Raw genomic sequence first — 57,181 nt, forward strand, 5'->3', positions numbered from 1 at the left:
CGGTCGTCGGTCGCGTGCGGGTGGGTGGGGGCTTGTCGCGCAGTTCCCCGCGCCCCTGGGTGGGTGCGCTTGAAGTCGGCTTCAGGGGCGGCGTCGGTCAGGGGCGCGGGGAACTGCGCGAACGGCCACGACGGCGCCGCGGACGGCCGACCACCCGTCGCGGCACCCTCTTCGGCCTCAGGGGCGGCGTCGGTCAGGGGCGCGGGGAACTGCGCGGACGGCCACGACGGCGCCGCGGACGGCCGACCACCTGTCGCGGCACCCTCTTCGTACCGCGCCACCAGCTCCTGCCCCTTCTCCAGGACGCCCTCGGGCAGCTTCACGGTGCCGGAGGCCGCGGCCACCAGGTCCACCCTGGCGCCGATCTCACCGGCGAACGCCGCCAGCCGGCCCGCGTCCGCCGTCGAGCGCATATCGACCAGAGCCACCACGACGTAACGTTTCCGCGGATAGCGGGCGTGGAGGTCGCGGATCGTGTTCAGGACCGTGTTGCCCGTGGAGAACTCGTCGTCGACCAGGACCAGCGGACCGTCGCCGGACAGCAGGGCCGGGTCCGCCGGCAGCAGCAGGTGCGAGGTGGCGTGCGAGTGGGACTCCTCGAAGCCGCCCGCGCGCGCCACCCCCTCGACCGGCCGGCGTGTGGAGTGCAGGTAGGGGGCGAGACCGATCCCGTCGGCCACCGAGTGCCCGAGCCCCGTGGCCGTCTCCGCGTAGCCCAGCACCACAGACCGCGCCGCCTCCTCGTCGCCGAGAAGGTCACGCACCCGGCGGCCCAGAGTGAAGCCGTGGCCGTAGACGACGGACGGCGACTGCGGGACGTGCTTGCCGAGGACGTTGGAGACCAGCAGGTGGGCCCGCTTCGGGTTGCGTCGCAGGGCCAGGCCCAGCAGGGCCCGGATGCCGTCGTCGCCCACGAGTTCGACGCCGAGCCGCTCCGCGACCCAGCTGCCGGACCAGACCCCGTTGTTCGCTGCGATGTTCATGCGTTCCCTGTGTCGTCCCCTAGCGCCCGTCACCCGGGTATCCCGGCGGCGAGCAGCTCCACGAAGCCGACGTCCTCGTTGGCGACACCGAACACCTCGGCGCGGAGCATCGTCCGCTCGGCCCAGGCCCGGTGCGGCTTCACCTCATTCATCTTGTTCGTGTAGGCCGAGCGAAGTACACCCCCGCCGCCGCGTTCCGGCCGCAGGATGTCCTGCGCGTCGGAGAACTCCTCGTGACTGACCACGGACAGCGCGTGCACGGGGATGACATGGGACGGGTGGATGCACGTCTTGCCGAGCAGCCCGTTGGCCTGGTCGAGGGAGATCTCCCTCAGCAGACCGTCCATGGCGTGCTCGATGAGCCGGTCGCGCAGTTCCACGGCCTGCTCCGCCAGGAAGGGGCTGGAGCGCAGCATCGGCTTGAACATGCGCTCCGGGACCCGGAAGTACTCCCACACCGGCCCGGTCACCGTGAAGCCGGTGCCGTCGGCCCGGCCCAGCATGTTCACCACGTCGGCGATGACGGAGGCGATGATCTGCACGTCGTAGGCGGTCATGTCGGGCGCCCTGCGCAGCCCGTACGAGGAGCAGAAGTCGGTGACGCCGAGGCGCAGCGCGAGCACCTTGTCGCGGTACTTGTCGACCGCGCGGGCGATGCCCTCCAGGGCGTCCACCCGGGTCTCCCGGTACATCAGCTCGGGCGTCTCCAGCACGGGCATCCCGAACAGCCGGCGCCCGCTGCGCGCCTCGGCGCCCTCCAGGGCCTGCAGGAAGGGGATGCCGCGTTCCTCGGTGAACTTCGGGAACACGAACCCGGACAGCAGCGACACGCTCCCGCCCAGGCGTCGTACCAGGTCGGGGATCTGCTCGGCGTCGCGCACCCGGATGAAGAGCAGCGGCAGCTCCACCCCCGCCCGCTCCCGCGCGGCCAGGTCGGCGAACTGCCGGACGAGGTTCTCCTCGCCCGCCGGCACGTCCTCGTCGCCGATGGAGTCCTCCAGGCACAGCACCATGGAGACCACGCCGAGGGCCGCCTGCTTGACGATGTCGTCGGCGAGCCGCGGCCGGGTCGCCGGGCTGTACAGCGTGGCACCCAGGGCCGCGGAGAGCACCCGGGCAGGGGAGTCCGCGGTGAACACGCACGGCTCCTGGTGGAAGAGACGCTGTCGCACCTCAGGGGCGATGTGCCCGAAATGACGCATGGAACTCCCCCGTGGCGTTGAGCCGGGCCTGTGAATTGGGTAAAGGGTGGCCGGTAATAGTACGTACAAAGTCATGTCGCGGGTTCCCGACGGGCATGAATTTCAGGTAACCCGCCTGTGTCGGCCACAAGGCACCCCACGTTGTCGTGACCAGGACCGAGAGGGCAGGATGACCGCATGACGCACGCGATGCTGAAGGGGTCGAACGTCCCGGTGGAAGCCGCCACGGTCCGGGCCGTGCTGCGCTGGACGCCCGGGCAGGGAGTACCGGACGTCGACGCTTCGGCGCTGCTCCTCGGCCCCGACGGACGTGTGCGCTCCGACGAGGACTTCGTCTTCTACAACCAGCCCCGGCACCCCTCCGGGAAGGTCTGGCGGCTCGGCAAGAAACGGGTCGCCGAGGGCCTCACCGACACGATCCAGACAGAGCTGCCCGGTGTCGAGCCCAGTGTCGGCCGAATCCTCCTGGTCGCATCGGCGGACGGCATCCCCTTCGAACACGTACCCGCCCTGCGCATCCTGCTGTACGACGCGGGCGCCCCGGACGCCGAGGCGCTGGCGCATTTCGACATCAAGCCGGAGACCGGCGCGGAGACGGCCCTGATCTGCGGCGAGCTGTACCGCAGGGGTGAGGGCTGGAAGTTCCGGGCGCTCGGCGAGGGCTACAGCAACGGCCTCAAGGGCCTGGCCACGGACTTCGGCATCTCGGTGGACGAGTCCGAGCCGATGGAGGAGCCGTCCGCGTCCCAGCCGCTGCCCCCGGAGCAGCCCACCGCGGTCCCCGTCCAGCCGGCCTACGGCTACCCCCAGCCGGTCTCGCCGGCCCAGCCGACCTACGGCTACCCGCAGCAGCCCCCGTACACCCAGCAGCAGCCCCAGTCCGGCTACGGCTACCCGCCGCCGGCCCCGATCCCGGTCCCCACGGTCCCGAACACGGACTTCCGGCTGCCACCCCAGGGCCCCCAGTTCATCGGACGCTAGGACCGGGCCGGACGCCTCCAGGGGCGCTGGGTCCCCGTGGGCGGGCTACCGCTCCGCCTTCGCCTTGTACCCCCGCCCCCACTGCAACCCCCACCCGTACAGCCGGTCCAGCTCCCCCTGGAACCCGTACACGAACTTCACCTCACGGCGGACGATCAGCTCGCCCTTCACGTTCTCGATCATCACCACCGCACAGGACCGCGCCTGCGGATGCCGTTCGTCCAGGCCTATCTCGATCCGCGGCCCGTTGCTCGGGTACAGCGTGACGATGGCGTGGGTGCGGTCGAAGGCCGGCGTCTGGTCGTAGATGTAGACGAACACCAGCAGCCGCTTGATGTCGTCCCGGTGGTCCAGGTTGACGTACATCGTCTCGCCGGACGCCGAGCCGAACCGGTCGTCGCCGCTGAGCTTGACGTACGGCGGCGCGTTCACGTCGCCGAGCAGGCCGCCCAGGGGCTGGACGACCCCCTTGCTCCCGTCGGCCAGCTCGTACAGCGCGCCGAGGTCGAGGTCGACGTTGACCATGCTCTGCCCGTGGCCCATCACCTCCGGCGGCTTGAGCGCCTTGAAGGGGTGCCGGAACAGACTCTCCCGCTGCTCGCCGTCGAAGTCGGACGTGCGCATCCGCCAGGTGAGGTTGACCCGCAGGTTGCCGGTGGCCGCGCCCTGCTTCGTGAGGGACACCTGCTGGTGCCGCCTGGTGAGCTCGATGGAGTTGGACGCCGCGCTGCCCGAGTCGAACTCGGCCGCCCTGCCGCCCAGCAGTCCGTCGAAGAAACCCATTCCCGCCCCCAGAGACTCCTGCCGACACCGCGGGGCGGCCGACCGCGTCGGCCGCCCCCACAGAGCGTTCCTCGTCCGGGAGGGCGTCACACCCTCCCTTTCGGGCCGGGCCGCCGCCCGGCCGCCGGTCAGACGCCGGACGAGACCTCAGCCTTCTCGTCCGACCCCGCTTTTCCCTCGGCTTCCGCCAGGCGCTGGTTGCGCCGCACCGAGGACCAGAACGACCAGGCGATCAGGACGACACCGACGAGACCGGTGATGACCTCGTTGATCTCGTACTGGATGGTGACCATCAGGATGACCGCCAGCGCGCCGATCGCGTAGTGGGCGCCGTGCTCCAGGTAGACGTAGTCGTCCAGGGTGCCCTGGCGGACCAGGTAGACGGTGAGCGAACGGACGTACATCGCGCCGATACCGAGGCCGAGGGCCATCAGCACGATGTCGTTGGTGATGGCGAACGCGCCGATCACGCCGTCGAAGGAGAACGACGCGTCCAGGACCTCCAGGTAGAGGAACATGAAGAACGCGGCCTGGCCGGCCAGCAGCACCGCCGACTTCTTCTTGCCGGTGCGTTCGGCCGCTTCCTCCTCCTCGTGCTCGCGCTCCTCCTCGGCCTCCAGCCGATCCTCGAAGAAGCCGGAGAGCCCGCCGACGATCATGTACGTGATCAGGCCGGCGATACCGGCGATCAGGACCGTCTGCGCCTTGTCGACGTGACCGCCGCCGTGCTGGTGGGCGTGGGTGGCGAAGGTGAAGGAGGTGATCAGCAGGACGATCAGGGCGATGCACACCGCCAGCATGTCGACCTTGCCGAGCTTGGCCAGCGGGCGCTCGATCCAGCGCAGCCACTGGATGTCCCGGTCCTCGAAGATGAAGTCGAGGAAGATCATGAGCAGGAACATCCCGCCGAAGGCGGCGATCGCCGGGTGGGCGTCGGTGACCAGTTCCTGGTAGCGGTCCTTGTTGTTGAGCGCGAGGTCGACCGCCTCGATGGGGCCCATCTTGGCGGTGACCGCGACGATGACGACGGGGAACACCAGTCGCATGCCGAAGACCGCGATGAGGACGCCGACCGTGAGGAAGATCTTCTGCCAGAAGGCGTTCATCTTCTTCAGGATTCCGGCGTTGACGACCGCGTTGTCGAACGAGAGGGAGATCTCGAGGACGGCGAGGATCGCCACGATGCCGAAGGCCTGCCAGCCCCCGTAGAAGACCGCGGCGACCAGGCCGAGCGCGGTGATCGCGAACGACCAGCCGAAGGTTTTCAGAAGCACTGGCTACCCAATCATCGTGTACTCGGCTTTACTCACTGTTGACCACGGAGTCTAGAGGGCATCGGTGTCGTACGGGTCGAGCGGGCCCCACATCCGGACCCTGCGGCCCCTACGAGACATTCACTCCGAAGTCGAGCGCGATGCCCCGCAGACCCGACGCGTACCCCTGGCCCACGGCCCGGAACTTCCACTCGCTCTGGTAGCGGTAGAGCTCGCCGAAGATCATGGCGGTCTCGGTGGAGGCGTCCTCGCTGAGGTCGTAGCGGGCGAGCTCCTGGCCGTCGGCCTGGTTGACCACCCTGATGAACGCGTTGGAGACCTGCCCGAAGGTCTGGCCCCGCTCGTCGGCCATGTGGATCGAGACCGGGAAGACGATCTTGTCGCAGTTGGCCGGCACCTTCGTCAGGTCGACCAGAATCGATTCGTCGTCGCCCTCGCCCTCTCCGGTGAGGTTGTCGCCGGTGTGTTCCACCGAGCCGTCGGGGCTCTTGAGCTGGTTGTAGAAGACGAACCACTCGTCGCCGAGCACCCGCCCGCCCTGGCACAGCAGGGCGCTGGCGTCCAGGTCGAAGGGGGCGCCGGTGGTGGAGCGGGCGTCCCAGCCGAGTCCGATCAGGACGTTGCTGAGGTTGGGTGCGGCCTTGGAGAGGGAGACATTGCCCCCCTTGGCGAGCGTGACGCCCATGATTGCTGGTCCTCCCCTGACTGGTGCTTCACGGTTGTCCTGCGCGTCCGGCGCCGACCGTAAACGGTTCGGCGCCGGACAGAGCGGACTTTCGAACGCCCCGGGGGCGTTCTCCTGCCTCAGACGTTGACGCCGAAGTCCTGGGCGATGCCGCGCAGGCCCGACGCGTAGCCCTGGCCGATGGCGCGGAACTTCCACTCCGCGCCGTTGCGGTACAGCTCGCCGAAGACCATCGCGGTCTCCGTGGAGGCGTCCTCGGAGAGGTCGTAGCGAGCGATCTCGGCGCCGCCGGCCTGGTTGACGACGCGGATGAACGCGTTGCGGACCTGACCGAAGGACTGCTGGCGGTTGTCGGCGTCGTAGATCGACACCGGAAACACGATCTTGTCGACGTCGGCCGGGACCGCGGCCAGGTCGACCTTGATCACCTCGTCGTCGCCCTCGCCCTCACCGGTGAGGTTGTCGCCGGTGTGCTCGACCGAGCCGTCGGGGCTCTTGAGGTTGTTGAAGAAGACGAAGTTCTGGTCGCTGGCGACCTTGCCGGCCGTGTTCAGCAGCAGGGCGCTGGCGTCCAGGTCGAAGTCGGTGCCGGTGGTGGTCCTCACGTCCCAGCCGAGACCGACGAGGACCGCGGTCAGGCCGGGGGCCTCCTTCGTCAGCGATACGTTGCCGCCCTTGCTGAGGCTGACTCCCACGAGTCCTCCCATGTGGTGTCCAGGGGCGGGTGCCCCGTCGTGCGTCGGATACCGGATCAACGATTCGATCCTAGTGACGGGTTCCCGCCGCCCGCAGGCCCTGGACCCGGAAGAATTCCCGGGTGTCGGCCTGGCCGCCCCCTAGGGGGCGAGGGGCGGCGGCCGTAGGGGCCTACAGGGCGTCGAGCGCCGTCACGTACTCGTTGAGGTCGCGGGCGTCCGGCAGTCCGTTGACCACGGTCCAGCGCACGACGCCCTCCTTGTCGATGACGAAGGTGCCGCGGACGGCGCAGCCCTTGCCCTCGTCGAAGACGCCGTAGGCGCGCGAGGTCTCGCCGTGCGGCCAGAAGTCGCTGAGCAGCGGGTACTCCAGCCCCTCCTGCTCGGCGAAGACGCGCAGGGTGTGGATGGAGTCGTTGGAGACGGCCAGCAGCTGGGTGTCGCGGTCCTCGAACCTCGGCAGGTTGTCACGCAGCTCGCACAGTTCGCCGGTGCACACCCCCGTGAAGGCGAACGGGTAGAAGAGCAGCACGACGTTCTTCTCGCCGCGGAGGTCGGACAGCTTCACGGTCCGGCCGTGGTTGTCCTTGAGCTCGAAGTCGGGCGCCTTGTCGCCGACCTGGATCGCCATCGCTCTGCGTCCCTTCGTCAGGGTCTGTTCGGGTGCGAACACCCTATGCGGCGGCCCTCACGAGGCGATCACGGCAGGCCGGGCGACCGGCCGGCCACGGCAGGCCGACGGAGGGACCGGGAGTCCGGTCCCTCCGTCGGCGGGGCTCAGCGAGGGGCCGGGAGTCCGGTCCCTCCGTCGGCGGGGCTCAGCGCTTCTTGGCGGCGGCCTTCGGCGTGTTCAGCCGGCTTCCGTTCCAGTCCTTGCCCACGCTGACGCTCTTGGTCTGCGACAGGCCGGCGGTCGTGACCGCCTCGCCGATGTCGCTCGGCTCGACGTAGCCGTCGCGGCCGGTCTTCGGCGTCAGCAGCAGGATCGAGCCACCTTCCTCGAGGAAGCCGAGGGCATCGACCAGCGCGTCCGTCAGGTCGCCGTCATCCTCACGGAACCAGAGCACCACGGCGTCGGCCACGTCGTCGTAGTCCTCGTCCATCAGCTCGTTGCCGATGGTCTCTTCGATGGACTCGCGGAGCTCCTGGTCGACGTCGTCGTCGAAGCCGATCTCCTGGACCACCTGGTCTGGCTGGAACCCCAGCCTGACGGCAGGGTTCGTCCGCTCCTCCGCGTGGTCCGCGGTCGCGCTCACGGGTTGCCTCCTGATCATGTCTTGGTGATGAACTCAGCCACGCGCGTGCGCGAAGCATTGGCCGTAGTCCACACGGGCGGGACGGATCGCGCAAGTACCCGGCCGTTCAGACCGCCGAAACGGTGACGATCCCGGCCGTGTCGCCGCAACTCCCGGCACCGTATCGCGGATGACCGTGACACACACCACTGCCTTTTGCCCGCAATATACCTTTCGGAATCATCCTCACGCACGACGGTCGAACGAGTTTGCCAAGCGCGTCACACCCCGGGCGTATCGTTGCGTTTTGGCCGGTCCCGAGTTACCTCGCGGTAGAGATGACGTGTGCTGCCCCGGGGTGGACGATGGACAGCGGCGTGGGCAGAACGCCGGAAAAACACAGGTAGGACAGGCAGGACAGGCAGCACAGCCAGAGCAGTCAATCAGGGAATCAGTGCCCCTCTGACAGGTAAGGAACAGCGTGGCTTCCGGATCCGATCGCAACCCGATCATCATTGGCGGCCTTCCGAGTCAGGTTCCTGACTTCGATCCCGAGGAAACCCAGGAGTGGCTCGACTCGCTCGACGCCGCCGTGGACGAGCGCGGCCGGGAGCGGGCCCGCTATCTGATGCTCCGCCTGATCGAGCGGGCGCGCGAGCGGCGGGTGGCCGTGCCCGAGATGCGCAGCACGGACTACGTCAACACGATCCCGACCCGGGCCGAGCCGTTCTTCCCGGGCAACGAGGAGATCGAGCGCAAGGTCCTCAACGCGACCCGCTGGAACGCCGCCGTGATGGTCTCGCGCGCTCAGCGGCCCGGGATCGGCGTGGGCGGCCACATCGCCACCTTCGCCTCCTCCGCGTCCCTCTACGACGTCGGTTTCAACCACTTCTTCCGCGGCAAGGACGACGGCCTCGGCGGCGACCAGGTCTTCTTCCAGGGCCACGCCTCCCCCGGCATCTACGCGCGCGCGTTCCTGCTCGACCGGCTCAGCGAGGCCCAGCTGGACGGCTTCCGCCAGGAGAAGTCGAAGTACCCGGACGGCCTCTCCAGCTACCCGCACCCGCGGTCGATGCCGGACTTCTGGGAGTTCCCCACGGTGTCGATGGGCCTCGGTCCGATCGGCGCGATCTACCAGGCGCGGATGAACCGCTACATGCACGCGCGCGGGATCGCCGACACCTCGAAGTCGCACGTGTGGGCGTTCCTCGGTGACGGCGAGATGGACGAGCCGGAGTCGCTCGGCCAGCTGTCCATCGCCGCCCGCGAGGGCCTGGACAACCTGACCTTCGTCGTCAACTGCAACCTCCAGCGGCTCGACGGCCCGGTGCGCGGCAACGGCAAGATCATCCAGGAGCTGGAGTCGGTCTTCCGGGGCGCCGGCTGGAACGTGATCAAGCTGGTCTGGGACCGCACCTGGGACCCGCTGCTCGCCCAGGACCGCGACGGCGTGCTGGTCAACAAGATGAACACGACGCCCGACGGCCAGTTCCAGACCTACGCCACCGAGTCCGGTTCCTACATCCGCGAGCACTTCTTCGGCGACGACCAGCGGCTGCGCGCGATGGTCGCCAACATGACCGACGACCAGATCCTGCACCTGGGCCGCGGCGGCCACGACCACCGCAAGATCTACGCGGCGTTCAAGGCGGCCACCGAGCACCGGGGCCAGCCGACGGTCATCCTGGCCAAGACGATCAAGGGCTGGACGCTCGGCCCGAACTTCGAGGGCCGCAACGCCACGCACCAGATGAAGAAGCTGACGGTCGCCGACCTGAAGGGCTTCCGGGACCGCCTGCACCTGCCGATCTCCGACAAGGAGCTGGAGTCCGGTCTGCCGCCGTACTACCACCCGGGCCGGAACTCGGAGGAGATCCAGTACATGCACGACCGGCGCAAGGGGCTCGGCGGCTACGTCCCGACCCGCGTCGTACGCTCCAAGCCCCTCGCCCTCCCGGACGACAAGACGTACGCGACTGTGAAGAAGGGCACCGGCCAGCAGTCCATCGCGACCACCATGGCCTTCGTCCGGCTCCTCAAGGACCTCATGCGGGACAAGGAGCTCGGCCGCCGCTTCGTACTGATCGCGCCGGACGAGTACCGCACGTTCGGCATGGACTCCTTCTTCCCGAGCGCGAAGATCTACAACCCGCTCGGCCAGCAGTACGAGGCCGTGGACCGCGATCTGCTGCTCGCCTACAAGGAGTCCCCGACCGGCCAGATGCTGCACGACGGCATCTCGGAGGCGGGCTGCACGGCTTCCCTGATCGCGGCGGGCTCGGCGTACGCCACCCATGGCCAGCCGCTCATCCCGGTGTACGTCTTCTACTCGATGTTCGGTTTCCAGCGCACCGGCGACCAGTTCTGGCAGATGGCCGACCAGCTGTCGCGCGGTTTCGTCCTGGGCGCGACCGCGGGCCGTACGACCCTGACCGGTGAGGGGCTCCAGCACGCGGACGGCCACTCGCAGCTGCTGGCCTCCACGAACCCGGCCTGTGTCGCCTACGACCCGGCCTACGGCTACGAGATCGCGCACATCGTCCAGGACGGCCTGCGCCGGATGTACGGCGGCGACGCCGAGCACCCGCACGGCGAGGACGTCTTCTACTACCTGACCGTCTACAACGAGCCGATCCAGCACCCGGCCGAGCCGGCCGACGTGGACGTCGAGGGCATCCTCAAGGGCGTCCACCGGATCAGCGCCGGCGCGGAGGGCTCGATCCCCGCGCAGATCATGGCGTCCGGCGTGGCGGTCCCGTGGGCGGTCGAGGCGCAGCGGATCCTCGCCGCCGACTGGAACGTGAAGGCCGACGTCTGGTCCGCCACCTCCTGGAACGAGCTGCGGCGCGAGGCCGTGGCCTGCGAGCAGCACAACCTGCTGCACCCGGAGGAGGAGCAGCGGACGCCTTGGGTGACGCAGAAGCTGAGCGGCGCCGAAGGTCCGTTCGTGGCCGTGTCCGACTGGATGCGATCGGTTCCGGACCAGATCGCGCGGTGGGTGCCGGGCACGTTCCAGTCGCTGGGCGCCGACGGGTTCGGGTTCGCCGACACGCGGGGCGCGGCGCGCCGCTTCTTCCACATCGACGCCCAGTCGATCGTGGTCGCGGTGCTGACCGAACTGGCCCGTGCGGGCAAGGTGGACCGGTCCGTGCTCAAGCAGGCCATCGACCGGTACCAGCTGCTGGACGTGTCGGCGGCGCACCCGGGCGTGGCGGGCGGCGACGCGTAGCGCTCCGCGAGGAGGCCGGTGGGCAACTGCGGGCCGGTGGGGGCTGGTGGGCGACTGCGGGCCGGTGGGGGCTGGTCGCGCAGTTCCCCGCGCCCCCTTCGGGGCGCTGGTCGGGGCCGGTCGCGGAGTTGCCTCCCCCAGCCCTCGGCCGGGGCGGGCCACGGGCGGCTGCGGGCCGGTGGGGGCTGGTCGCGCAGTTCCCCGCGCCCCCTTCGGGGCGCCGGTCGGGGCCGGGCGCGGGGTTGCTCGCGTCCCCTTCGGGGTGCTGGTCGGGGTCGGGCGCGGAGTTGTCCGGGCCTCTTTCAGGGCGCGGATGATGCCTACGATGCCCCCATGGAACGACAGTCCGCGCAGGCTCGTTGGGAGCAGGTGACCCAGCGGCCGTTGCTGGCGCTGGCGGTGGTCTTCGCGGTCGCGTACGCGCTGCCGATCGTGGACAGTTCCGCCGGTCACGTCCTGACGTCCGCGTGCACGGTGGCGGAGTGGGTGGTGTGGGGGTCCTTCGCCACCGACTACCTCGTACGGCTGACGCTGACGCCCCGGCGCCGGGAGTTCGTGCGGACGCACTGGATAGACCTGTGCGCGGTGGTGCTGCCGCTGCTCCAGCCGCTGCGGCTGCTGCGGCTCGTCGCGACGCTCACGCTGGTGGGGCGGCGGGCCCGGATGGCCTCGCAGATCCGGCTGACGACGTACGTCGTCGGCGCGGTCATCGGCCTGCTCATGTTCGGGTCGCTGGCCGTCCTGTCGGTCGAACGCGATTCTCCCGACGGGAACATCCGGACGCTGGGTGACGCCCTGTGGTGGTCGTTCACCACGATGACGACGGTGGGATACGGCGACCACGCCCCGACGACCGGGCTGGGCCGGATGATCGCGGTCGGACTGATGCTGTCCGGGATCGCCCTGCTCGGTGTGGTGACCGCGAACATCGCCACCTGGTTCATCGCGCGCTTCGAGAAGGACGACGACGAGGAACGACGGCAGACGGAGGCGATCGCCGCGCTGACCGAGGAGGTACGGGCGCTGCGGACAGAGGTGGTCGCTCTGCGGGACGGAGTGGGGGCCGAGGCGACGGCGTCGCGCTCACCGGCGCTGGCGGGGTGCAGCTGCGCCCACCCTCCCCCACCCTCCGCTCCGCTCGAGCGGGGGGACCCCCATCGTCCCAGCGGCACGACTGCCCACAGCTAGGACGTGCCCCGTAAGGGGGCTCTGGGGATACCCCCGGCCGAAGGCTGGGGAGGAACTGCGCGGCCGGTCCCCGCCGGCCCGCACGCTACATCGGCGACACGCCGCCCAGCCACAGCAGTGCCAGCACGGTGTCGATCGCGCCCAGCACCACCGCGACCAGCGCCGGTATCGAGCTCTTCGGGTTCCACGCCCGGCCCATGGAGAGCCAGCCGCACACCAGCGCGGCCGGGCCCAGGATGATTCCCAGCGTGAAGAAACCGGCGACTGCGCAGATCGTGCCGATGATGCCCAGCGTGCCGCGGTCCAGCCCGTCCCGTGCGCCTGCTCGGCCACGTGAACGGGGGTACCCACGCGTTCGTTGCCCGAAGCTCGCCATCATCAACTCCCTCGTCTCCATGGACTGTTCGGGTGTGATGACCGGGTACCCCTGTTCCGCGTCCGCAGACCTGCCCGCGCGCTGCCCCCCTCCGGCAGCGCGCCGCGGCCCGGGCCTCCTCCCATGCCCTGCGGAGGACTTGACCCACTGTGACCTGCGGCGCGTGCCGAACGCGAGGAATCTTTAGCGGAGTCACCCTGATAGGTGAAAGACCCCTGAACCGGAGTCAGATGTGGCCGACGCCCGCGCCACTGTCCGCGTTCTCGCCCCGCTTCGTGAGCAGCGCGACCAGGATCGCGACCGCGGCCACGCCCGCGGCGACGAGCGAGGCGAGACTCATGCCGGAGATGAACGTGTCGTGGGCGACACCGGTGATCTTCGCGGCGATCGCCTCGGGTGTGCCCTTGGCGACCGGCGCGACCCCGACCTGCACCGCCTCGGAAGCCTGGGCCAGCTGCGCCGGGGTCAGCCTGGGCAGGCCCGCGTCGGCCCAGTTGCCCGGCAGGTCGCTGTCGACCTTGGAGGCCATCACCGCGCCGAGTACGGCCGTACCGAGGCTGCCGCCGATCTGCATCGCGGCCTGCTGGAGACCGCCGGCCACACCGGAGAGTTCCATCGGGGCGTTGCCGACGATGACCTCGGTGGCGCCGACCATGACCGGCGCGAGGCCGAGACCGAGCAGGGCGAACCAGACGGCCATGATCCCGCTGCCGGTGTCCGCCTTCAGCGTGGACATGCCGTACATGGCGATCGCGGTGGCCGCCATGCCGCCGGCCAGCGGGATCCGCGGGCCGAGCTTGGTGATCGCGGCGCCGGCCAGCGGCGAGCCGACGATCATCATGCCGGTGAGCGGCAGCAGGTGGAGGCCGGCGTCGACCGGGTCCATCCCGTGCACGTTCTGGAGGTAGAAGGTCACGAAGAACAGGCCGCCCATGAAGGCGATGGCCATGAGGACCATCAGGACCACACCGGCCGACAACGGCACGGAGCGGAACAGGCCGAGCGGGATCAGCGGCTCCCTGACCTTTGTCTCCCAGAAGGAGAAGAGGGCGAAGCCGAGCACGGACACGACGATGAACGTCCACGTCTTGCCGTCGCCCCAGCCCCAGGTCGGCGCCTTGATGAGGGCCCAGACCAGGCAGAACATCGCGCCGGAGAGCAGGCCGATGCCGAGCAGGTCGAAGGAGCGCGGGGCGTTCTCCGCACGGTGGTCGAGCAGCATGACCACGCCGAGCACGAGGGCGATCAGACCGACCGGCACGTTGATGAAGAACACCGACTGCCAGCTGACGTGCTGCACCAGCACGCCGCCGAGGATCGGGCCGCCCGCGGTGGAGGCGCCGATGACCATGCCCCAGATGCCGATCGCCATGTTGAGCTTCTCGGCGGGGAAGGTGGCCCGCAGCAGGCCGAGGGCGGCCGGCATCAGCAGTGCGCCGAACAGGCCCTGGAAGACCCGGAAGGTGACGACGAGGCCGATGCTGTCGGACAGGCCGATGGCGCCGGAGGCGGCGGCGAAGCCGACGACACCGATCAGGAAGGTCTGCCGGTGGCCGAAGCGGTCGCCGAGCTTGCCCGCGGTGATCAGCGAGACCGCGAGGGCGAGGAAGTAGCCGTTGGTGATCCACTGCACCTGGGCGAAGGTGGCACCGAGGTCCTTCTGGATCGCCGGGTTGGCGATGGCCACGATGGTGCCGTCGAGGGCCACCATCATGACCCCGACGGCGACGGTTATCAGGGTGAACCAGGGGTGGCCGCGCAGGCCGGAGGCCGGCGGCCGCTGCGACGGCGCCGCCGCTGCCTTGTCCCCCGACCCCGCCGTGTCGAGCGTGGTCTGACTAGTCATGCGGGCGAGGCTAGTGTCAGCCTCTGACATTTGACAAACAAATTCACTAGTCAGTAACTGTCAGGCATGGAAACGTTGCGCGAACGCAAGAAGCAGCGCACCCGGGACGCGCTGTTGCGGTCCGCGCTCGAACTGTTCGTGGCCCAGGGCTACGAGCGCACCACCGTCGACGAGATCGCCGAGTCCGTCGACGTGTCGCAGCGCACCTTCTTCCGCTACTTCGCCGGCAAGGAGGAAGCGGCCTTCTTCCTGCCCCGGCTCACCGAGGCGTACTACGTGGAGGCACTGCGCCGGCGGCCGCCCGAGGAGGCGCCGCTGGAGGCGCTGCGCGCGGCGGTCCTGGACAGCTTCGACTCGATCGAGCAGGCCATCGAGCGGTACGTCCCGCTCGAACTGCACATGCGTGCCTACAAGGTGATCGAGGCGACCCCGGTCCTGCACGCCGCCCATCTGGGCCGGCAGTCGGAGACGGAGGAGGAGATCGCCCGGATCGTCGCGGAACGGGAGGGAGTCGACCCGGACACCGACCCCCGGCCCCGGCTCCTGGTGGCGCTGTTCGGCGCCGTGATCCGGGTGACCGAGCGGCACTGGTCGGTGGGCGACGACTTCGGCGTGGCGGCGATCCGCGACCTCACCGTGGCCTACCTCGACCAGGTGGGACCGGCCCTCCTCGGGGACTGGCGGGAGAGCTGAGATCGGCCTCACGTTTGCCAAAACGTGATAACCGTCACTCAGTTACCGCGAGACCCCTTCGTTCTCCTAGTGTGTCCTCCCAGTGACTTCCTTCGACACCTCCCCGCCACTCAACGTCTGGCGCGCGCTGCTCGCCCTCGCCGTGGTGTTCGTGATGCTCGCGACCACCGGCTGGACAGCTCTGCGCGCCCACCGCGAGATCACCGCGCTGCAGACCTCCCTCGACAAGTGGGAGCACGGCAGCGTCCGCGGCCTGCGGCTGCCGGACCCGGAGGCGTCACCCGCGCGGCTCACCCGCTTCTTCGCGTCGCTCACCGCACAGGAACGCGACCGGCTCGTCCACCACTACCCGCTGGCCGTCGGCAACATGAACGGTGCCCCGGCCGAACTGCGGTACCGCGCCAACGACATCGCGCTCGACCAGCAACGCAAGGTCGAGAAGAAACGCATGCACGACCCACGGCTCAGCGCGGCGGGGCAACAGGACGCGGGCCGCCGGATGCACCGCTACGAGGCGCTGCTCACCAAGGGCCGGCAGATCCTGGCCTTCGACCCGGACGGCGACGGCCGGGTCGCCGAGGTGATCGGCGACCTCACCCGGGCCCGGCGGATCTCCGTCGTCGTCCCCGGCGTCGACACCGACCTGCTCACCTTCCAGAAGACGAACCGCCAGTACACCGCGCCGGTCGGCATGGCCAAGGCGCTGTACCGGGAGGAGCACACGGCGAGCCCTTCGACCCGTACGGCGGTGATCGCCTGGGCCGACTACACCGCACCCGACGGGCTCGGCGTGGGCGCGGCGACAGGCGCGGCCGCGGAGCGGGGTGCCGTACGCCTGAACGCACTGCTGCGCGCCCTGCCCGGCACGGCACCGGTGTCGATGTTCTGCCACAGCTACGGCTCGGTGGTCTGCGGGGTGGCCGCGCACGGCATGCCGGGGCGGGTGACGGACATAGCGGTGGCCGCGAGCCCCGGGATGCGGGTCGAGAAGGCCTCGCACCTGGGCACGTCGGCCCAGGTGTGGGCGATGCGGGACGCCACCGACTGGATCCAGGACGTCCCCTATCTGGAGCTCGGCGGGCTCGGCCACGGCGCCGACCCGGTCTCCGGCTCCTTCGGGGCGCGGGTGCTGTCGGCCCGCGACGCCCAGGGGCACGCCGGCTACTTCGAGCCCGGCACGGACAGCCTGCGCAACCTCGCGGACATCGGGGTCGGCGCGTACGGCGCGGTCAGCTGCGCCCAGCACGATGACGGGTGCCGGGCGGGTCTGCCCGGCACGTCGACGGCCGAACGCGCGTAGAAACAGCAGGAAGTGCGGTGCGCGCGGGGATGGGACTGAGAAGCACGTGCCGCATACGATGAGCCGCATGGGTGACGTACTGGCCGGATTTCATGCCGCCTGGGAGTTCGAGTCCGACTCCGTGCGCATCCGTTACGAACGCGGGATCCGCACACCCAAGCTGTTCCAGACCCTGGGCGAACGGCGGGTGCCGCTGGCCGCGCTGGCGGGCGTGACCCTCACCCCGGGCAAGCGGGGCACGGTCGTACTGCGGGCCGAACCGCGTCCCGGCGCGGATCCGTTGATGGAGGCGGCGGCCGGCCAGCTCAAGGACGGCAGCGATCCGTACCGGCTGGTCCTGCCGGCCGAGCGGGAGACTCTCGCCGAGCACTACGCCGAGGAACTGCGCCCGCTGCTCACCGCCTCCGGGCCGGCCGAAAGGTTTCTGGTGCCCGCCCCGGAGGCGCCCCGGCAGTTCAAGGCGTACGACGGGAAGGCGAGCTTCGACGGCAAGGCCGTGCACTTCCGGTGGTCGTGGACGGGGGCGTCGACGGCCAAGTGGAAGGCCGGCGACCAGCGCTTCGCGGTGGCCGACCTGGGCGGTGTGGAGTGGCGCTCACCGGAGATCTTCGAGGGGCATCTACGACTGCTGCGGCGGGACCTCACGGGGGCGGCGGTGCCGGCGGACCAGGATCCCGCGACCGTGGTGTTCGGGCTGGGGTACGGGCCGGTGCACGAGTCGTTGCCGTTCGCGGCGGCGGTGCTGGAGGCGGTACGGGCGAGGGGCGCGGCCGCGGTGCCGGCGGCGGCGGGGCGCCGTGACCCCGCCGACATCGCCGAGCGGATCCGGCACCTGGGGGAACTGCATCAGGCGGGGCTGGTCACGGACGAGGAGTTCTCCGCGAAGAAGGCGGAGTTGTTGGCGGAGCTATAGCAGTTCCTTCGGGTGCGGGTCGTGGTGGGTTGCTCGCGCAGTTCCCCGCGCCCCTGACGGGGCGCTTCAGTTGCCGCCCTTCTCATAGAAGCTGATCTTCTTGTCCAGCACCGACAGGGTGTCGTGGAGTTCGGCGATCCGGGAGAGGACGTCCCTTCTCGTCTGCTCCAGGAGTTCGCGGCGCTCCTGGTAGGTCGTCTCGCCCTCTCTCACCAGTTCCGCGTAGCGCACCATGTCCGCCACCGGCATGCCGGTCAGGCGGAGCTTGGTGACGAAGTCCAGCCAGTCCAGGTCGCGGTTGGTGTAGCGGCGCTGTCCGGTGTGGGAGCGGTCGATGTGGGACATCAGGCCGATCCGCTCGTACCAGCGCAGGGTGTGGGCGGTCAGGCCGGTGAAGGCGACGACCTCGCTGATCGTGTAGCGGTCCTGGCCCTCGGGACGCGGGTGCCGACGGGGCGGGGCGGAACAGATGTCGGCGGGCTCGCGGTCGGACTGCTCGGTGGGGGTCGCGGTCGTGGTCTGCATCACCGTCATGACCCAACGCTATGACCTTGGAGTGCACTCGAAGCAAGCGGGACCCGGTAAGAAATACCGCGACGCGGCCGGAACCCGGTGGCTAGCGTTCGTGCACATGAGTCTCGTACGCCGTGCCACCCCGTCGGACGCGCCGGAAGTACTGCGCCTGCGCCAGATCATGATCGACGCGCTGCCCGGCGGGGACGCCTCGACCGGATGGCACGCCGAGGCGCTGCCGGGGCTCGCGGCGCGGCTGGGCGAGGCCGACGGTGACTTCGCCGCGTTCGTCGTGGACCACCCCGACCGGCCGGGGGCGCTGGCGGCGCTGGTCGCCGGGACGGTCGACTACCGGATCGGCAAGGCGAGCAGTCCGCACGGGCGGGCCGGGTACGTCTTCAGCGTGGCCACCGACCCGGACGCGCGTCGCCGCGGGTACGCGCGCGCGTGCATGGAGGAGCTGCTGGCCTGGTTCCGGGAGCGGGGCGCGGGGCAGGTCATGCTTACCGCGTCCGCCGAGGCCGAACCGCTCTACGCCGCGCTCGGCTTCGTCCACAAGCCGGACCCCACGATGATCCTGCCGCTCTGAGCCGCTTAGGGTCGTAGGCATGTCGTTGCAGAGCCTCGCGCTGATCGAGAACTGGCCGGTTCCCACCGCCGCGGCGGGTGCCGTACGCGCCGACGGGACGGTCCTGGGCGTCCACGGGCCGGCCGGTCACCGCTTCCCGCTGGCCTCCGTCACCAAGCCGCTGGCCGCGTACGCGGTGCTCGTCGCGTACGAGGAGGGGGCGGTCGAGCTGGACGAGCCTGCGGGGCCCGAGGGCGCGACGGTACGGCACCTGCTCGCGCACACCTCGGGGCTGGCCTTCGACGAACACCGGGTGACGGCGCCGCCCGGGGAGCGGCGGCTGTACTCCAACGCCGGGTTCGAGGTCCTCGGGGACCATGTCGCCAAGGCGACGGAGATCCCGTTCGCGGAGTACCTGCGGCAGGCGGTGCTGGAGCCGCTCGGCATGACGTCGACGACGCTGGAGGGCTCGCCGGCGAAGGACGGGGTCTCGTCGGTGGCGGACCTGCTGCGCTTCGCCGCGGAACTCCAGGCCCCGAGGCTGCTGGACCCGCGGACGGTCGCGGAGGCGACGCTGACCGTCCAGTACCCGGGCACGAAGGGCGTGCTTCCGGGGTACGGCCACCAGAACCCGAACGACTGGGGCCTGGGTTTCGAGATCCGCGACTCCAAGTCACCGCACTGGACGGGCGGTTCGTCCTCACCCCGCACCTTCGGCCACTTCGGCCAGTCGGGCACGTTCCTGTGGGTCGACCCCGACGCGGGCCTTTCGTGCGTGGCCCTGACGGACCGCCCCTTCGGCCCCTGGGCGATCGAGGCATGGCCGACGTTCACGGACGCGGTCCTCGCAGAGTCACACGGCTGAGAAGCGCCCCGTCAGGGGCGCTGGGGGTCCCCCCGGCCGGAGGCTGGGGGAGGAACTGCGCGACCAGCCCCCACCGGGCCGCAGCCGGACAGCGACCCCGGCTACCCCGCCATCTCCCACATCAGCAGCTCAACCGGCGTCAGGCCCTCGGCCTCCAGGGCCTGGGCGGCGGTGATCCGTGCCGCGTCCCCGGGGCCCAACGGCTCTTCCCCCAACCGTACTTCGCCCCGCACCACGTGCACGTACACGTACGCGCCGTCCGGTACCGCCGTCCGCTCCCCCGCCCCGAGCCTGCGGACGTGCAGCATCGCCCCGGCCGCCGGGACCGCGTAGGGCGTCGAGTCCGCGATGCCCCGGACGATCTCGTACGACGGCTCGCCGCCCGGCCGCACCGGCGCCAGCCACATCTGGACGAACGTCAGCGGCCCGCCCCCGTCGTTGCGCTCCACGTGCCGCACGCCCCCGGCGGAGCTGAGGCGCTGCACGTCGCCGTGGCGGACCACCGTCTCGTTGCCCGCGGAGTCGCGGTGGGTCAGCTCGCCCTCGACCACCCACGTCACGATCTCGGTGTGGCTGTGCGGATGCTCGTCGAAGCCGGCGCCGGGCGCCAGGTGCTCCTCGTTGCAGGCGATGACCGCCCCGAAGCGCAGGTTGTCGGGATCGTAGTGGGGGCCGAAGGAGAAGGCGTGGCGGGACTCGATCCCGGTCGCCGGGTCGCCGCCCCGGTAGCGCTGCGCCGCGCGCCTGACGTCCATCACGGCACCACCGTAGACCGCAGTCGGCACCCGGCGGCGCACTCGCCCGTCCGGATAAGGCAGTCTTGTCCCCGTGCCCGAACCCGTAACGCGCAAGTCCGACCCCTCGGCTCATGTCGTCCACCCGCACTCCGCGACCCTGAAGCGGCTGGAGAAGTCGTCCGGCAGTCTCGCCGCCCAGGCCATCGCACGCATGGACGACACCCTGCCGTGGTACCGGGCCATGCCCCCGGAGAACCGCTCCTGGATCGGGCTCGTCGCCCAGGCCGGCATCGCGGCCTTCACCGAGTGGTTCCGGCGCCCCGACGCGCCGCAGGCCATCTCGACGGACGTGTTCGGGACCGCGCCCCGCGAGCTGACCCGGGCGATCACGCTGCGGCAGACCGTGGAGATGGTGCGGACCACCATCGAGGTCATGGAGAGCGCCATCGACGAGGTGGCGGCCCCGGGCGACGAGAGCGTGCTGCGCGAGGCGCTGCTCGTGTACGCGCGGGAGATCGCCTTCGCGACCGCCCAGGTGTACGCCCAGGCCGCGGAGGCACGGGGTGCCTGGGACGCACGTCTCGAGTCGCTGGTCGTGAACGCCGTGCTGAGCGGCGAGGCGGACGAGGGCGCGGTGAGCCGGGCCGCCGCGCTCGGCTGGAACTCGCCGGACCACGTGTGCGTCGTCCTCGGCACCGCGCCCGACGGGGACAGCGAGCTGACCGTCGAGGCCATCCGGCGGGCCTCCCGGCACGCCAAGCTCCAGGTGCTGACCGGGGTGCTCGGGGACCGGCTCGTCGTCATCGCCGGCGGCAGCGACAACCCGCTGGCCGTGGCGAAGTCACTGATCGGCCCGTTCGCCGCCGGGCCGGTCGTCGCGGGGCCCGTCGTACCCGATCTGCTGGCCGCCACGCGGTCCGCGCAGGCCGCCGCCGCCGGGCTCAAGGCGTGTTCTGCCTGGCAGGACGCGCCGCGGCCGGTGCTGGCGGACGATCTGCTGCCGGAGCGCGCCATCGCGGGCGATCCCAGTGCGCGTGAGCAGCTGGTGGAGGAGATCTACAGACCGCTGGAAGAAGCGGGCTCGGCGCTGCTGGAAACGCTGAGCGTCTATCTGGAACAGGCGAGCAGCCTGGAGGGCGCCGCCCGGATGCTCTTCGTCCACCCGAACACCGTGCGCTACCGGCTCCGACGTGTGACTGACGTCACCGGATGGTCACCGTCCGATGTACGATCCGCCTTCACGCTGCGGATCGCGCTGATCCTGGGACGTCTGGTCGATGGAGATCCCCAGGCATAGCGTTTTGTCGGGGGTCCACAAAACCCCCTCGTGTTCTTCGTCCCTGTCCCCACGGGCGGCCGTGGCCGTCCACAAGAGAGAGTGTGAGAGTGCTCGTACTCGTCGCTCCCGGCCAGGGCGCTCAGACGCCCGGCTTCCTGACCCCCTGGCTCGACCTCCCCGGTGTCGAGGACCGTCTGCGTGCCTGGTCGGACGCCATCGGTCTCGATCTCGTGCACTACGGCACGAACGCCGACGCGGACGAGATCCGGGACACCGCGATCGCCCAGCCCCTGCTCGTCGCCGCCGGGATCCTGTCCGGCGCGGCACTCGGTGACATCGCGACCGTCGCCCCCGGCGCCGTGGCCGGTCACAGCGTCGGTGAGATCACCGCCGCCGCCTTCGCGGGCGTCCTGGACGACACCGCCGCGCTGACCCTCGTACGCAAGCGCGGGCTCGCGATGGCCGAGGCCGCCGCGGTCACCCGGACCGGCATGTCGGCGCTGCTCGGCGGCGACCCGGAGGTCTCCGTCGCGCACCTGGAGAAGCTCGGTCTGACCCCGGCGAACATCAACGGTGCCGGTCAGATCGTCGCCGCGGGCACGCTGGAGCAGCTCGCCGCGCTCGCCGAGGACAAGCCCGAGGGCGTCCGCAAGGTCGTCGCCCTCAAGGTCGCCGGTGCCTTCCACACGCACCACATGGGCCCCGCGGTCGACCGGCTCGCCGAGGCGGCGAGGGAGTTCGCGCCCCTCGACCCGAAGTTCACCTACGTCTCCAACAAGGACGGGCAGGCCGTCGCGTCCGGTACCGAGATCGTGGACCGGCTGGTCGGCCAGGTCGCCAACCCGGTCCGCTGGGACCTGTGCATGGAGACCTTCAAGGAGCTCGGCGTCACCGCCCTCCTCGAGGTGTGCCCCGGCGGCACCCTGACCGGCCTCGCGAAGCGCGCCCTGCCCGGCGTGAAGACGCTGGCCCTGAAGACCCCCGACGACCTCGACGCGGCCCGCGAGCTCATCGCCGAGCACAGCTGATTTAGGAGCGCACAGCGATGTCGAAGATCAAGCCCAGCAAGGGTGCCCCGTACGCGCGCATCCTCGGCGTGGGCGGCTACCGCCCGACCCGTGTGGTGCCGAACGAGGTGATCCTCGAGACGATCGACTCGTCCGACGAGTGGATCCGCTCGCGTTCCGGCATCGAGACCCGGCACTGGGCGGGCCCCGAGGAGACCGTCGCCGCGATGTCGATCGAGGCCGCCGGCAAGGCGATCGCGGACGCGGGCATCTCCGCCGAGCAGGTCGGCGCCGTGGTCGTCTCCACCGTCTCGCACTTCAGCCAGACCCCGGCCGTCGCCACCGAGATCGCCGACAAGCTGGGCACCGACAAGGCCGCCGCCTTCGACATCTCGGCCGGCTGCGCGGGCTTCGGCTACGGCCTGACGCTCGCCAAGGGCATGGTGGTGGAAGGTTCCGCCGAGTACGTCCTGGTGATCGGTGTGGAGCGGCTCAGCGACCTCACGGACCTCGAAGACCGGGCCACCGCCTTCCTGTTCGGCGACGGCGCGGGCGCGGTCGTCGTCGGCCCCTCCCAGGAGCCGGCGATCGGCCCCACGGTGTGGGGTTCCGAGGGTGACAAGTCGGAGACCATCAAGCAGACCGTCCCCTGGGACCGGTTCCACTTCGGTGACCGGTCCGGGCTGCCCGTCGACAGCCAGGGCAACATCAAGTTTCCTGCGATCACGCAGGAGGGCCAGGCGGTGTTCCGCTGGGCCGTGTTCGAGATGGCGAAGGTCGCGCAGCAGGCACTGGACGCGGCCGGAATCAGCGCGGACGACCTTGACGTCTTCATCCCGCACCAGGCCAATGTGCGGATCATCGACTCGATGGTGAAGACTCTCAAGCTGCCGGAGCACGTCACGGTCGCCCGTGACATCCGCACCACCGGCAACACCTCGGCCGCCTCGATCCCGCTCGCGATGGAGCGGCTCCTGGCGACCGGCGAGGCGAAGAGCGGTGACACCGCGCTCGTCATCGGGTTCGGGGCGGGTCTCGTCTACGCCGCCACTGTCGTTACCCTCCCCTAGGCACTCCGTGCCGGATCATGCATCCGGTACGGGTACGCCGACTGCAACACCGCAGCAACCGTCTGGAACATCTAAGAAGGAGCGCCTGACATGGCCGCCACTCAGGAAGAGATCGTCGAAGGTCTCGCCGAGATCGTGAACGAGATCGCCGGCATCCCGGTTGAGGACGTCCAGCTGGACAAGTCCTTCACCGACGACCTGGACGTCGACTCGCTGTCCATGGTCGAGGTCGTCGTCGCCGCCGAAGAGCGCTTCGACGTCAAGATCCCGGACGAGGACGTCAAGAACCTCAAGACCGTCGGCGACGCGACCGCCTACATCCTCAAGCACCAGGACTGAGCACCCCGTCAGGGACTCAGGCACCAGCCCTGAGTCCCGCCGGGGTCCCCGGCCGCTAGGCCCCGCCACCCGGCGGTGGCGCCGTCGAATCCCGCATCCGTTGGAGAAAGAATTCCCGTGAGCCCGACCAATCGCACCGTGGTCGTCACCGGTATCGGCGCAACCACACCGCTGGGTGGCGACGTAGCTTCGTTCTGGGAGGCCCTGGTCGCCGGCAAGTCCGGCGTCAGCCTTCTGGAGCAGGACTGGGCGGCCGAGCTGCCCGTCCGTATCGCGGCACAGATCGCCGTCGAACCGAGCGAGATCCTGCCGCGTCCGCAGGCCCGCAAGCTGGACCGGTCCGCGCAGTTCGCGCTGATCGCCGCTCAGCAGGCCTGGAAGGACGCCGGTTTCACCGCCAAGGCCGGTGAGGACCAGTCCGCCAACCCCGACCGGGTCGGCGCGGTCATCGCCTCCGGCATCGGCGGTGTGACGACCCTCCTCGACCAGTACGACGTACTCAAGGAGAAGGGCGTTCGCCGGGTCTCCCCGCACACCGTGCCGATGCTGATGCCCAACTCGCCGGCCGCCAACGTCGGTATCGAGCTGGGTGCCCGCGCCGGCGTGCACACCCCCGTGTCGGCCTGCGCCTCCGGCGCCGAGGCCATCGGGTACGCCATCGAGATGATCCGCACCGGGCGTGCGGACGTGGTCGTGGCCGGTGGCACCGAGGCCGCCATCCACCCGCTGCCCATCGTCGCGTTCGGCAACATGATGGCGATGTCCAAGAACAACGACGACCCGCAGGGCGCGTCGCGTCCCTACGACTCCGGCCGGGACGGCTTCGTGCTCGGCGAGGGCGCGGGTGTCGTCGTCCTGGAGTCCGAGGAGCACGCGAAGGCGCGCGGGGCGCGGATCTACGTCGAGGCCATCGGGCAGGGCATCTCGGCGGACGCGCACCACATCACGCAGCCGGAGCCGTCGGGCAACGGGATCGCGCACGCGCTGCAGAACCTGCTGGACAACACGGACCTGAAGCCGGCCGAGATCGTGCACGTCAACGCGCACGCGACGTCGACGCCCCAGGGTGACGTCGCCGAGATCAAGGCGCTGCGGAAGGTGTTCGGCGACGACGTCGACCACATGGCCATCTCCGCGACCAAGTCGATGACCGGTCACCTGCTGGGTGGCGCGGGCGGTATCGAGACCGTCGCGTCGATCCTGGCGCTGGTGAACCGGACGGCTCCGCCGACCATCAACCTGGACGAGCTCGACCCCGAGGTCAACGCGGACGTGGTGCGGGGCGAGGCCCGGCAGCTGCCCGAGGGGCGGATCGCCGTACTGAACGACTCGTTCGGCTTCGGCGGGCACAACGTGGTACTGGCGTTCAGGACGATCTGAGAAACGCCGTCGGAAGGTTTGTGGCCCGGACTCTGACGAAGAGTCCGGGCCACAGTGCGTTTCGTTGTCGGCTGACGGGTGGGTGGGGGCTTGTCGCGCAGTTCCCCGCGCCCCTAAAGGGGCGCTCACCCCTGGTCTTTTAGGGGCGCGGGGAACTGCGCGACCGGCCACGACGGCGCCGCGGACGGCTACGGCGCTCAGACCACCTGGTGGAGCCAGCGGACCGGGGCGCCTTCGCCTGCGTAGCGGAAGGGTTCCAGTTCGTCGTCCCAGGGCTTGCCGAGGAGCTTGGCGATCTCGGCCTCCAGGGCCGTCTCGCCGCGCTGTGAGCGGGTCATGGCCGCTCTCAGGCGGTCCTCCGGGATCAGGATGTCGCCGTGGATGCCGGTGACCGCGTGGAAGATGCCCAGGTCGGGGGTGCAGCTGTAGCGCTCACCCTCGGCCTTCGCGCAGGGTTCCGCGGTGACCTCGAAACGCAGCAGTTGCCAGCCGCGCAGCGCGGACGCCAGTTTGGAGGCCGTGCCGACCTCGCCCTGCCAGGAGAACTCGGAGCGCCAGGTCCCGGGGGCCGCGGGCTGCCGGATCCAGTCGAGGTTGACGCGCGTGCCGAGCACCCCGGCGACGGCCCACTCGACGTGCGGGCACAGCGCGCGCGGCGCGGAGTGCACGTACAGAACTCCACGTGTCGTCACCGGAACCTCCGGGCAGAGCGGGACATCTTGCTGGCTGGCTGGCGGCAGTGGCACGACGGCCGCTTGATGGCGAGGCTACCGTGCGGCGGCGCAAGGAGTGTGACGTACCGTCGGTCCCAGAGCCAGGAAACCCCTGCCATTCACCCATGGGGACGCTTGTACGGGGGTGGTCCGTTGCAGCGGGCGGGGTGGGAACTCCCGTGCGTTGTTATGAAAGGGGACGAACAGCCTACGGAGAGGACCAGCGGGGTATGCGCAAGCAGCGACGCCGGCGTTCGCGTGCCCTGGTCGGCGCCGTGGCCGCCACCGCCGCACTGGGGGTGGCCGGGTGCGATGTTGTGGACGGTGCCTCGGGGGCGCCGGACGGCAGCCGGACGCACGCCTCACGGGCCGTGCAGCTGTGGGACCGCAGCCCGGCGTCGATCGCGGCCGTGGGGGACTCCATCACGCGTGGCTTCGACGCGTGCACGGTGCTCTCGGACTGCCCTGAGGTGTCCTGGGCGACCGGCACCAGCGAGCAGGTGGACAGTCTGGCGGTACGGCTGCTCGGGCGGACCAAGGCGGCCGACCACAGCTGGAACTACGCGGAGACCGGCGCCCGGATGGCCGACCTGTCCGACCAGGTGGCGGCCGCGGTGGTGCGCAGGCCGGCGCTGGTCACGGTGATGGTGGGGTCCAACGACGCCTGCCGTTCGTCGGTGCGGGCGATGACCTCGGTGGCGGACTTCCGCGCCCAGTTCGAGGAGGCGCTGGGCACCCTGCGCAAGGCGCTGCCGAAGACGCAGGTGTACGTGGCGAGCGTGCCGGACCTGAAGCGGCTGTGGTCGGAGGGGCGCACCAATCCGCTGGGCAAGCAGATCTGGAAGCTGGGCATCTGCCCCTCGATGCTGGGCGACGCGGACGACCTGACCGCCACGGCGGTCCTGCGCCGCGACCGGGTGCAGCAGCGGGTCGAGGACTACAACACGGTGCTGGCGCAGGTCTGCGCCAAGGACCGGCGGTGCCGTTTCGACGGCGGGGCGGTGTACCGGTACCGCTTCGGGACGGACCAGTTGAGCCACTGGGACTGGTTCCATCCGAGCACCGACGGCCAGTCGAAGCTGGCCGCGATCGCCTACCGGACCGTCACCGCGAAGAACCCGGTGGACTAGACCCTTGGCTTAGAGTTTCCCCATGAGCGAACTTTTCGGCACACTTTCCGACGGCACCCAGGTCCACCGCTGGACCCTGGAGCGCGCCGGGACGCGGGTGCGGATCCTGTCGTACGGGGGGATCGTGCAGTCGGTCGAGGTCCCGGACCGGGACGGGCGGACGGCGGACGTGGTGCTGGGGTTCGCCGGCCTGGACGGCTATCTGGAGAACCCGGGCCCGTATCTGGGCGCCCTGGTCGGCCGGTACGCCAACCGGATCGCACGGGCCCGCTTCCCGCTGGACGGCGTGACCTACGCGCTGGAGCCGAACAACGCGCCCAACTCGCTGCACGGCGGCCCCGGCGGCTTCGACAAGCGGGTGTGGGACGTGACGGGCGTCGAGCACGGGGTGCGGCTGACCCGGGTGAGCCCGCACGGCGAGGAGGGCTTCCCCGGGCGGCTGGAGGTGGCCGTGACGTACACGCTGGACGCCGAGGGCGCGCTGCGGATCGCCTACGAGGCGGTCACCGACGCGCCGACCGTCGTGAACCTCACCAACCACAGCTACTTCAACCTGGCGGGCGCCGGGAACGCGACCGGCCAGGAACTGCGGATCGCCGCCTCGCGGTACACGCCCGTCGACGGCGACCTGATCCCGACCGGGGTCCTGGAGGACGTCTCCGGCACCCGTTTCGACTTCCGTACGGCCCGGAAGACCGGCTCCGGCTACGACCACAACCTCGTCCTCGACAAGGGCGTCACGGACACCCCGGTGGAGATCGCCGAGCTGCACGACACGGGGTCCGGCCGCACCCTCACCGTGGCCACCACCGAACCGGGCGTCCAGCTGTACACGGCGGAGCACCTGGCCGCCCCGTTCGCCCCCGGTGACGGCATCGCCCTGGAGACCCAGCACTTCCCGGACTCCCCGAACCGCCCGGAGTTCCCGAGCACCCGCCTCGACCCGGGCGCGGTGTACCGCTCGGAGACGGTGTACGGCTTCGGGGTGCGGGACTGACGCAGCCCGTACGCAAGCCCCGGTCCAGGGGTCAGGTCCCGGACCGGGGCTGCTCAAGGGGGACTTGTCCCGGATCTCACCTTAGCCGCGGCTGTGAGACGGCGGCCGGTGATCGAGCGGCCGCCGGGAATCCCGTACGAACCCTTCACAAAGCGGCCGACCCGGCACGGCATGGACCACACCGTGTCCCGCACGCGATACTGCGCCCCGAACGGCACCACGCACCCCACTGCGACGGAAGGCCAACTCCCTTGAATTCGCTGCGTGTTCGGATCGGTGTGCTCGGCATCGCCCTGCTGGCCGGGGCGCTGGCCCCCACCGCGGCGCAGGCGGCGCCGGCCGCGCCCTCCCCCACCGTCGAGGAACTGCGGCTCGACCGGACCGTGCCGCGGGAGATACTCCGGCGGTCCGGGTTCGACGACGTGGCACCGGGGTTCGCCCGGGCCCTGGACGGCGCGCGCTCCTACGCCGAGGCCCGGCGGACCGTCGTACGGGAGGGGTCGGCGCTGTGGCGGCGGGCCGTGGACCGGGCGCAGGGGCGGGGGCCGCTCGGGGGTGACCTCAGCCGGGACGACGACCGGCCGCTGTACTGGGCGCGGCTCGGGATGACGCGGTACGTGCGGACCTGGGAGCCGGGGTTCGGGGTGAGCGACACCCGACGGGCGGCCCTGCTCGACGTGCTGGAGCGGACCTCGCGCGGGGAGACGGACCTCCGCTACCCCGGTCACCTGCGGCGGATCCTGGTCACCGGGTTCGACCCGTTCACGCTCGACCGGGACATCCGGATCTCCAACCCGTCCGGGGCGAGCGCGCTGGCCCTGGACGGGACGGTCGTGCGGACCGCGCACGGGCCCGCGCGGGTCGAGACGGCCGTGTTCCCGGTGCGGTGGGACGACTTCGCGGCGGGGACCGTGGAGCGGACCCTGCGGCCGTACCTGCCGAAGGTGGACCTGTTCACCACGGTGAGCCAGGGGCGGGTCGGCCGGTTCGACGTGGAGCGGACCAACGGGGCCTGGCGGGGCGGTTTCCCGGACAACGAGAACCTGAGCCGGACCGGGACCGTCCCGGTCGCCGACCCGGCCTCGGGGCCCCAGTGGACGACCACGACGCTGCCCTACGCGGCGATCGTGGCGGCGTCGACGGGGCGTTTCCCGGTGTACGACCACACCGAGGTGACCGAGATCCCGGCGGGCGGTACGGAGGCCGTCGTACGGGCGGACGGACCGACCGCCGGGTCGACCGCGCGGGCCGGGGGCGGCGGTGACTACCTCTCCAACGAGATCGCCTACCGCGCCACCCTGCTGCGGGACCGGCTCGGGCTGCGTGACCGGCTGCCGGGCGGGCACGTGCACACGCCGGTGCTGCAGTTCGGCGCCGGGAACACCACCGAGGTGACCGACCCGGAGTTCGTGCGGAACCGGGTGGACATCATCGACCAGGTACGGGCGATCGTGACCGTGGCGGCCGACGCGGGCCTCAGGAGCTGACGGGTTCGCCGGCCCGTTCGTCCTCCTCCGCCGTCTCCTCGCCCAGCAGGTCGCGGGCGAGGAGCGTGGCGCCCGCGACCGCGCCCGGCATCAGGAACACCGCGACGAACGGGACCAGGAAGGCGAGTCCCAGCGGGGTGCCGAAGCCCCACACCAGGGTCTTGCGGGAGCGCAGCAGGGCGAGCCGGGCGCGCAGGTCGACACCCCGGCGCTGGAGGGCGACGGCGGCGAGTTCCTCGGTGAGGAAGAAGCCGGTCACGAAGAACCCGACGACGGGTACGGCCGTCTGGCCGACGAAGGGCAGGAAGCCGAGGGCGAAGAGGAGCAGGCCCCAGAGTGCGGCGCGGACCAGGATGCGCAGGCTGTCGCGGGCCGATATCCACAGCTCGCGCCAGAACGGCAGCCCGGACTCGGGCGCGGTGCCGTCGGGCGAGACGTCCGCGTCGACCTTCTCGGAGAGGTTCTCGTAGAACGGCTGGCCGACCAGCAGAGTCACCGCGGTGAAGGTGAGGACGGCGCCGAGGAGGCCGAGGGCGAACAGGACGGCGGTGAGGAGGCCGCGGAAGAGGCCCCGCCAGGGGCTGGACCAGTCGTCGGCGAACGGGGTGGACCAGGCGACCAGGTCGGCACCCCAGATGGCCAGCGCGACCAGCGCCGCCGCGTAGAGGACCAGGGTGATCAGACCGGGCAGCAGTCCGAAACCGAACTGCCTGCCGTGCCTGCCCACCCACCGCTGGCCCTTGAGGAGATATCCGAAACCCGCCCCGAGATCACGCATGGCGAAAACTTTACCGGGGATCGGAAAGGTCCGGCGGGGGCTGTGGACGCCAACCGGGGGCCGGCCGGGGCGGTGGTGACGGCGGGCCGCGTTGCCGCTGTTGAGTCGAACGGGTACGTCTTGCCGTACCGACCTACGGAACCACACAGGTGGCGGCTCGGTTGAGGAGAGCGGATGACTCAGGAGATCACCGTCCAGGGCACGGTCGCGGAGGGCTTCGAGGCGGTGCGCGAGGAGTTCGCCGCGTTCGTCGCCGAGGGACCGGCCGACTACGAGGGGCAGCTGTGCGCGTACGTCCACGGCCGGCGGGTCGTCGACCTGTGGGCCGGTGAGGGAGCCGACGGGGACTCCCTGTACGGGGTGTTCTCGTCCACCAAGGGGGCCGCGCACCTGGTCGTGGCGATGCTGGTGCAGGACGGGACGCTGGAGCTCGACCGCAAGGTCACCTACTACTGGCCGGAGTTCGCGGCGGAGGGCAAGGGCGCGCTGACGCTGCGGGAGCTGGTCGCGCACCGGGCCGGCCTGATCGGCACCGACACCGGGTTCAACCCGCGGGAGCTGGCCGACGACCGGGCGATGGCCGAACGCCTCGCCGACCAGCGGCCGTTCTGGCGGCCGGGCTCCGCCTTCGGCTACCACGCCCTCGTCATCGGGGCGCTCACCGGCGAGGTGGTGCGGCGGGCCACCGGCCGTACGCTCCAGGACGTGTACGAGGAGCGGGTCCGGGCGCCGTACGGCCTCGGGTTCTTCCTGGGCCTGCCGGCCGCGCACGAGCCGCGGTTCCGTACCGTGCAGCCGCTGCGTCCGACGCCCGAGGAGCAGGCGCTCCTGGACTCCGTGGCGTCCGGCCCGCACACGCTCGCCGCGATCGCCTTCAACGAGCACGCGGCCGAGCCGACCGCGCTGGCGTCCCTGCCCGACGACCCGCTGGTGCGCGCGAAGGGCCCGGCGTCCTTCGGCGGGGTGGCGTCGGCGCGCGGGCTGGCCGGGATGTACGCGGCGCTGCTGAGTGAGGTCGACGGCAAGGCGCCGCTGCTGAAGGAGGACACGGTGGCGGAGTTCGGGCAGTTCCACTCCGTGGGGTACGACCTGGTGGCCCGCGCCCACAAGGCGTACGGCCTGGGCTTCCAGGCGACGGCGGACGTCTGGCACCCGTTCCTGGGCGCCGGCACGATCGGCCACAGCGGCGCGGCGGGCTCCCAGGCGTTCGCGGACCCTCGCAGCGGCCTCGCCTACGGCTACACCAGGCGCCGCTTCGCGTTCCCGGGCGGCGCGGCCCCGGAGAACGACCGCTTGGCGAAAGCCGTCCACCGGGCAGCCCTGGCCCGCTGAGAAGCGCCCCACAGGGGCGCGAGGAACGGCGCGACCACCCCACGACAACCCGCACCCGGCGTCACGACCGCACCCCGCAGACGAGAGGCCGCACCCCACATCCGGGGCGCGGCCTCCGCGAAGCACACCGTGTCAGAGCTTGACGATCATCTTCCCGGTGTTGTCGCCGCGCAGCACCCCGAGGAACGCCTCCAGGTTGTTCTCGATGCCCTCGACGACCGTCTCCCGGTACTTCAGCTGCCCGGACGCCACCCACGGGCCGACCTCGGCGACGAACTGCGGCTGCAGGTCGTAGTGGTCGCCGACCAGGAAGCCCTCGATGCGGCCGCGGGTCTGGATGAGGCGGGCGAGGTTCTTCGGGCCGGGGACGGGCTCGGTGCTGTTGTAGACGGAGATCATGCCGCAGACCGCGATCCGGCCGTCCCGGTTGAGCCGGCCGATCGCCGCCTCCAGGTGGTCGCCGCCGACGTTGTCGAAGTAGACGTCGACACCGTCGGGGGCGGCGGCCCGCAGCTGCTCGGCGACCGGGCCGTTCTTGTAGTTGAAGGCCGCGTCGAACCCGTACTCCTCGACCAGCAGCTTGACCTTCTCGTCGGAGCCGGCCGAGCCGATCACCCGGGACGCGCCCTTGAGCTTCGCGATCTGGCCGACCTGGCTGCCGACCGCGCCGGCCGCGCCGGACACGAAGACGGAGTCGCCCTCCTTGAAGGAGGCGGTGCGCAGCAGACCCGCGTAGGCGGTGAGGCCGGTCATGCCGAGGACACCGAGGTACGTCGACAGGGGCGCGGCGTCGGCGTCGACCTTGACCGCGTTCTTCGCGTCCACGACCGCGTACTCGCGCCAGCCGAAGAAGTGCAGGACGTGGTCGCCGGCCGCGATGCCCTCGGCGTTCGACTCCACGACCTCGCCGACCGCGCCGCCCTGCATGACCTTGCCCAGCTCGAAGGGGGCCACGTAGGACTTGGCCGAGCTCATCCTGCCGCGCATGTACGGGTCCACGGAGACGTACTTGTTCCGTACCAGCACCTGTCCTTCACCCGGCGTCGGGACCTCGGCCTCGACCAGGGCGAAGTCCTCGGGCTTCGGCCAGCCGACGGGACGGCTGACCAGGTGCCACTCGCGGTTGATCATGACGGTGCGCCTTTCCAAAATACTTCAGTGCCTGAAACAACCATGCTCCTGAATATTTCAGGATGTCAAGTAACCGGGTATCCTGGAGTTCATGTCCACCCCACGGTCCACCCCTGCGCAGACCCGCAGACCCGACGCCGTGACCCTTGAGGTCGTCGAGCTGATCGGGGACGTCGTGTCCCGTTTCTACGCCGACTACGAGGAGGCGGCGGGCGAACACGCGCTCACCGGGGCGCAGGCACGCCTGCTCAGCCTGCTGTCACTGGGGCCGCTGCCGATGCGGAAGCTGGCGCAGAGACTGAAGTGCGAGCCGTCCAACGTGACGGGGATCGTGGACCGGCTGGAGGCGCGCGGGCTCGTGGAGCGGCGGCCGGACCCGGCGGACCGCCGGGTGAAGCTGGCCGCGGCGACCGACGAGGGCCGGCGGGTCGCCCGCGACCTGCGGGAGGGGCTGCGCTTCGCGCGCGAGCCGCTGGCGGGCCTCACGGACGCGGAGCGGCTGTCGTTGCGGGAGCTGCTGCGGCGGATGCTGGGCGCCGACGCGTACTGATCTTTTCGTGAACTCGGTGGGTGTGGTGGGCTTGTGGGTGGCGGAGGCGCCGCATCCCGCTGCGCCTTCCGCGTCCGCGCCGGCCGACGAACGACAGCCCCCTCGTCCTCATCACGCTCCGGTCGTGCCCGTAAAACCAACGCCGGCACCCGCCCCCGAGCACCCACCATCACCCCGCCACCAGGACATGTATCCAGCTACAGTGTCTCTGCAGCCAAACAGACTCGTAGGGACGGGACTTGGCGGCCTCGCTCAGACCGCCCCGGGTATCACGAGCCCCGACTCGTACGCCACTATCACCAGCTGCGCCCGGTCACGTGCCCCCAACTTGCCCATGATCCGGCTGACATGGGTCTTCGCGGTGAGCGGGCTGAGCCCCAGCGCTTCGGCGATCTCGGTGTTGTTGAACCCGCGCGCGACCAGGGTGAGCACCTGCCGCTCCCGCTCGGACAGCCCGTCCGGGCCGCCCACCGCAGACATCGCCGTGTCGGGTGCGCGCAGGAAACGGGCGATGAGCCGTGCGGTGGGTCCTGGCGAGAGCAGGGAGTCCCCGGCGGCCACGGTCCGGATGGCGTCGAGGAGTTCGGCCGGCCGGATGTCCTTCACCAGGAAGCCGGACGCCCCGGCCCGCAGCGCATCGACGATGTGCTCGTCGGTGTCGTACGTCGTCAGGACGAGCACCTTCACGCCCGCCAAGTCCTCGTCGTCGTCGGCGATGAGCCGGGTCGCCTCGATGCCGTCCAGGTCGGGCATGCGGACGTCCATCACGACGAGGTCGGCTCTCGCGGAACGGGCGAGGTCCACGGCCTGCCGCCCGGTGCCCGCCTCGGCGACGACCTCCATGTCCCCGGCGGACGCGACGAGCATCGCGAACGAGGCCCGTACGAGGGTCTGGTCGTCGGCGAGCAGTACGCGGATCGGAGTCGGGGCCGTCACGGGGCTTCCTCCCGGGGCAGCGGCAGCTCGGCAGTCACTTCGAAGCCCACGGTGGGACCCGGTCCGGCGTCCAGCGTGCCGCCCACGCTACGGGCCCGCTCACGCATCCCGACGAGCCCGAACCCCGGCGCGCCGCCGACGGCTCTCTGTCCGTGCCCCACCCCGTTGCGCACCGCGCTCCTCACCCCGTGGCCCGTCCCCTGCCCCGCCCCGTCGTCGGTGACGGTCACCCGCAGTGTCCCCTCCGCCGCCCGCAGTCCCACCCGGACGGTCAGGTCGTCGCGGCCCCCGTGGCGTAGGGCGTTGGTGAGCGCCTCCTGCACGATCCGGTAGGCGGCGGCGCCCACCGAGGGCGGTACGCCGTCCGCGTGGACGGACAGTTCGACCGCGGCCCCGGCCACCCTGGCCGCCTCCGCGAGCGCGCCCAGCCCGTCGAGCCCGGGCAGCGGCCCGCGCCCGTCCACAGAGCCGAGCCCGGAACCGGAACCCGGTCCGGAGCCGGGCTCGGCCACCCCCTCCCGTTTCCCTGCGACACTCATGCTCACCTCGTTCGCCCGCAGCACCTCCAACGTCGTGCGCAACTCGCCCCGGGCCGTCCGGCAGGTCTCCGCGATGTCGTCGAGCGCCTGGGCGACCGCCGTGCGGTCGAGCCGGTCCGGATCCGCTGTGAGGACATGGGCCGCCACGGACGTCCGCACACCGATCAGGGTGATGCTGTGCGCGAGCAGGTCGTGCAGGTCGCGGGCGATCCGCAGCCGCTCCTCGACGACCCGGCGCCGCGCCTCCTCCTCGCGGGTCCGTTCGGCCCGCTCGGCCCGCTCGACGATGGAGGCGACGTACTGGCGGTAGATACGGGCGTCGACGCCGAAGAACAGGACCGCGATGACCCAGCCGGAGATCCGCAGGAGCTCCAGTGCCCCGTCGGGGTTGGTGAAGCTGTTGATGATCAGCGTCGGGCCGAGGACGACGACAGCGGTGAGCAGCGAGCGACGTACCGCGCCGGTCGCCGCGACCGTGTAGAGCGCCAGGAGGGTCGCGGGGATCGGTACGGCGTGGTTGTAGTCGAGGACGTGGTAGGGGGTGACGCAGACCGCCACCGCGAGCAGCACGAGCAGCGGACGGCTGCGCCGCCACACGAGCGGCACATGGGCGCCGGCCAGCAGGGCCCAGCCGGGCGGACCGAGCGGGAGTCCGTCGTCGAGGAACAACGCCAGGATGACGGCCAGCACGGCGACACCGACGGCGAGGAACGCGTCGTTGCGGGTGCGGTGCGGCGCGGTGAGCGGGTCCCGGTTGACGACCGCCATGACGCGCTCGATCCGGCGGGGCCGCGCGTCCCCCCGTACGACGGTGGTTCTCAGGTCCCCTGCGGCTGAGGTCGCTCCCCGATCCTGCACGGCTCCATCTTCCGTCATGGGGGCGCCCCTCCGGCAGAAGGCAGGAGAGGCGCCCGGTCGGCTGTGGTGAGCCCGGCAGGTCAGGGCGCGCTGACCTGTTCCGGCTGCCGCGGCGGCTCGGTCGGTTCGGACGGCCCGGCGCCGGGCGCGGGTTCGCGGGAGAGGCCGCCCGGCCACCACATCTTCCGGCGCAGGGCGACGCTGGCACTGGTCACCAGGTACGTCCGTACGAGGAAGGTGTCGAGGAGTACGCCGACGGCGATCACGAAGCCCAGTTCGACGAGTTGCACGAGCCCCATGTTCATCAGCACGGCGAAGGTCGCGGCGAGGACCAGGCCGGCCGAGGCGATGACGGCGCCTGTGCTCCGCAGGGCGGTGAGCGCGGCGGCGGCCGGTTCCGCGCCGGCCAGGGACTCCTCCCGCATCCGGTGCATGAGGAAGATGCCGTAGTCGACACCGAGGGCGACGAGGAACACGAAGGACAGCAGCCCGAGTCCGGGATCGGTTCCCTTGAGGCCGAGGAGCGGCCCGAAGGCCAGCCCGGCGATCCCGAGGGCCGCGCCCCAGACCGCGACCACGGCGGCCACCAGGATGAGCGGCGCAACGAGACTGCGCAGCAGGACGAACAGGATGAGCAGCACCGAGACGAGGACCAGGGGTACGACGATCTTCGTGTCCCGGCTGTTGGTGTCCTCCAGGTCGATCTGCTCGGCGCTGTCCCCGCCGACGTACGAGCCCTTCAGTTCGCTGCGCAGGGACTTGATGGTGGCGGTCTCTCCCGCCGACTGGGGTGCGTCCTTCGCCATGACGGAGATCTCGGCCCAGCCGTCCGCGGTACGGCCCTTCTCGGCGCTCTCGACTCCCCGGGTGGCCCGGATCGCCGCGAGGGTGCGGTCGACGCGGTCCGCCGGGGTGATCACGTCGATGGGCTGGGTGCCGCGCCCGGGGTAGGCCCGGGCGAGGGTCTCCATGGCGGTGACGGCCTCCGGCTTGGTGACGAAGGAGTCCTCCTGCTTGACCGCTCCCGGCAGGTTGAGCGAGCCGAGGGCGAGTGCGCCGAGCAGGACGGCTCCGGTCGCGAGCACGGTCAGCGGCCTGCGCCCGGCGGAGTCGCCCATCGCGGCGAAGAGAGTGCGCCGCTGTTTCGGCTCGCTGCCGTAGGCCGGTACGAGCGGCCAGAAGACCCGCCGCCCGAGCAGGACGAGGACGGCGGGCAGCAGGGTCAGCATCGCGATCAGCGCGCACAGCACACCGACCGTGCCGAGCGGGCCCATGCCGCGGCTGCTGTTGAGGTCGGCGGCGAGCAGGCACAGCAGGCCGGCGGCGACGGTGCCGGAGGAGGCGAGCACGGCCGGCCCGCAGCCGCGCAGGGCGGCGACCATGGCCTCGTACGGGCGCTCGATGCGCCGTAGTTCCTCCCGGTAGCGGGAGACGAGGAGCAGTGCGTAGTCGGTGCCCGCGCCGAACACGAGGATCGTCATCACGGCGGAGCTCTGGCCCGTGACCGTGGTACCGAAGGCCTGGTTGAGCCCGTACGCGACGCCCATCGACATGACGTCGGCGATGCCGGCGACCACGAGCGGCACGAGCCACAGCACCGGGCTGCGGTAGATCAGGATCAGCAGGAGGGCGACGACGGCGACGGTCGTGTAGAGCAGCGGCCCGCCGAGTGAGTCGTAGACCTTCCCGGCGTCGACGCCGAGCGCTGCGCTACCGCCCACCTCGACGCTCAGCCCGTCCTGGCCGCGGGCGATGCCCCGGACGTCCTCGACGAGCGCGTCCCGCAGCTTCTCGTCGCGCCCGGGCTCGTTGCTGACGACGGGGTACATGAGGGTCGTACCGTCGTCGGACGGAATCCCCTTGGGCGCCCCGCCGACCAGCTCATGCGCTGCGGCGATCTCCTCGACCTGCCCGGCCGCCACCCGCCGGTCACCGTCGCTCAGCCCGCCGCCCCGGTGATACACGATCACCATCTCGGTGCTCTCGCCCCCGGGCAGCGCGTCCTGTATCCGGGCCACTTGGGTCGAGTCGGCGCCGGAGGGCAGGTAGTCGGTGGCCCGGTCGTGCTGCACGTCGGCGAGCTTCCCCGCGAACGGGCCGACCAGCACGAGCACGGCCACCCATAGCCCGAGCAGTGCCCAGGGCACGGCCCGCCTGCGTCCCACGCCCTTCGTGGTTGTCTTCCCCACCGTCATGAGCAGCTCTCCCTCGCTACGACGACTCCCGTTTCAGCTGTCAGCCTTCCGGCACGGGGAGGGGTTTGCGTCGGACGGGAGGGGGAGCCCGCGGGTACTGCCTGGGGTGGCGGGGGGTGCGGATTACTCCCGCGGGAGTAATGCGAGCCGCGGGTGAAAGCCGCGGGTACGTGTTCGCCTGCGGGTGGGTGGGGGCTGGTCGCGCGGTTCCCCGCGCCCCTGAAAAACGGGGCCACGCCCAGTTGCGGCCCCGGCGCGAGCACCGTCACCTTGCGAACTCACGAAAAGATCAGCAGGGGCCGGTGCTCCCCCGGCAGCACCGGCCCCCTCGGCGGCGGCGTTACGCGAACTGGCCCGGGCGGTAGTCGCCGGCCGGCTGCTGGAAGATGACGTTCAGCCGGTTGAAGGCGTTGATCGCGGCGATCGTCGCCACCAGTGCGACGAGTTCCTCCGAGTCGTAGTGCTTGGCCGCGTTCTCCCAGACCTCGTCCGGGACACCGCCGGCTGCGTCGGCGATCCGGGTGCCCTGCTCGGCCAGTTCCAGGGCGGCGCGCTCGGCCTCGGTGAAGACGGTCGCCTCGCGCCAGGCACCGACCAGGTGGAGGCGCTGCTGGGTCTCGCCGGCCTCGGCCGCGTCCTTGGTGTGCATGTCGAGGCAGTAGCCGCAGCCGTTGATCTGGCTGGCGCGGATCTTCACGAGCTCCAGAGTGGCGTCGGGGACCGTCGTCTCGTGGGCGACCTTGCCGGCGCCCACGAAGTGCTTGATGAGCTTGGTGGCGACGGGGCTGGCGAAGAGGTTCAGACGGGCTTCCATGGGGTGCTCCCTGCGGTGTCGTCCCAGTGGGTTACACCCCTATGACGGGCCGGGGAAGCAGGATGTGACACGTTTGCTGGATTTGCTTCAGCAGGGCATGGACCGAAGGTCGCTCACGAGCACCACCACAGGAACCGGGTGCAGGTGTGGCTCGGGGACGGGGCCGGGGTCGGGTCCGAGGTCGTGGGGGCCGCCGTCGGGGTCGGGGCCGCCGTGGAGGCCGGTGCCGCCGTCGGCGCGTCGCTGCCCGGGGCCACCGTCGCCGACTGGGCGTCCGTGTCCTTCGGGGACGCCGACGGGGAGCCGGACGCCTTGTCCTTCGACGCGGAGGGGGACGGGGAGGCCGAGGGGTCGGGCGAGGCGGAGCCCGGCGCGCCCGTGGCACCCGAGGTGTCGCCCAGGGGCTGGGCCGTCGTACCGGGGGACGACGTGGCGGTGCCGCCGTCGGTCGTGTCGCCGCCGGCCGAGGTGGCGCCGGGGCTCGTGAAGGGTATGGCGTCGGTGCCGAGTTCGGCGAGGCTCAGGGCGCCGGCCGCCAGGACACAGGCCGCGGTCACGAGCAGGATCCTGCGGCGCCGTCTTCGATGAGCCGCCGCCTTGCGGTCGCGACGGCTGCCGTCGGCCTCGGACGGGCCCGTGGGAGCGCCGTCGGAGGGGCTTCCGGAGGGACCCTCGGCGGCCCGTCCGCGCCCTCGCCCGCGGGCGGCGCGACGCCGGTCGGCCCGGCCGCCCGCCCGGGGTTCGTCGGCCTCTTCGGCCTCTTCGGCCGCACCGGCCCCGCGGTCCTCGTCGTCGCCGCGTCCGGCTTCGGTGAACTCGGCTCCCGTGTACGGCGTTTCGGCGGTGGCGGCCGGGCCGGGAGGGGCCGCCTCGGGCGCGGACGCGCGTAGCGTTTCGACCGGGGCGCCGCACCCGGGGCAGGCGAGGGCGCCGTTGAGGTGCCGTCGGCACGGGTGGCAGTAGTCCATGACGCGGGAAGACTAAGTTCCCCGCGGGTCACATCACCAGGCACCTCTGTGAAGGTTCTGTGGGGGACCGAAAAAACTGTCGAAAGCCTTGTCGAAACCGTTACCTGTTCGACCCATTGACACTCCGACCGCCCCGTCCTTACTGTCACGCCAGCATTTCGAACGTGTGACGAAATCTCGAACAGCTGAGGGGCAACTGCCGTGCGCATCACCGGAATCAGCACACACGTGGTCGGGACGCCCTGGCGCAACCTGACCTACGTCCAGGTGCACACCGACGAAGGGATCACGGGAGTCGGCGAGACCCGGATGCTCGGTCACACCGACGCGCTGATCGGCTACCTGCGGGAGGCCGAGGCCAACCACATTCTCGGTTCCGACCCGTTCGCAGTGGAAGACCTCGTACGCCGGATGAAGTACGGCGACTACGGCCGGGCGGGCGAGATCGTGATGTCCGGCATCGCCGTGATCGAGACGGCCTGCTGGGACATCAAGGGCAAGGCCCTGGGCGTGCCGGTGTGGCAGCTGCTCGGCGGCAAGGTGACCGACAAGGTCAAGGCGTACGCCAACGGCTGGTACACCACCGAGCGGACACCTGAGGCGTACCACAAGGCGGCCCAGGGAGTGATCGAGCGCGGGTACAAGGCGCTGAAGATCGACCCGTTCGGCACCGGGCACTTCGAGCTGGACCACGAGCAGACGCTGTACTCCGTGTCGCTCATCGAGGCCGTGCGGGACGCCATCGGCCCGGACGCCGAGCTGATGCTGGAGATGCACGGGCGCTTCTCCCCCGCCACCGCCGTGCGGCTGGCCAGGGAGCTGGCTCCCTTCAAGCCGGCGTGGCTGGAGGAGCCCTGCCCGCCGGAGAACCTGAAGGCGCTGGAGAAGGTCGCCGCGAAGGTGGACATCCCGGTCGCCACCGGCGAACGCATCCACGACCGCATCGAGTTCCGCGAGCTCTTCGAGAGCCAGGCCGTGGACATCATCCAGCCGGACGTCGGCCATATCGGTGGAATCTGGGAGACGCGGAAGCTCGCCGCCACCGCCGAGACGCACTACGTCCTGGTCGCGCCGCACAACGTCGGCGGCTCCGTGCTGACCGCCGCCTCCCTCCAGGTCGGGTTCACCTCCCCGAACTTCAAGATCCTGGAGCACTTCAACGACTTCGCCGACGCCGAGATCAAGAAGGTGGTCAAGGGCGCGCCCGAGGTGGTCGACGGGTACTTCCACCTGTCCGACGCGCCGGGGCTCGGGGTCGAGTTCGACGCCGACGCGGCCGCGGAGTTCCCGCAGCAGCAGGCCCGCTTCGACCTGTGGGCGGACGGCTGGGAGCAGCGCAAGCCCAAGGGCACGAAGTGAGCGCGTCCCAGGTCGTCGTAGAGGCGCCGGGCAGCCACCGGGTCGAGGAGCACACGCCCCGCGACCCCGGGCCCGGCGAGGCGCTGGTCGCCGTGCACGCGGTCGGGATTTGCGGAAGCGACCGCGAGGTGTACCAGGGCAACCGGCCCGAGGGGTACGTCCGGTACCCGCTGACGCCGGGTCACGAGTGGTCCGGGACGGTACGGGCGGTGGGCGCCGGGGTGCCCGGAGTTCTGGTCGGCCGCAAGGTCGTCGGCGAGGGCTTCCGGAACTGCCAGGTGTGCGACCGCTGCCACGCCGGCGAGACCACCCTGTGCACCGACGGCTACGAGGAGACCGGCTTCACCCAGCCGGGCGCCATGGCCACGACGCTCACCCTCCCGGCCCGCCTGCTGCACGTCCTCCCGGACGACGCCGACCTCACGGCCGCGGCCCTCCTGGAGCCCGCCGCCTGCATCGCGGCCGCCGCCCTGAAGGGCAACGCCCGGCCGGGCGAGCGGGTCGCGGTGGTCGGCACCGGGACGCTGGGCATGTTCGCCGTGCAGTTCCTGAAGGCGGTCTCGCCGGGCGAACTGCTGGTGGTCGGTACCCGGAACGACCGGGAGGCGCTGTCCCGGCAGTTCGGGGCCACCGACTTCCGTACCAGGAACGCTGAAAGTCCAGCACTGCCCGACGACTTCGACGTGGTCATCGAGACCGCCGGGTCCGCGTCCGCCGCGCGCACCGCCGCCTCCCTGCTCAGGCGCGGCGGACGCCTGGTCCTGACCGGCATCCCGGCCGCGGGCGCCGACGGCCTGGACCCGACCGACCTCGTCGTACGGCAGCTGGAGGTGCACACCGTCTTCGGTGCGCCGCCGGACGCCTGGGCGCACACGGTACGGGTCTTCGGGGCCGGTCTCCTCGACCCGTCGCCACTGATCACGCACGAGCTGCCGCTGACCGAGTTCCCGCAGGCCATCGAGCTGGTGGGGGCCGGTGATCCGAAGGTGGGCAAGGTGCTGCTCCGCCCCTGAGTCGTACGCCGGTCGCGGCGTGCCCTGACCTCGCCGTGACCGGCGTACCACCAAGCCGTTTTTTCTACCCCGAGCCGCGAACCTTGTCCGATATACCGAACATGAAGGACAGCTTGTGACGACCGACGCTTCCGTTACGGCGGCCCGCCGACCCGGTGAGCAGGCGCTCACCGCCCTCGGTCTGGGCGCGCCCGCCCTCGACCCCGCCGACGCCTCCGCCCACAGCTTCCCGGGCGGCGGCAAATGGCGCACCGAGATTCCCTCCTGCGAGGGTCCCGAGGCGCTTGCCGTCGTACTCAAGGAGTCCTCGCGGCTGGACGTGCCGATCCACCGGATCAGCCAGGGCAGCGGTGTGTGGATGCTCACCGACGCCGAGATCACCGAGATGGTCGACGCCACGGGCGAACGGGACATCGAGCTCTGCCTGTTCACCGGTCCGCGCGGCACCTGGGACATCGGCGGCTCGGTGCGCTCCGACTCGCGGGGGGCCGGGCTGCGCGCCCGCGGCCACGACGCCGTCGCCGGCTGTGTCGAGGACGCGGTCCGGGCGACGGAGCTGGGCGTGAAGTGCCTGCTCGTCGCCGACGAGGGCGTGCTGTGGACGCTGCACCGGGCGCGGGAGGCCGGGATCATCCCGGCCGACACCACGCTGAAGGTGTCCGCGCTGATCGGTCCGGTCAACCCGGCGTCGTACTCCGTCTTCGAGCACCTGGGCGCCGACTCGGTCAACGTGCCGAGCGACCTGACGCTCGACCACCTCACCGAGATCCGCCGGGTGTCGGGCGCTCCGCTGGACATGTACATCGAGGCCCCGGACGACCTCGGCGGCTACATCCGGATGTACGAGGTCGCCGAGCTGATCCGGCGCGGCGCCCCGGTCTACCTGAAGTTCGGCCTGTCCAAGGCGCCCGGCATCTACCCGTGGGGCACCCACCTGCGGGACGTGACGCTGAACACCGCGAAGGAGCGGGTGCGGCGCGGCCGGCTCGCCCTGGACCTGCTCGCCCGGCACGGCGCGGACGGCGACATGGCGCCGCTGGGGTCGCGGTTGCCGGGAGTTCTCCGACGGTTCCCCGTCGAGGGTTCCGGCTGACGAAACGTTGGGGACTGCGGGTCCGTTGTGGCTGGTCGCGCAGTTCCCCGCGCCCCTTCGGGGCGCTTCAACCTCTCAACGACGAGAAGAACAGGGACCGATCACATGCGCACTCGTAGAAGCGCCCTCACTCTCATAGCCGGGGCCGCCTCCCTCGCCCTGACGCTGTCCGCCTGCGGGCAGAGCGGTGAGGGCGGCAGCAAGGAGGACAGCGGCAGCGCCAAGGGCGGCACCATCGGCATCGCGATGCCGACCAAGTCCTCCGAGCGCTGGATCGCCGACGGCAAGAACGTCGTCAAGAACCTGGAGTCCAAGGGCTACAAGACCAAGCTGGTCTACGGCGAGGACAACCCGGACACCCAGGTCTCCCAGATCGAGAACCTGATCACTCAGGGCGTCAAGGGCCTGATCATCGCGGCCATCGACAACAAGTCCCTGAACAACGTGCTCCAGGAGGCCGCGGACGCCAACATCCCGGTCATCGCCTACGACCGGCTGATCCTCGGCACCAAGAACGTCGACTACTACGCGTCCTTCGACAACGAGAAGGTCGGCGTCGAGCAGGGCACGTACATCGTGCACAAGCTCGGGCTGGACAGCGGCAAGAAGGGCCCGTTCAACATCGAGCTGTTCGCCGGCTCGAACGACGACAACAACACCAAGTACTTCTTCAACGGCGCGATGAGCGTGCTCCAGCCGTACATCGACAAGAAGCAGCTGGTGGTCAAGTCCGGCCAGACCGCGCTGAACAAGGTCACCACGCTCCGCTGGGACGGCGCGACCGCGCAGTCGCGCATGGAGGACATCCTCACCTCCTCCTACAAGTCCGCCAAGGTCGACGCGGTGCTCTCGCCCTACGACGGCATCTCGATCGGCATCATCGCCGCGCTGAAGTCGGACGGCTACGGGTCCGGCAGCCAGCCGCTGCCCGTCATCACGGGGCAGGACGCCGAGCTGGCCTCGGTGAAGTCGATCATCGCGGGTCAGCAGACGCAGACCGTCTACAAGGACACCCGGCAGCTCGCCAAGGTCGCCGCGACCATGGTCGACGACGTCCTGAACAAGAAGACCCCGCAGGTCAACGACACCAAGACGTACGACAACGGGTCCAAGGTCGTCCCCGCCTACCTGCTCCAGCCGGTGAGCGTCGACAAGAGCAACTACGAGGAAGTCCTGGTCAAGGGCGGCTACTACACCGACGCCGAGCTCAAGTAATCCGCCCTGATCGACAAGCACTGATTGGAAGGCAGACCATGGCGGGACCCGTCCTGGAAATGCGCTCGATCGTCAAGACCTTTCCCGGCGTCAAGGCGTTGTCGGACGTCACGCTGACCGTCCGCCAGGGCGAGGTCCACGCCATCTGCGGGGAGAACGGCGCCGGCAAGTCGACCCTCATGAAGGTCCTCTCCGGCGTCCACCCGCACGGCAGTTACGCGGGCGAGATCCTCTTCGAGGGTGAGCTCTGCGAGTTCGGTGACATCCGGGCGAGCGAACAGCGCGGCATCGTGATCATCCACCAGGAGCTGGCGCTGTCGCCGTACCTCTCGCTGGCGGAGAACATCTTCCTCGGCAACGAACACGCCAAGGGCGGGTTCATCGACTGGCGGGAGACCCTGCGGCACGCCACCGAACTGCTGCGCCGGGTGGGTCTGGACGACCACCCGGAGACCCGCGTCGCCGACATCGGCGTGGGCAAGCAGCAGCTGGTGGAGATCGCGAAGGCGCTGTCGAAGAAGGTGAAGCTGCTCATCCTCGACGAGCCCACCGCGGCTCTGAACGACGAGGACAGCGGCAAACTCCTCGACCTGATCCTGGAGTTGAAGAACCAGGGCATCACCTCGATCATCATCTCCCACAAGCTCAACGAGATCCGCCGGGTCGCCGACTCGGTCACGATCATCCGGGACGGCCACTCCATCGAGACCCTCGACGTGAAGTCGGAGGAGACGACCGAGGAGCGGATCATCTCGGGCATGGTGGGCCGCGACCTGGACCACCGCTTCCCCGAACGCACCCCGTACGAGGGCGAGGTGGACGCGGCGCCGGCCCTGGAGATCCGCGACTGGACCGTGCGACACCCGATCGACCACGAGCGCAAGGTCGTCGACGACGTGTCGATCCACGTCCGGCGCGGCGAGATCGTCGGTATCGCGGGCCTGATGGGCGCCGGCCGCACCGAACTGGCGATGAACGTCTTCGGGCGGACCTACGGCCGCTACGACGGCGGGACGGTCCTCAAGGACGGCACGGAGATCCGCACCAAGTCGGTCGCCGAGGCGGTCGGGCACGGCATCGCGTACGTCACCGAGGACCGCAAGCACTACGGCCTCAACCTCATCGACACCATCAACCGGAACATCTCGCTGACCGCGCTGAAGAAGGTGGCCAGGCGCGGGGTCGTGGACGAGCACGAGGAGCGGCAGGTCTCCGAGGGCTACCGCAAGTCCATGAACATCAAGGCGCCGACGGTCTTCGAGCCGGTGGGCAAGCTGTCGGGCGGCAACCAGCAGAAGGTCGTCCTCAGCAAGTGGATCTTCGCCGGTCCCGAGGTGCTGATCCTGGACGAGCCGACCCGCGGTATCGACGTGGGAGCCAAGTACGAGATCTACACGGTCATCGACCAGCTCGCCGCCCAGGGCAAGGCGGTCGTCTTCATCTCCTCCGAGCTGCCCGAACTGCTCGGCATGTGCGACCGCATCTACACCATGGCCGCGGGCCGCCTGACCGGTGAGGTGCCCAGGGCCGAGGCCACGCAGGAAGTGCTGATGCGCCATATGACGAAGGACAAAGAGGTAACGCGATGAGCACGGATGTCACCGCCAAGAGCCCGGCGCCCGCGCCGCCGGGCGGGAGCGGATCGGCCGCCGAGGGGAACCTGCTCCGGATGGTCCTCGACGGACTGCGCCGCAACATGCGCCAGTACGGGATGCTGATCGCGCTCGGTCTGATCGTCGCCCTGTTCGCCGTGTGGACCGACGGGGACCTGCTGCTGCCGCGCAACGTCTCCAACCTGGTCCTCCAGAACAGCTACATCCTGATCCTGGCCATCGGCATGATGATGGTGATCATCGCCGGGCACATCGACCTGTCGGTCGGCTCACTGACCGCGTTCGTGGGCGCCTTCGCGGCCGTGCTGACGGTCAACCACGGGGTGCCCTGGCCGATCGCCCTGGTCCTGTGCCTGGTGATGGGGGCCTTCGCGGGTGCCGCACAAGGTGTGCTGATCGCCTACTTCGGCATACCGTCGTTCATCGTCACCCTCGCCGGGATGCTGCTCTTCCGCGGTCTCACCGAGATCCTGCTCCAGGGTCAGACCATCGGCCCGTTCCCGAACGGTTTGCAGAACCTGGGCAACGGCTTCCTCCCCGAGGTCGGCCCGCACACCAACTACCACAACATCACGCTGCTGCTGGGCCTGGTGCTGATCGCCGCCGTGGTCTGGCAGGAGTTCCGGGACCGGCGCCGCCAGCAGGAGTTCGCGCTGGAGGTGCCGCCCACCCGGCTCTTCCTGCTGAAGCTGACCGCGCTGGTCGCCGCGATCCTCGTCATGACGATGCTGCTCGCCAGCTACAAGGGCGCCCCGATCGTCCTGATCGTGCTGGGCGTGCTGGTCGTCGGCTACGGCTACGTGATGCGCAACGCGGTCTTCGGCCGGCACATCTACGCGATCGGCGGCAACCTGCCGGCGGCCAAGCTGTCCGGCGTCAAGGACAAGAAGGTCACCTTCTACGTCTTCCTGAACATGGGCGTGCTCGCGGCCCTGGCCGGTCTGGTGGTAGCGGCCCGGCTGAACGCGGCCTCGCCGAAGGCGGGCGACGGCTTCGAACTGGAGGCGATCGCCTCCTCGTTCATCGGCGGCGCCTCCATGAGCGGCGGTGTCGGCACCATCCTCGGTGCCATCATCGGCGGTCTCGTCCTCGGCGTGCTGAACAACGGCATGAACCTCCTCAGCGTCGGCACCGACTGGCAGCAGGTCATCAAGGGCCTCGCCCTGCTCGCGGCGGTCGGGTTCGACGTGTGGAACAAGCGCAAGTCCGGTTCGTAGTCAGCGCGGGCCCCGCCGGAAGGCGGGGCCCCTCCTTCATCCAGGAGCCGCACATGGAACTGAACAGACGCACGGTCATCGCAGGAGCCGCGGCGGCGGGCATCGCCGCCACCACCCTCGGTGCGGGCAGCGCCGAGGCCGCCACCGGTTCGGGAGGCAGGAAGCCGGTGAAGGAGTCCTTCGGGAAGCTCGCCGACGGCACGAAGATCTACCGCTGGTCGCTGGAGAACGGCGGCACCCGGCTGAAGGTCCTCAACTGGGGCGGAGTCGTCCAGACCCTGGAGCTGCCGGACCGGCGCGGCCACTACGCCAACGTGGTCAACGGCTTCGACAACATCGACGACTACGTGGCCAAGTCCCCGTACTTCGGCGCCCTGATCGGCCGGTACGGCAACCGTATCGGAAAGGGACAGTTCACCCTCGACGGCAAGAGCTACCAGCTGTCCGTCAACGACGGGGTGAACAGCCTGCACGGCGGCACGCAGGGCTTCGACAAGCACGTCTGGGACGTCGAGCCGTTCGTGAAGGGCTCGGACGTCGGGCTCGTCCTGCACTACACCAGCGTCGACGGCGAGATGGGCTACCCGGGCACGCTCAAGTCGAAGGTGACGTACACGCTGACCCGGCGCGGCGAGTGGATCATCGACTACGAGGCCACCACCGACAAGGCCACCGTCGTCAACCTCACCAGCCACGTCTACTGGAACCTGGCCGGCGAGGGCAGCGGCACCATCGAGGACCACGAGCTGACGATCGCGGCGGGCCGCTACACGCCGACCGACTCGGGGCTGATCCCCACGGGTGAGCTGGCCACCGTACGCGGCACGCCGTTCGACTTCCGGGAGACCAAGACGATCGGCCGGGACATCCGCGCCGGGCACGCCCAGCAGGTGCAGGCCAAGGGGTACGACCACAACTGGGTGCTCGACAAGGGCGTCACCGCGAAGCCGGAGCACATCGCGACGCTGCGGGACCCGCGGTCGGGCCGGACGCTGAAGATCGCGACCGACCAGCCGGGGCTCCAGTTCTACTCCGGGAACTTCCTGGACGGGACGCTGACGGGGACGGGTGGGCACACCTACCGGCAGGGAGACGCGCTGTGCCTGGAGACGCAGCACTTCCCGGACTCGCCGAACCACGCGAACTTCCCGTCGACCGTGTTGCGGCCGGGGCACGTGTACAGGACGCGGACGGTTCACTCGTTCGACGCGTGAGGTCGTGGGGAACTGTGCGGGCAGTAAGGGGCTGGTCGCGCAGTTCTCCACGCCCCTTCGGGGCGCCGCACCAGGCGGGTGTCGAGAGGAGACGGTAACTCACACTTCTTTCACACCCGTTGAACAGAGGATCAGGCATCTCCGTATTCAAGGGTGGCCCGTGCTCCCCCGCGCGGGCCACCCAGGACGACGGGCCCGGACGTCCCCATCGGGCCCGCCTCATACGGAGGTTCAATGGCCGGCAACGTCACCTCGTTGTTCCGCAGCGGAGCTCACAGCCCGTCGATGGCGGCGCTGGCACGCGAAGGAGGCGACGGGACCGGGCCGGTTGACTTCTGCATCCCCTGTAACCCCTACTTCCCCACTCCGGCCATGATGGAAACAATGGCCGCGCGGCTCAAGGACATCGTCACCTTCTACCCGAGCAGCGCCGACACCATCACCGCCGAGCTGTGCAACCTCCTCCAGCTCCCGCCGCAGGCCGTCGCCATGGGCAACGGCTCCACCGAGCTGATCACCTGGATCGACCACCTGCTGGTCCGCGAGTCCCTCGCCATCCCCGTCCCCACCTTCGGCCGCTGGACCGACCAGCCCATGGAGACCGGCAAGCGGGTCGACATGTTCCCGCTCCAGGAGTCCAACGGCTTCGCCCTCGACCTCGCGCAGTACGCCGACTTCATCCGCACCCGGGGGACCAGGGTCGCGGTGATCTGCAATCCGAACAACCCCGACGGCGGGTTCGTCCCCAAGCGCGCGCTCGTCCAGTTCATGGACGCCATGGCCGACCTGGACCTCATCGTCATCGACGAGTCGTTCCTGGAGTTCGCCGACGCCGAGCAGGAGCCGAGCGTCGTGCAGGAGGCGATGATCCGGCCGAACGTCATCGTGCTGCGCAGCCTCGGCAAGAACTTCGGCCTGCACGGCATCCGTTTCGGCTACATGGTCGCCAACCCCTCGCTGGCCGGCAAGGTCCGCTCGATGCTGCCGAAGTGGAACCTCAACGCGTTCGCCGAGTACGTCGTCTTCATGCTCAAGGAGCACGGCGCCGAGTACGCGCAGAGCCTGCTCCAGGTGCGCAAGGACCGGCTGGAGATGGCGAGCCAGCTCTCCGCGCTGCCCGGACTGACCGTCTATCCCTCGCAGGGCAACTTCCTCTTCGTGCGCCTTCCCGTCGGCGCCGAGGGCACCGTGGTCCGGGACCGGATGCTCACCGAGCACCGGATCCTGGTCCGCGAGTGCGGCAACAAGATCGGTTCCTCCAGCCGCTTCCTGAGGCTCGTGGTGCGCCCCGAGGTGGACGTGCGTCGCCTGGTGTCCGCCATGGAGCAGGTGCTCTACGGGACCAGGAGGGGAACCGCCGTACCCGAGCTGGGCACCGGGACCAGCTACAGCTCGGGTACGGCGGCCGTCGACCGGCTGGTGAGCGAGACGAACGGGGCGGGGATGCAGTTGGCGCAGGCCGTGGGGGCGGGGCCGGTCCCGAGCCTCGCACCGGCGCCCGGGCCTGGTCTGGCCGCGGCGGCGGGTCTCGGGATGCCGATGGCCGGGCAGTCCGGCGGGGCGGGGATGCCGCAGCCGATGATGGCGCCGGTTCCGGTGCCGGTGCCGGTGCCTGCGGCGGCGGCCCAGATGCAGATGCCGATGCAGGCGCCGATGGCACCGCAGCCGATGATGGCGCCGGCGCCCGCGCCCGCGCCGACGCCCGCGCCGCCGATGCAGATGCCGCAGGTGCCCGCGCCCGCGCCGGCCCCCGCGCCCATGCCGACCGGGCCGACGCCCCCCGGGGTGCCGGCCCGCGGTGGGCTGACCGCGGCGCAGGTGCGGGGGGCCACCGCGCCGCCGCCCGCGCCGGGGTTGTCGCCCGCGCCTGCGACGGGGTGGCCGAATGCGCAGAGCTGGCCCAACGCGGCGGGGATGGGACAGGCCGGCTGATCGACGGGTGCGTTCCGTGCGCGGCCGGGTGCGGGTGATTCGTGGCCGGTCGCGCAGTTCCCCGCGCCCCTGAAGGGGCGCGTCGAGCTGGACGGCGTACGAGAGTGCGGGTGGCTCGTGGTCCGTCGCGCAGTTCCCTGCGGTCCTGAAGGGGCGCGTCGAGCTGGACGGCGTACGAGAGTGCGGGTGGCTCGTGGTCCGTCGCGCAGTTCCCTGCGGTCCTGAAGGGGCGCGTCGAGTTGGACGGTGTACGACGGTGCGGGTGGTTCGTGGTCCGTCGCGCGGTTCCCCGCGCCCCTGAAGGGGCGCGGCAGTTGCCCGGGGTGGCTTTCGGTCGGGCAGGGTTAAAGGGGCGCGTCGAGGCGGACGGCGCTGAGTAGTGCGGCTCCCAGCGGCAAGGGGTGGCAGGCTGTCTGCTCGAAGCCCGTTTCCTTCAGTAGTCGTCGGTAATGGGGCTCGTCGCGTTCTCGGCCGCCGACGTTGCACAGCATGTGGATGTCCCAGGCCGGGGTCGGGGACGGGGTGCCCTCGTGGGCCGGCAGCAGGCGTTCCACCACGAGGAGTTCCGTGCCCGGGCGCATCGCCCGCGCGCAGCGGCGCAGGATCGTGCGGCAGCGGTCGTCGTCCCAGTCGTGCAGGACCCGGGACAGCAGGTAGACGTCGCCGTCGTCCGGGACGGACTCCGTGAAGTCCCCGGCGACGAAGGCGCAGCGGCCGGCGAGGTCGGCCAGCAGGGGGCGGGCCGCCGCCAGCGCGTCCGGGCGCTCCAGCAGCACCCCCTCCAGGTGGCCGTGGGCCCGCAGGATCCGGCCGAGCAGCGCCCCGTTCCCGCCGCCCACGTCGATCACCCGCCGGGCGGCGGAGAAGTCGGTGAGGTGCGGTACCGGGGTGAACATCTCCGCGCTCGCGGCCATCCCCCGGTGGAAGAGGTCGCCGAGCTCGGGGTGGGCGGCGAAGTGGCGGAAGTGGTGCTGCCCGTGCCGGTGGGCGAAAGCTTCCTGCCCGGTGCGTACGGCGTACGGCAGCCCGGCGAAGGAGTCGTAGAACGGGCCGCCGTACAGCAGCGCGAGCGGGTGCAGGGAGAACTCGGTGCCGGTGCGCAGGGGTTCGCCGAGGGCCGTGAGGTGGTAGGTGGCGTCGGAGGCGGTGAGCAGGCCGAGGCCGGCCAGGTAGCGCAGCAGGCGGCGCAGCGCGTCCGGGTCGGTGCCGGTCAGCCCGGCGAGGGTGCCGGCGTCGAGGCCGGGGCGGGCGGCCAGGTGGTCGGCGAGACCGAGTTCGGCCATGGTGCGGACGGCCTGGGTGGCCCAGGCGCCGGTCAGCACGCCTAGCAGGGCGAGGGCGGGGTCGGGGACGGGCTCGTGGCGGCCGGGCAGCCGCAGCTCGAAGCGGCGGTGCCGGGCGGTGCGGAAGTACAGGACGGTGACGTTCTCGTGGTCGTTGTAGCCGCCGCCGTCCGGGACGGCGCCCGCGCGTTCCGTCAGCAGGGTGCGCAGCCCGGCCGGGATCACCGGTCCCGGTGCGGTGACGGCGAAGGCGTGGTGGGACTCGTGGCCGGCTCCGCGCTCGTCGGCGGCGACCGCCTCCAGCGGGGAGCCGGGCGGTACGGGCAGCGCGAAGATCTCCACGGTGCGTCCGGCGACGGGCACGTGCACGATCCCGACCCGGCTGTCCGCGAGGGCCGCGCCGTAGCGCCGGGCCAGCCGCCCGCGCACCACCACGCTGGGGGCGACGGGCCCCGGGTCCAGTCCGGCACGCCGGAGTTCGTCGCGGAGCCCGTCGAGGGAGGTGGGGAAGACCAGTACGGCGGTGTGGTCGTAGCCGAGGTGCCGGGCGACGTCGGCGCGGTCCTCGGCGGTCAGGCGGGGCAGCAGCCCGGCGAGGACCTGGTCGGTGTCGTGGTCGCGGACGTGGTCGGCCGCGTGCCGGATCCGGTCCAGGTCGGTTTCCGTCAGACATGGCTGTACGACGGAGAGGTTCATGAAGAGTTCCCGTTGATCGTGGGGTGGGGAGAACCGGGGCTCATGGGGCCCCGGAGGATCAGACGCCGGTGTAGTTCTCGGCGAAGAAGTCCTGGTGGCGGCGGGAGGTGCGCAGGCTCTCCAGACGGGCGTACTGGAGCGCCCGCCCGTACCTGGCCTCGTCCCGGTCGATGTCGCCGGCGTCGGCGGGGCCGTGCAGCAGGCCGCTCATCCAGTGCGAGAACTCATGGGCCCGCCACACCCGGGGCAGGCAGTCGGCGGCGTACCGGGCGAGGCCGCTCTCGTCCCCGCGCAGCAGCGCCGCCTCGAAGGCGCGGGCCAGCGACTCGGCCTGGAGCACGGCGAGGTTGGCGCCCTTGGCCGCCGAGGGGCTGATCAGCCCGGCCGCGTCCCCGGCCAGCCACAGCCGCCCGGTGCCCGGGGACTCCAGGACGTCGGAGCGCAGGTCGACGACGGTCTTCTCCAGGACGGCGCCCTCGCGCAGCGGCCCGAACTCGGCGGTGCGCATCCGGGTCGCCAGCTCGGTCCAGATCCGGTCCTCGCTCCAGTCGGCGGGGTCGGTGCCGCGCGGGCACTGGAGGTAGTACCGGGTGACCGTGGCCGTGCGCGCCATGTGGCCGGCGAAGCCGCGCTCGTGCAGGGCGTATCCGGTGGCCGGCATGCTGGGCGGGGCGGCGGCCAGCACGGCGAGCCAGGAGACGCCGTGGTCCCAGCGGGCGGTGGGGACGCCCTGGGCGGTGAGGGCGGCGCGGCCGACGCCCCGGTGCCCGTCGCAGCCGGCGACGTACCGGCCGGTGACGTACCGGCCGGTGGCGTACCGGCCGGTGGCGTCCGCGCCGTCGCGGACACGGACCCGGCCGTCGGTGACGTCCGCCGCCTCGGCGCCGAACCTGAGGTCGCCGCCGCGCCGCAGGAACTCGGCGACCAGGTCGCGGACCAGTTCCTGCTGGGGGTAGACGGTGTGCACCTCGCCACGGCCCAGACCGGCGTAGTCGAGGGTGAACTCGCCGCGCTCGCTGCGGAACCGGCAGGTGGTGTGGGTCCTGCCGCGGGCGAGCAGACCGGCCGCCAGGCCGTTCTCGGTGAGGACGCGCACGGAGTGGGCCGCGAGGAATCCGGCGCGGGCCCGGCCCTCCACCGCGGCCCGGCTCCGCCGCTCCAGGATGACGCAGTCGACGCCGCGGTCCAGGAGCAGGTTCCCCAGCACGAGCCCCGCGGGGCCGGCACCGACGATCACCACTCCGGCCTGTGCTTCTGCCATGCCCGCCTTCTGAAGTCGCTTATTGATCAAGGTGCTTCATATCATCTGGATCCTGGATACAGTCGGGTGCACTACGTGGATTACCCCTAAGGGGCAGCTGTTCGATTACAGAGGGCGAGGGCCGGGACCGGCCCGCGGCTAGGCTCGAGGTGTGGAGGGCAGCAGCGAGGGACCGGGTGGTGGGTTCGTCGGCGGGGCGCGGGGCGAGTTGTCGGCGCGGGCGGTGCGGGCCCTGTGGTGAGGGTCGGCCGGGCTGGTGCTCGGGGTCCTCGGGACCTCCGTGGTCGTCGCCGGTACGGAGCACGGCGGGCGGCTGCCGGTGGCCGTGGCGCTGGTCCTCGCGCAGGTCTGCGCGCTGCGGTGGCTGGTGCGGGCCCCGGTCGCCGTGCTGGCCGCGACGGCGCCGGCGGGGCTCGCGGTGTGGGCGCTGCTGCCCGCGGTGACCCTGACCGGGGCGCTGCTCGCGGCGCAGATCGCGCTGTGCGTGCTGTCGGCGGTCATGCCCCGGCGGGTGTCGCTGGGGGCGCTCGCTGCGATGTGCCTGCCGGCGCCGCTGGCGTTCGGCGCGGGCGGCGCCGCGGGGCTCGCGGTCTTCGTGCTGACGGTGGTGCTGGCGTGGACCGCGGGGCAGTGGCGCAGGGCGCAACGGGCCCGGACCCGGGCGGAGACGCGCCGGGCGGTGCTGGAGGAGCGGGCCCGGATCGCGCGTGAGGTGCACGACGTCGTGGCGCACACGCTGTCGGTGGTGGTCGTCCAGGCGGGCGCCGCCGACGACGTGTTCTCCGAGCGGCCCGACCAGGCCCGGCAGGCACTGCGCGCCATCGAGACGGGCGCCCGCTCGGCACTGGGCGAACTGCGGCTGCTGCTGCGGGCGTTCGGGTCGGACGCCGAGGCGCCGGAGGACGGGGGCGGGGACGGGGACGGGGACGGGGACGGGGACTGGCGGCGGACGCCGTCGCTCGCGCGGCTGGACGAACTGGCCGACGCGGTACGGGCGGCCGGGCTGGCCGTGCACGTGAGCCGGGAGGGCCCCCTCGACGGACTGCCGGCGGCGGTGGACCTGGCGGCGTACCGGATCGTCCAGGAGGCCCTCACCAACGCGCTGCGCCACGCGGCCGGCGCCGACGAGGTGCGGGTACGGGTGGTGGCCGACGAGGCAGGTGTACGGCTGACGGTGGTGGACAACGGCCGTACCCGGCGGAGAAGTTCGGCGGACCACGCCCGACCGGAAGCCCCGGCCGGGCGAACCCCGACGGCAGGTCCCGACGGGCCGACCTCACCACGAGGCCCCGACGGACCGGGATCGACGGGAGATTCCAACGGGCCCGGATCAGCGCGAGATTCCAACGGGCCGGGATCGGCGCGAGATTCCAACGGGCCGGGATCGGGGCGAGGTTCCGACGGGGTGGGCTCACCGGGGGATTTCGGCGGGCCGGGATCGGGGCGAGGTCCCGACGGCCTGGGCTCGGCGGGTGGTTCGGACGGGCCGGCCTCACCGAGAGGTTCCTTCGGGCCGGGATCGGCGCGAGGTTCCGACGGCCTGGGCTCGGCGGGTGGTTCGGACGGGCCGGCCTCACCGCGAGGTTACTTCGGGCCGGGATCGGTGGGGGTTGGGCGTGGTGTGGTGGGGATGCGGGAGCGGGCGCGGCTGGTGGGTGGCAGTCTGCGTGCCGGGCCGCTGCCCGGCGGTGGGTTCGAGGTGGCGGCGCGGCTGCCGGTGGAGGACGTGTCATGACGTTGCGCGTGCTGGTGGCCGACGACCAGGCCCTGGTCCGTACCGGGTTCCGCATGATCATCGACGCCCGGGACGACCTGGAGGTGGTCGGCGAGGCGTCCGACGGGCAGGAGGCGGTGCGGCTGGCCCGGGAACTGGCGCCCGACGTCGTGCTGATGGACGTACGCATGCCCGTGCTGGACGGGATCGAGGCGACCCGGCGGATCGTGGCGGACGGCGGCCGGGCCCGGGTGCTCGTGCTGACCACCTGGGACGTGGACGCGCATGTCGTCGCCGCCCTGCGGGCCGGGGCCTGCGGCTTCCTGCTCAAGGACATCCGCCCCGCCGAACTCGTCGAGGCGATCCGGGTCACCGCACGCGGCGACGCGCTGCTGGCACCCGCCGTGCTGAGCCGGGTCCTGGACCGCTTCCTGCGCACCACGCCCGACCCGGCGCCGCCGCCGTCCCTGCGGGAGCTGTCCGGCCGGGAGCGGGAGGTGCTGACCCTGATCGGGCAGGCCCTGTCGAACGCGGAGATCGCCGGCCGGCTCGGTCTGTCGGAGGCCACCGTCAAGAACCACGTCACCGCGGTGCTGCGCAAACTGGGTCTGCGCGACCGCGTCCAGGCCGTCGTCGCCGCCTACGACCACGGGCTGGTGGAACCGCGCCGCCCCTGAGGGCGCCCCGTCTCCGCCACGGGCCGGCTCCTCCTCAGGTAGGAGACGCGGCCGCGGTCCTCCCGTGTTCCCAGTGCCGGTCCGTTCCCGTGGCCGATCCGGGGCCGGGGCGGCCGGCCCTAGCGTCGAGGTGTGACCGACGACCTGACCCGCCTCGTGTACCTGCTCGCCCACGACGAAGCCGCCGAGGGCCCCTACGACCGTTCCCGGACCGAGCTGCTGGTCCGGGCCGCCGCCCTGGTCGACCTCGCGCTGCGCGGACGGCTGCGGGAGGACGGCGACGGCTCGGTGGCCGTGTCCGGCACCACGCCGACCGGTGACCCGGTCCTGGACGGGGTGCTGCGCGACGCCGCCGGGCACAACTGGAAGCACCTGGTGCGCCGTCACCGCAAGCGGACCCTGACCGGGCTGGAGGACCGGCTCGCCGCCGCGGGCCTGCTCACCGTGCACGCGCCCCGCACCTTCCTCGGCACCCGGCGGGTGAGCGTGACGGACCCCGCCGTGCCCGCCGCCGTGCGCGCCCGGGTGTCCGCGGTGCTGCACGGGGACGGTCCGGTGTCCGGGCTCCCGGCCGCCGACGCGGCGCTGCTGGCGCTGGCCGCGGCGGGCGGCGTCCGTTCGGTCGTGTCCCGGCGGGACCAGAAGACGTACCGGGCCCGGATCGACGCCTGCACGGGGCGGCTCGCCGCCCTCGCACCCGGCCTGGAGAAGGCCGTACGCGGACTGCCGACGACGATGGTCGCCGCCCGGGGCGGCATGGGCGGCGGCTGACGAGGAACGACCGATCGCCCTACCGAACGGGGAGACGATGACCACGCACCGCGTCCTGACCAACCTGGCCCGCGCTCTGGCCTGCGCCCTGACCGCCGTACTCGCGGCCGCCTGGCCCGCGGCACCGGCACCACGAGCGGAGTCCGCGGGATCCGCGGTGACCGTGCCCGGCCCCGGCGGCCTGGTGCGGGGTGTCGGTCACGACGGGTACCGCACCTTCGAGGGTGTCCCCTACGCGGCGCCCCCGGTCGGCCGGCTGCGCTGGGCGCCGCCGCACCGGCCGGCCTCCTGGTCCGGGGTACGGGACGCCGGCCGGCCCGCGAGCGCCTGTCCGCAGCAGGCCGGTGAGGTGCCGGGCGGCAGCACCGACGAGGACTGCCTGTACCTGAACGTCACGGCGCCCGACGACGCGAGCCCGGCGCACCCGAGGCCGGTGATCGTATGGCTGCACGGCGGCGGCTTCACCACCGGCGCGGGCAGTTCGTACGACGCCCACCGGATGGCGACCCGCGGCGATGTCGTGGTCGTCACCGTCAACTACCGTCTCGGGGCGC

The 57,181-nt window shown here is 71.1% G+C and carries 52 protein-coding genes (1 of these 52 cut by a window edge); 30 read left to right on the plus strand and 22 right to left on the minus strand.

Annotated elements, in window-relative coordinates:
* Both MB828_RS23520 and MB828_RS23525 read right to left on the minus strand, forming a co-directional pair.
* The coding region (locus MB828_RS23520; protein ID WP_301649964.1) for a phosphoribosyltransferase domain-containing protein at positions 1-983 on the minus strand (983 nt) is incomplete at its 3' end.
* A gap of 29 nt (positions 984-1,012) precedes the next feature.
* A complete protein-coding gene (locus MB828_RS23525) occupies positions 1,013-2,185 on the minus strand; it encodes an HpcH/HpaI aldolase/citrate lyase family protein (RefSeq protein WP_133022138.1) in 1,173 nt (390 codons plus the stop codon).
* A 177-nt stretch (positions 2,186-2,362) separates the two neighbouring features.
* On the opposite strand from MB828_RS23525, the gene MB828_RS23530 reads away from it, so the two are divergent.
* Entirely contained in the window at positions 2,363-3,166 is an 804-nt protein-coding gene (locus MB828_RS23530) for a TerD family protein (RefSeq protein WP_133022137.1), read from the plus strand.
* A 45-nt stretch (positions 3,167-3,211) separates the two neighbouring features.
* On the opposite strand, the gene MB828_RS23535 is transcribed toward MB828_RS23530, so the two are convergent.
* The 6 genes from MB828_RS23535 to MB828_RS23560 all read right to left on the minus strand — a co-directional run bounded on the left by MB828_RS23535 (position 3,212) and on the right by MB828_RS23560 (position 7,859).
* Complete coding sequence (locus MB828_RS23535) at positions 3,212-3,949, minus strand: TerD family protein (protein ID WP_133022136.1); 738 nt, start codon at positions 3,947-3,949, stop codon at positions 3,212-3,214.
* A 128-nt stretch (positions 3,950-4,077) separates the two neighbouring features.
* Positions 4,078-5,223: a DUF475 domain-containing protein gene (locus MB828_RS23540; protein ID WP_133022135.1), complete on the minus strand. Its 1,146-nt coding sequence runs from the start codon at positions 5,221-5,223 to the stop codon at positions 4,078-4,080.
* 109 nt (positions 5,224-5,332) lie between these two features.
* Entirely contained in the window at positions 5,333-5,908 is a 576-nt protein-coding gene (locus tag MB828_RS23545; protein ID WP_046729035.1) for a TerD family protein, read from the minus strand.
* Positions 5,909-6,027: 119 nt separating this feature from the next.
* A complete protein-coding gene (locus tag MB828_RS23550; RefSeq protein WP_133022134.1) occupies positions 6,028-6,603 on the minus strand; it encodes a TerD family protein in 576 nt (191 codons plus the stop codon).
* Between the two features lie 172 nt (positions 6,604-6,775).
* Entirely contained in the window at positions 6,776-7,234 is a 459-nt protein-coding gene (locus MB828_RS23555; RefSeq protein ID WP_046729037.1) for a peroxiredoxin, read from the minus strand.
* Positions 7,235-7,421: 187 nt separating this feature from the next.
* Positions 7,422-7,859, minus strand: a complete 438-nt coding sequence (locus MB828_RS23560; RefSeq protein WP_046729038.1) for a DUF3052 domain-containing protein — start codon at positions 7,857-7,859, stop codon at positions 7,422-7,424.
* 460 nt (positions 7,860-8,319) lie between these two features.
* Between MB828_RS23560 and aceE the strand changes: the two genes are divergently transcribed.
* Both aceE and MB828_RS23570 read left to right on the plus strand, forming a co-directional pair.
* On the plus strand, positions 8,320-11,067 hold the full coding sequence (gene aceE, locus MB828_RS23565; protein WP_301649965.1) for a pyruvate dehydrogenase (acetyl-transferring), homodimeric type: 2,748 nt from the start codon (positions 8,320-8,322) through the stop codon (positions 11,065-11,067).
* Between the two features lie 333 nt (positions 11,068-11,400).
* Complete coding sequence (locus MB828_RS23570; RefSeq protein ID WP_301649966.1) at positions 11,401-12,255, plus strand: potassium channel family protein; 855 nt, start codon at positions 11,401-11,403, stop codon at positions 12,253-12,255.
* Between the two features lie 85 nt (positions 12,256-12,340).
* Here the strand turns inward: MB828_RS23570 and MB828_RS23575 are convergent, their stop codons facing one another.
* Together MB828_RS23575 and MB828_RS23580 are read right to left on the minus strand one after the other, a co-directional pair.
* Positions 12,341-12,634: a small hydrophobic protein gene (locus MB828_RS23575; protein WP_133022382.1), complete on the minus strand. Its 294-nt coding sequence runs from the start codon at positions 12,632-12,634 to the stop codon at positions 12,341-12,343.
* Positions 12,635-12,857: 223 nt separating this feature from the next.
* The gene (locus tag MB828_RS23580; protein WP_301649967.1) at positions 12,858-14,477 is read right to left on the minus strand and encodes an MFS transporter; all 1,620 of its coding nucleotides are present in this window, start codon (positions 14,475-14,477) and stop codon (positions 12,858-12,860) included.
* 66 nt (positions 14,478-14,543) lie between these two features.
* On the opposite strand from MB828_RS23580, the gene MB828_RS23585 reads away from it, so the two are divergent.
* From MB828_RS23585 to MB828_RS23595, 3 genes are all read left to right on the plus strand, one after another.
* The gene (locus tag MB828_RS23585; protein ID WP_301649968.1) at positions 14,544-15,170 is read left to right on the plus strand and encodes a TetR family transcriptional regulator; all 627 of its coding nucleotides are present in this window, start codon (positions 14,544-14,546) and stop codon (positions 15,168-15,170) included.
* Positions 15,171-15,252: 82 nt separating this feature from the next.
* Positions 15,253-16,470 (plus strand): alpha/beta hydrolase, encoded by a 1,218-nt coding sequence (locus MB828_RS23590; protein WP_301649969.1) that lies wholly within the window; start codon positions 15,253-15,255, stop codon positions 16,468-16,470.
* A 67-nt stretch (positions 16,471-16,537) separates the two neighbouring features.
* Positions 16,538-17,383 carry a DUF4429 domain-containing protein gene (locus MB828_RS23595; protein ID WP_133022128.1) on the plus strand — a complete coding sequence of 282 codons (846 nt, stop codon included), beginning with the start codon at positions 16,538-16,540 and terminating at the stop codon, positions 17,381-17,383.
* 66 nt (positions 17,384-17,449) lie between these two features.
* Here MB828_RS23595 and MB828_RS23600 read toward each other — a convergent pair whose 3' ends face one another.
* Positions 17,450-17,917 carry a MerR family transcriptional regulator gene (locus MB828_RS23600; protein WP_301649970.1) on the minus strand — a complete coding sequence of 156 codons (468 nt, stop codon included), beginning with the start codon at positions 17,915-17,917 and terminating at the stop codon, positions 17,450-17,452.
* Between the two features lie 97 nt (positions 17,918-18,014).
* Here MB828_RS23600 and MB828_RS23605 point away from each other — a divergent pair, with 97 nt between their 5' ends.
* Together MB828_RS23605 and MB828_RS23610 are read left to right on the plus strand one after the other, a co-directional pair.
* Positions 18,015-18,485: a GNAT family N-acetyltransferase gene (locus MB828_RS23605; RefSeq protein ID WP_301649971.1), complete on the plus strand. Its 471-nt coding sequence runs from the start codon at positions 18,015-18,017 to the stop codon at positions 18,483-18,485.
* Between the two features lie 19 nt (positions 18,486-18,504).
* Positions 18,505-19,329, plus strand: a complete 825-nt coding sequence (locus MB828_RS23610; protein WP_301649972.1) for a serine hydrolase domain-containing protein — start codon at positions 18,505-18,507, stop codon at positions 19,327-19,329.
* Between the two features lie 101 nt (positions 19,330-19,430).
* On the opposite strand, the gene MB828_RS23615 is transcribed toward MB828_RS23610, so the two are convergent.
* Complete coding sequence (locus tag MB828_RS23615) at positions 19,431-20,084, minus strand: pirin family protein (protein WP_301650036.1); 654 nt, start codon at positions 20,082-20,084, stop codon at positions 19,431-19,433.
* A 73-nt stretch (positions 20,085-20,157) separates the two neighbouring features.
* Here MB828_RS23615 and fasR point away from each other — a divergent pair, with 73 nt between their 5' ends.
* The 5 genes from fasR to fabF all read left to right on the plus strand — a co-directional run bounded on the left by fasR (position 20,158) and on the right by fabF (position 25,141).
* Complete coding sequence (fasR, locus tag MB828_RS23620; protein ID WP_301649973.1) at positions 20,158-21,363, plus strand: fatty acid biosynthesis transcriptional regulator FasR; 1,206 nt, start codon at positions 20,158-20,160, stop codon at positions 21,361-21,363.
* A gap of 89 nt (positions 21,364-21,452) precedes the next feature.
* Positions 21,453-22,373 carry an ACP S-malonyltransferase gene (locus tag MB828_RS23625; protein WP_301649974.1) on the plus strand — a complete coding sequence of 307 codons (921 nt, stop codon included), beginning with the start codon at positions 21,453-21,455 and terminating at the stop codon, positions 22,371-22,373.
* A 17-nt stretch (positions 22,374-22,390) separates the two neighbouring features.
* Entirely contained in the window at positions 22,391-23,422 is a 1,032-nt protein-coding gene (locus MB828_RS23630; protein WP_301649975.1) for a ketoacyl-ACP synthase III, read from the plus strand.
* Between the two features lie 90 nt (positions 23,423-23,512).
* Positions 23,513-23,761 carry an acyl carrier protein gene (locus MB828_RS23635; protein ID WP_133022121.1) on the plus strand — a complete coding sequence of 83 codons (249 nt, stop codon included), beginning with the start codon at positions 23,513-23,515 and terminating at the stop codon, positions 23,759-23,761.
* Between the two features lie 117 nt (positions 23,762-23,878).
* Entirely contained in the window at positions 23,879-25,141 is a 1,263-nt protein-coding gene (fabF, locus tag MB828_RS23640; protein ID WP_301649976.1) for a beta-ketoacyl-ACP synthase II, read from the plus strand.
* Between the two features lie 197 nt (positions 25,142-25,338).
* On the opposite strand, the gene MB828_RS23645 is transcribed toward fabF, so the two are convergent.
* Complete coding sequence (locus tag MB828_RS23645; RefSeq protein ID WP_301649977.1) at positions 25,339-25,833, minus strand: DUF3145 domain-containing protein; 495 nt, start codon at positions 25,831-25,833, stop codon at positions 25,339-25,341.
* A 251-nt stretch (positions 25,834-26,084) separates the two neighbouring features.
* Here MB828_RS23645 and MB828_RS23650 point away from each other — a divergent pair, with 251 nt between their 5' ends.
* From MB828_RS23650 to MB828_RS23660, 3 genes are all read left to right on the plus strand, one after another.
* Entirely contained in the window at positions 26,085-26,984 is a 900-nt protein-coding gene (locus MB828_RS23650; RefSeq protein WP_301649978.1) for an SGNH/GDSL hydrolase family protein, read from the plus strand.
* A gap of 22 nt (positions 26,985-27,006) precedes the next feature.
* A complete protein-coding gene (locus MB828_RS23655) occupies positions 27,007-27,981 on the plus strand; it encodes an aldose epimerase family protein (protein ID WP_301649979.1) in 975 nt (324 codons plus the stop codon).
* Positions 27,982-28,232: 251 nt separating this feature from the next.
* A complete protein-coding gene (locus MB828_RS23660) occupies positions 28,233-29,468 on the plus strand; it encodes a pyroglutamyl peptidase (RefSeq protein WP_301649980.1) in 1,236 nt (411 codons plus the stop codon).
* On the opposite strand, the gene MB828_RS23665 is transcribed toward MB828_RS23660, so the two are convergent.
* Entirely contained in the window at positions 29,458-30,246 is a 789-nt protein-coding gene (locus MB828_RS23665) for an EI24 domain-containing protein (RefSeq protein ID WP_301649981.1), read from the minus strand. The genes MB828_RS23660 and MB828_RS23665 overlap by 11 nt on opposite strands.
* 174 nt (positions 30,247-30,420) lie before the next feature.
* Here MB828_RS23665 and MB828_RS23670 point away from each other — a divergent pair, with 174 nt between their 5' ends.
* Positions 30,421-31,578: a serine hydrolase domain-containing protein gene (locus tag MB828_RS23670; RefSeq protein ID WP_133022114.1), complete on the plus strand. Its 1,158-nt coding sequence runs from the start codon at positions 30,421-30,423 to the stop codon at positions 31,576-31,578.
* A gap of 132 nt (positions 31,579-31,710) precedes the next feature.
* Here MB828_RS23670 and MB828_RS23675 read toward each other — a convergent pair whose 3' ends face one another.
* Positions 31,711-32,709, minus strand: coding sequence for an NADP-dependent oxidoreductase (locus tag MB828_RS23675; RefSeq protein ID WP_133022113.1), 999 nt, complete (start codon positions 32,707-32,709; stop codon positions 31,711-31,713).
* A 91-nt stretch (positions 32,710-32,800) separates the two neighbouring features.
* On the opposite strand from MB828_RS23675, the gene MB828_RS23680 reads away from it, so the two are divergent.
* A complete protein-coding gene (locus MB828_RS23680; RefSeq protein WP_301649982.1) occupies positions 32,801-33,259 on the plus strand; it encodes a MarR family winged helix-turn-helix transcriptional regulator in 459 nt (152 codons plus the stop codon).
* Positions 33,260-33,511: 252 nt separating this feature from the next.
* Here the strand turns inward: MB828_RS23680 and MB828_RS23685 are convergent, their stop codons facing one another.
* From MB828_RS23685 to MB828_RS23705, 5 genes are all read right to left on the minus strand, one after another.
* Positions 33,512-34,195 (minus strand): response regulator, encoded by a 684-nt coding sequence (locus tag MB828_RS23685; protein ID WP_301649983.1) that lies wholly within the window; start codon positions 34,193-34,195, stop codon positions 33,512-33,514.
* Positions 34,192-35,610, minus strand: coding sequence for a sensor histidine kinase (locus tag MB828_RS23690; protein ID WP_430381416.1), 1,419 nt, complete (start codon positions 35,608-35,610; stop codon positions 34,192-34,194). Before MB828_RS23690 ends, MB828_RS23685 begins: the two co-directional genes overlap by 4 nt.
* A gap of 62 nt (positions 35,611-35,672) precedes the next feature.
* Positions 35,673-37,787, minus strand: coding sequence for an MMPL family transporter (locus MB828_RS23695; RefSeq protein WP_301649984.1), 2,115 nt, complete (start codon positions 37,785-37,787; stop codon positions 35,673-35,675).
* Positions 37,788-38,127: 340 nt separating this feature from the next.
* Positions 38,128-38,601: a carboxymuconolactone decarboxylase family protein gene (locus tag MB828_RS23700; RefSeq protein ID WP_301649985.1), complete on the minus strand. Its 474-nt coding sequence runs from the start codon at positions 38,599-38,601 to the stop codon at positions 38,128-38,130.
* A 113-nt stretch (positions 38,602-38,714) separates the two neighbouring features.
* Positions 38,715-39,569: an SCO2400 family protein gene (locus MB828_RS23705; protein WP_301649986.1), complete on the minus strand. Its 855-nt coding sequence runs from the start codon at positions 39,567-39,569 to the stop codon at positions 38,715-38,717.
* A gap of 201 nt (positions 39,570-39,770) precedes the next feature.
* Here MB828_RS23705 and MB828_RS23710 point away from each other — a divergent pair, with 201 nt between their 5' ends.
* The 8 genes from MB828_RS23710 to MB828_RS23745 all read left to right on the plus strand — a co-directional run bounded on the left by MB828_RS23710 (position 39,771) and on the right by MB828_RS23745 (position 50,225).
* Positions 39,771-40,928: a mandelate racemase/muconate lactonizing enzyme family protein gene (locus MB828_RS23710; protein WP_133022109.1), complete on the plus strand. Its 1,158-nt coding sequence runs from the start codon at positions 39,771-39,773 to the stop codon at positions 40,926-40,928.
* Positions 40,925-41,941, plus strand: coding sequence for a zinc-dependent alcohol dehydrogenase (locus MB828_RS23715; RefSeq protein ID WP_301649987.1), 1,017 nt, complete (start codon positions 40,925-40,927; stop codon positions 41,939-41,941). The genes MB828_RS23710 and MB828_RS23715 overlap by 4 nt, the downstream gene beginning before the upstream one ends.
* A 115-nt stretch (positions 41,942-42,056) precedes the next feature.
* The gene (locus MB828_RS23720) at positions 42,057-43,034 is read left to right on the plus strand and encodes a hypothetical protein (RefSeq protein ID WP_301649988.1); all 978 of its coding nucleotides are present in this window, start codon (positions 42,057-42,059) and stop codon (positions 43,032-43,034) included.
* A gap of 105 nt (positions 43,035-43,139) precedes the next feature.
* Positions 43,140-44,249: a multiple monosaccharide ABC transporter substrate-binding protein gene (gene chvE, locus MB828_RS23725; RefSeq protein ID WP_301649989.1), complete on the plus strand. Its 1,110-nt coding sequence runs from the start codon at positions 43,140-43,142 to the stop codon at positions 44,247-44,249.
* A 38-nt stretch (positions 44,250-44,287) separates the two neighbouring features.
* Positions 44,288-45,838 (plus strand): multiple monosaccharide ABC transporter ATP-binding protein, encoded by a 1,551-nt coding sequence (gene mmsA, locus MB828_RS23730; RefSeq protein WP_301649990.1) that lies wholly within the window; start codon positions 44,288-44,290, stop codon positions 45,836-45,838.
* Positions 45,835-47,079 carry a multiple monosaccharide ABC transporter permease gene (gene mmsB, locus MB828_RS23735; RefSeq protein ID WP_133022104.1) on the plus strand — a complete coding sequence of 415 codons (1,245 nt, stop codon included), beginning with the start codon at positions 45,835-45,837 and terminating at the stop codon, positions 47,077-47,079. Before mmsA ends, mmsB begins: the two co-directional genes overlap by 4 nt.
* A 53-nt stretch (positions 47,080-47,132) precedes the next feature.
* Positions 47,133-48,293, plus strand: a complete 1,161-nt coding sequence (locus tag MB828_RS23740; RefSeq protein ID WP_301649991.1) for an aldose epimerase family protein — start codon at positions 47,133-47,135, stop codon at positions 48,291-48,293.
* A gap of 234 nt (positions 48,294-48,527) precedes the next feature.
* Positions 48,528-50,225, plus strand: a complete 1,698-nt coding sequence (locus tag MB828_RS23745) for a pyridoxal phosphate-dependent aminotransferase (RefSeq protein WP_301649992.1) — start codon at positions 48,528-48,530, stop codon at positions 50,223-50,225.
* A 344-nt stretch (positions 50,226-50,569) separates the two neighbouring features.
* On the opposite strand, the gene MB828_RS23750 is transcribed toward MB828_RS23745, so the two are convergent.
* Positions 50,570-52,204 (minus strand): methyltransferase, encoded by a 1,635-nt coding sequence (locus MB828_RS23750; RefSeq protein ID WP_301649993.1) that lies wholly within the window; start codon positions 52,202-52,204, stop codon positions 50,570-50,572.
* Positions 52,205-52,262: 58 nt separating this feature from the next.
* Complete coding sequence (locus MB828_RS23755; protein WP_301649994.1) at positions 52,263-53,465, minus strand: 4-hydroxybenzoate 3-monooxygenase; 1,203 nt, start codon at positions 53,463-53,465, stop codon at positions 52,263-52,265.
* Between the two features lie 256 nt (positions 53,466-53,721).
* On the opposite strand from MB828_RS23755, the gene MB828_RS23760 reads away from it, so the two are divergent.
* From MB828_RS23760 to MB828_RS23775, 4 genes are all read left to right on the plus strand, one after another.
* The gene (locus tag MB828_RS23760; protein WP_301649995.1) at positions 53,722-55,200 is read left to right on the plus strand and encodes a histidine kinase; all 1,479 of its coding nucleotides are present in this window, start codon (positions 53,722-53,724) and stop codon (positions 55,198-55,200) included.
* Positions 55,197-55,856 carry a response regulator gene (locus tag MB828_RS23765; RefSeq protein WP_301649996.1) on the plus strand — a complete coding sequence of 220 codons (660 nt, stop codon included), beginning with the start codon at positions 55,197-55,199 and terminating at the stop codon, positions 55,854-55,856. Before MB828_RS23760 ends, MB828_RS23765 begins: the two co-directional genes overlap by 4 nt.
* Positions 55,857-55,988: 132 nt before the next feature.
* Positions 55,989-56,627, plus strand: coding sequence for a GOLPH3/VPS74 family protein (locus tag MB828_RS23770; RefSeq protein WP_301649997.1), 639 nt, complete (start codon positions 55,989-55,991; stop codon positions 56,625-56,627).
* A 37-nt stretch (positions 56,628-56,664) separates the two neighbouring features.
* A protein-coding gene (locus tag MB828_RS23775) for a carboxylesterase/lipase family protein (protein ID WP_301649998.1) crosses the window boundary here: on the plus strand, positions 56,665-57,181 show its 5' end (the start). The gene runs 1,082 nt beyond the window's last position; 517 of the gene's 1,599 nt are visible here — the first part of the coding sequence; the start codon lies at positions 56,665-56,667; its stop codon lies beyond the right edge, outside the window.

It is taken from the genome of Streptomyces arenae (genome assembly GCF_022343545.1).
Lineage (GTDB): Bacteria > Actinomycetota > Actinomycetes > Streptomycetales > Streptomycetaceae > Streptomyces > Streptomyces humi.

Excerpts from the sequence above, each read along its gene's own strand:
- MB828_RS23765 (WP_301649996.1), top strand. The coding sequence starts at position 55,197 with ATGACGTTGCGCGTGCTGGTGGCCGACGACCAGGCCCTGGTCCGTACC.
- MB828_RS23635 (WP_133022121.1), top strand. The coding sequence starts at position 23,513 with ATGGCCGCCACTCAGGAAGAGATCGTCGAAGGTCTCGCCGAGATCGTG.
- MB828_RS23570 (WP_301649966.1), top strand. The coding sequence starts at position 11,401 with ATGGAACGACAGTCCGCGCAGGCTCGTTGGGAGCAGGTGACCCAGCGG.
- mmsA (WP_301649990.1), top strand. The coding sequence starts at position 44,288 with ATGGCGGGACCCGTCCTGGAAATGCGCTCGATCGTCAAGACCTTTCCC.
- MB828_RS23615 (WP_301650036.1), bottom strand. The coding sequence starts at position 20,084 with ATGGACGTCAGGCGCGCGGCGCAGCGCTACCGGGGCGGCGACCCGGCG.
- MB828_RS23755 (WP_301649994.1), bottom strand. The coding sequence starts at position 53,465 with ATGGCAGAAGCACAGGCCGGAGTGGTGATCGTCGGTGCCGGCCCCGCG.
- MB828_RS23545 (WP_046729035.1), bottom strand. The coding sequence starts at position 5,908 with ATGGGCGTCACGCTCGCCAAGGGGGGCAATGTCTCCCTCTCCAAGGCC.
- MB828_RS23695 (WP_301649984.1), bottom strand. The coding sequence starts at position 37,787 with ATGACGGTGGGGAAGACAACCACGAAGGGCGTGGGACGCAGGCGGGCC.
- MB828_RS23595 (WP_133022128.1), top strand. The coding sequence starts at position 16,538 with ATGGGTGACGTACTGGCCGGATTTCATGCCGCCTGGGAGTTCGAGTCC.
- MB828_RS23680 (WP_301649982.1), top strand. The coding sequence starts at position 32,801 with ATGTCCACCCCACGGTCCACCCCTGCGCAGACCCGCAGACCCGACGCC.
- MB828_RS23750 (WP_301649993.1), bottom strand. The coding sequence starts at position 52,204 with ATGAACCTCTCCGTCGTACAGCCATGTCTGACGGAAACCGACCTGGAC.
- MB828_RS23585 (WP_301649968.1), top strand. The coding sequence starts at position 14,544 with ATGGAAACGTTGCGCGAACGCAAGAAGCAGCGCACCCGGGACGCGCTG.
- MB828_RS23705 (WP_301649986.1), bottom strand. The coding sequence starts at position 39,569 with ATGGACTACTGCCACCCGTGCCGACGGCACCTCAACGGCGCCCTCGCC.
- MB828_RS23525 (WP_133022138.1), bottom strand. The coding sequence starts at position 2,185 with ATGCGTCATTTCGGGCACATCGCCCCTGAGGTGCGACAGCGTCTCTTC.
- MB828_RS23670 (WP_133022114.1), top strand. The coding sequence starts at position 30,421 with ATGACTCAGGAGATCACCGTCCAGGGCACGGTCGCGGAGGGCTTCGAG.
- mmsB (WP_133022104.1), top strand. The coding sequence starts at position 45,835 with ATGAGCACGGATGTCACCGCCAAGAGCCCGGCGCCCGCGCCGCCGGGC.
- MB828_RS23535 (WP_133022136.1), bottom strand. The coding sequence starts at position 3,949 with ATGGGTTTCTTCGACGGACTGCTGGGCGGCAGGGCGGCCGAGTTCGAC.
- MB828_RS23600 (WP_301649970.1), bottom strand. The coding sequence starts at position 17,917 with ATGACGGTGATGCAGACCACGACCGCGACCCCCACCGAGCAGTCCGAC.
- MB828_RS23610 (WP_301649972.1), top strand. The coding sequence starts at position 18,505 with ATGTCGTTGCAGAGCCTCGCGCTGATCGAGAACTGGCCGGTTCCCACC.
- MB828_RS23675 (WP_133022113.1), bottom strand. The coding sequence starts at position 32,709 with ATGATCAACCGCGAGTGGCACCTGGTCAGCCGTCCCGTCGGCTGGCCG.
- MB828_RS23575 (WP_133022382.1), bottom strand. The coding sequence starts at position 12,634 with ATGATGGCGAGCTTCGGGCAACGAACGCGTGGGTACCCCCGTTCACGT.
- MB828_RS23555 (WP_046729037.1), bottom strand. The coding sequence starts at position 7,234 with ATGGCGATCCAGGTCGGCGACAAGGCGCCCGACTTCGAGCTCAAGGAC.
- chvE (WP_301649989.1), top strand. The coding sequence starts at position 43,140 with ATGCGCACTCGTAGAAGCGCCCTCACTCTCATAGCCGGGGCCGCCTCC.
- MB828_RS23655 (WP_301649979.1), top strand. The coding sequence starts at position 27,007 with ATGAGCGAACTTTTCGGCACACTTTCCGACGGCACCCAGGTCCACCGC.
- MB828_RS23605 (WP_301649971.1), top strand. The coding sequence starts at position 18,015 with ATGAGTCTCGTACGCCGTGCCACCCCGTCGGACGCGCCGGAAGTACTG.
- MB828_RS23665 (WP_301649981.1), bottom strand. The coding sequence starts at position 30,246 with ATGCGTGATCTCGGGGCGGGTTTCGGATATCTCCTCAAGGGCCAGCGG.
- MB828_RS23690 (WP_430381416.1), bottom strand. The coding sequence starts at position 35,610 with ATGACGGAAGATGGAGCCGTGCAGGATCGGGGAGCGACCTCAGCCGCA.
- MB828_RS23740 (WP_301649991.1), top strand. The coding sequence starts at position 47,133 with ATGGAACTGAACAGACGCACGGTCATCGCAGGAGCCGCGGCGGCGGGC.
- MB828_RS23630 (WP_301649975.1), top strand. The coding sequence starts at position 22,391 with ATGTCGAAGATCAAGCCCAGCAAGGGTGCCCCGTACGCGCGCATCCTC.
- MB828_RS23530 (WP_133022137.1), top strand. The coding sequence starts at position 2,363 with ATGACGCACGCGATGCTGAAGGGGTCGAACGTCCCGGTGGAAGCCGCC.
- MB828_RS23580 (WP_301649967.1), bottom strand. The coding sequence starts at position 14,477 with ATGACTAGTCAGACCACGCTCGACACGGCGGGGTCGGGGGACAAGGCA.
- MB828_RS23700 (WP_301649985.1), bottom strand. The coding sequence starts at position 38,601 with ATGGAAGCCCGTCTGAACCTCTTCGCCAGCCCCGTCGCCACCAAGCTC.
- MB828_RS23745 (WP_301649992.1), top strand. The coding sequence starts at position 48,528 with ATGGCCGGCAACGTCACCTCGTTGTTCCGCAGCGGAGCTCACAGCCCG.
- MB828_RS23650 (WP_301649978.1), top strand. The coding sequence starts at position 26,085 with ATGCGCAAGCAGCGACGCCGGCGTTCGCGTGCCCTGGTCGGCGCCGTG.